A 57671-nucleotide genomic window follows, 5' to 3' on the forward strand; every position below is an offset into this window, starting at 1 on the left:
TGCTTTGCCTGTTCCTACATTAAAAATGCCTTTAATTTGTGGATTTTCCAAGAAAAAAAGGGTAACTTCTACTGCATCTTTTACATAAATAAAATCTCTTAGCTGTTCTCCATCTTTATAATCAGGATGATAGGACTTAAATAATCTCACTTTACCTTCTTTTTTAATTTGTTCATAAGCTTTTAAAACCACACTTCTCATCTCACCTTTGTGAAATTCTTTTTCTCCAAAGACATTAAAATATTTCAAACCTACTACTTTATTTAAAAGACCATTATAATAAAGCCAGAGATCAAAAAGCTGTTTTGAAAAACCGTAAGGATTAAGAGGTTTAAGCTTAGGTATAAAGCTTTCGTCATCAGAAAAACCAAGAGACCCATTTCCATAAGTAGCGGCTGAGGAGGCATAAATAAAGGTTATATCATTTTCTAAAGCAAAAAGAGTCAATTTTTGAGAGTATTTATAATTGTTGAGATAAAGATAATGTAAATCTTTTACTGTGGTATCACTGCAAGCTCCAAGATGAATGATAGCAGAAATTTCTTTGAAATGTCCTTTTTCTATAAGATTTAAAAAATCGTCTTTATCCAGATAATCCAAAAATTTTAAACCTATGAGATTTTTCCATTTAATACCCTCTTTTAAATGATCTACAATAATTATTTTATCTTCTCCTCTTTGATTTAGAGCTTCAACAACATTAGATCCTATAAATCCAGCACCACCTGTAACTACTATTTTACATGTTTTCATTAATAACCTCACTTTGTTAAAATTTAATAAAAATAAGATTCATTATACCAGTAATTAAAGTCATTAATATAATGGGGATAAGGACAGTTTTGATAAATTGTCCTTCCTCTTTTCCTTTTACCCCTATAGTAGCAGCAGCATTAGTAATTTTAGCAGGAGTAATAGCAGAAGCTATACCACCTCCCACAGCATGAGCTGCATAAATCCACATAAAAGCACCTGCTCCAACTGTAGAAATTGTAGCATCCCATTGAATTTTTGCAAAAAGAACATTGGAAGCTGTCTCACTACCTCCTACAAATGCTCCTATTAAACCAAGGAAAGGAGCAGCCAAAGGATAAGCAGAACCTAATAAATTAGAAAGAGCAAGAGCAATAATACGATCCATATTAAATTCTTTAAAATAAGGAGAAGGAACCAATTTTTCATTTACCACATCCATAGCAGACCATGCCATAATAAAAGCTACTGCAAAAAATAAAGAATAAGCCAGAAAAGGACCCGGAGTTCTTTTTAACCAGATTTTAAAGGTATTTTTTAATTGCTGTGAATTTGGTCTTAAAATAAAGATAGATATAATGCAAACTACCATAATCCAAAACCATACATTAGCCATAATATTAAGATCAGCTTTTTTATCTGCAAAGATATGTATGACTTCTGCTTTTCCTAAAACTTGGGCAAGTTTTACTTTGATGGATTTCATGTTTACAATAAAGGAAGTAACAATAAGCAAAATAAAAGGAGAACAGGATTTAAAGGTATGTATATCAAATTTTTCAGATCTTTTTTCATAAATATTATTGCTTTTTAATTTGTAATAAAAATATACAAAAATCATGGTAGCAAAGCCAGAAACAATTCCAATAATTTCCACAGGAACCAATTTAAAAGTAGCACAAAGAAGAGCTGTGCCTGATAAAATTAAACCAGCTAAAAGGGCAGGTAAAAAATTTTTTCTAATAGCATAAAAACCACCTACAGCGTAAAGCATAAGAAAGGAAAAGCATACAGAAATTACAGGTAAAAAAACTGTGATTTTAAAAGTAAAATCTGAGATAAAACTTTGAGGATTATCAATTCCAGGAGGTCTTATACCAAAAGCAGTCCAGGCAATTTTAGAAGGAAGTGTAATAGGGATAGAAAAGAGAGCAAAAGATGTTAAAGGATCATAACAAAGAATACTTACAGCAATTGCTGCTAAAGAGGAAAATCCAAGAATTCTAAAGATAGGAGGAAACATGGCAGGAGTTACCATTCCAAGAGCTGTGGACAAAGAACCAAATCCCATTCCTATAAAAAGAGTTTGTTCTTCTTTGGTTTTAACAATACCTTTTATATAATCAATAATCCTTTTTAAATCTCCAGTTTCTTTCATAAGAAAGATAAGAAACATAGTAAAAGCAACAGCTAAGGTAATTCCTAAGGCTTTAACAATACCCATTAAACTTGCTCCTAATACTACATTCCAAGGGGTATGGAAATAATATACAGCAATAAACATTGCTAAAATCCAACCTATTATAGAAACAAAAGTTCCTGATCTATGAAAAAATATCATACCAATAAGAACAATTAACAGAGGTAAGATAGCCCCCAAAAAATGCATATTCACCTCCTTTTATTCAAAGGATTATTGTTAAAAACAGTATTTAAAAAGAACTTTTATATCATATATTTAAAAATTTTCAAATTTAAAATAAAAAATTCCCTAACCAAAAAGTTACCACTTTGCAGGTTAAAGAAGTCTTGACATTTCAAAATAAGTAATTAAGTATGACATTTTAAATTTGAAACCACAGATTTATTAAATAGGTTGACAAAATAAGAAATTGTTATTAAATTAGGACAAAACTAAAAATTAGGAGGGGGTACTGTGCCACATCATAAATCAGCTAAAAAGGCTTTAAAACAGAGTGAAAAAAGAAGGCTAAGGAATAAAGCTTTTAAAAGTAGAGTGAAAACAGAAACTAAGAAATTTTTAGCCTATTTACAGATTGGTGATTTTGAAAAAGCTGAACAGCAATTGAGAGTGGTTCAGAGTTTGCTTCATAAAGGAGTAAGTAAAGGTATTTTTCACTGGAAAAAAGCAGGCAATAAGATTTCTAAATTGTTTGAAAAATTCAATAAAGCTAAACTTCAGACTACAACCCAGTAAATAAGGGGATGTAGCTCAGGTGGGAGAGCGCCGGAATCGCACTCCGGAGGTCGGGGGTTCGAATCCCCTCATCTCCAAGTATAGGTAGTCTAAGGGGATCCAACTAAATCTAAAAAATTAGATAAAATCAGCTTTTCACAACTCTTGACTTTCCAAAAAACTCCAATAAAATCCAATATTATCTAACATTTTAGGAGTTAATTTTGGAGTTATTTTTTAAAACTCCGTTTTCGGTAACTCCACTTCTAAAGGTTAATAAAAATCTACCTTTTCAGGATCTCTTAAATTGCCAAATAAAGTTTAAGTTACTCCACTTAACCCAAGACAATTTTAAAACGGGAGTTTAAAATGAAAGGCAAGTTAACAGATGCTTTGCTTAGAAGCCTAAAGCCGAAAGAAAAACCTTACAAAATTGTAGATGGATCAGGATTATTTATCTGGGTAACTCCTGCAGGTTCAAAGCTCTGGAGATTAGATTATCGTTTTAATGGTAAAAGAAAAACCCTTGCTCTTGGAAGATATCCAGAAATAAGCCTTGCAGAAGCCAGAGAAATAGCTTTTGAGATGAGGAAACTTATTGCTAAGGGAATAGATCCAGCTCGAAAGAGAAAGGAAGAAAAATTAGCTAAATACAATACTTTTGAGGCTATAGCCAGAGAATATTTTGAAAAAATGAGTAAAGTTTGGTCACCAGATCATTATAAAACCCAGGTTTATAGACTTAATAAATATCTCATTCCTTCTCTTGGCTCAATGCCTATTAATGAAATCAAAGCTCCTCATCTTCTTGATTGTGTAAGACCTTTAGAAAAGCATGGCAAGTTGGAAACAGCCCGGAGAATTTTACAGATTGCTGGACAAGTAATAAGATATGCTATAGCTACAGGTAGGGCTGAATATGATCCTACTCCATCCCTTAGAAGGGTTCTTCCATCAGCACCTGAAAGACATTTACCAGCTGTCACAGATCCTGAGAAACTTGCAGGGATTTTAAAAGCTATATGGAGCTATCCTTATTCTCCTATTGTAGCAGGAGCCTTAAAAATGTTGGTTTATACTTTCCAAAGACCTGGAGAAGTTAGAACTATGAAATGGCAAGATATAGACTTTGAAAAGGCAGAATGGAGATTTAAACTTTCCAAAACTAAGCAAGACCATATAGTGCCTTTAAGCAGACAGGTAATACAAATTTTGCAAGAACTTAAGCCTTTAACAGGACATTCTCCCTATGTTTTTACAGGAAGAGGATGGAATAGACCTATAAGCGATGCTGCCACTAATGCAGCTTTACAGAGGATGGGAATTGATACTAAAACTGAGATCACAAGTCATGGTTTTAGAGCGGTAGCAAGAACTCTTTTACATGAAGTTTTAGGATATGAGCCTGATATCATTGAACATCAATTAGGACATAAAGTTCCTGATAGATTGGGACAGGCTTACAATAGAACTAAGTTCCTGGAGCATAGAAAAAAAATGATGCAGGATTGGGCTGATTATATTGATAACCTGAGAGAAGGTAAAATAAAAAGGGGGGGATAAAATGAAAATATTATCTACCTGGAAAGAAATTGCTTCTTATTTAGGAATTTCGGTTTCTACACTTAGGAAGAATTGGAAAAACTGGGGAATTCCTATAAAACTTCTTCCTACTTCCAAATATAAAAAACCAATGATAACCGAGGAAAAATTAAGAAACTGGATGATGTCTAATTAGAAAATTTTTTAAGCTAAAAATCAGGTTATATTAAAAGTTGTTATTAACTTTCTAAGAATTTCCTCACCAAACCAACTTTTAACATCTTTTTCTACCCAGCCTCTTTTCAGGTTAAGTTTAATTCTTTTTGTCAATAATTTGTAAGGATCATATCTTCCAATTTTTTTCTTAATGTTAGCCAGTTCTTCTTTGCTTAAACTTCTATTTAAAAATTTTTCAAAAAATTCAGGATCTTTTAACATGATTGAAAGGTTTTTTATATAAGTTTTTTCTTTGGAGCAGGTCCCACAGTATTTACCCTTTCGACTTACCTTAGAAAGGTCTTCCCCGCAGAGAAGACATCTTCCCACCTTAGGAGCTTGCCTCTTCCTCCTCTTTTGTCTGAAATAATCCCTAACAATACTCCGAACAGTTTGCTTTATCTCTCCAATTGTAGCATTTTCTAAAAGACCTTTTTCCTTGACCCTCTGGGTGATCATTTCCCTTAGAAGGTCCCTTTCCTCATCAGTTAGGCTTTTCCTTTTCAAAAACCCATCCTCTATGATACCATTTAAGAAGGCTGTCTTATCGTGGAAAAAATTGTTGACTGCCTCTCTGATCTCTTTAAGAACTATATTATTCCTCGTGATTAGATAACTATGCTTGTCTATTTCAAACTTGTCCGAACACATAAAAACTTGAATTTGTATGGGAGTAAAATATGCCTCATAATCAGGAACATGTTTCGTCTCTCCTGTATCAAACTTAAAGGCTACAAAGTAGTTACCTTTGAAGTAGATCGGTAGGGCATTAGGTGCTTTTAGTCTGTCGTTTACGATGTTAAGCCAAGTCTTTTCTGAGTATTCATCAAAGGGCCTAACAATTGACCAAGTTTCTATCTCTTCTAAAGGGTTAAGAACGGCTGGTTCTTTGCCATAGAAGAGGAGAGAGAGGGCTCTTAGTAGCTTGGCGAGCCATTTGTTTAACTTAAAGGGAAGAGGCATAACAGGTTTGTTCCAAATCTTGCCAACCCAATCGTAAAAAAGAAAAAACCCATAGTTTAAAAGTAAGCCGTTAAGCAGAGGGGCAGGGATGTCCAAAGGCTTTTGCAAGGTATTAAAAGGAAAGGCAGAAATGGCAGTTCCGAGGTATGTGGTCCATCCTTTTAAAAGTCTCAAGTAAATCCATCTTCTCTTCTCGGCGGGAAGTTTATCCCATGCATAAATATGTCCGACTACATAATCATATTCAAAGGTACTGTCATTAAACTTTGGAATAGTAGAATTTTTTTCTCCATCCATTTATAGACCTCCTCAATCCTTTCTACGAAAGTTAAACTGAATATAAAAAAAGTCAAGGAGGTGTAAAGTTATGCAAAAAGAAAAACTTGAACATCACGGGAAGTTTGGTCTTTACAGGATTGATGATCTTGTAGAGCTTCTCAGGGTCGGGCGGTCCACAATTTACCTTTGGGTGAAGGAGGGCCGGTTCCCCAAGCCTGTGAAGTTGAGCCGTCGAGTTTCAGGCTGGCTAAGGTCTGATGTTCATGCTTGGCTCGAGGCAAGGAAAGAAGAAATAAAAGAGGAAAATGCGTAGTTCCTCACTTTCCTGTGTTTAAACAGAAGGAGGGATAGGGTGGAAATTAATGCCTTGGTTGAAAGGATTAAACGATCTTTAGATTATCGAAGTTTTTATGAAAAATATTTAAATTTTGAAATTTTTTACAATGGAGGAAATCAAGGTTTAGCAAAATGTCCTTTCCATGATGATACTAATCCAAGTCTATCTGTAGATTTTAAAGAAGGGGTTTGGCATTGCTTTGGGTGTGATAAATCAGGAGATGTTTTTTCTTTTATTCAGGAATTAGAAAAGCTCTCTTTTAACGAGGCTGTAGAAAAGCTGGCAGAAGAGGTTGGAATAAGGTTAAACGATAAAAAAGAAAATAAGCAAAGCAAAGAAACGAAAAAGTTCAAACAAAGTGAAAAACCAAAGAATTTACAAGAAGATATAAAAGACCTTTCAAAGAAATTTTCCAAATCAGGCTTTTATGTTTATAAAACCATTGAAAGAAAAGCTGCATATCGGAAGTGGTGGTTTCGAGAGGTTAAAGAAGAATTTAAAGAGAAAATAGGAAGAAATAAAACTTTTCTAAAAGAACCACTCACCATAGATTTTGCAGGGAGCGGTAAGTCTCTTCTTTTCAATCTTCCCGAACTTACCAAGCCTAATCTTCGTTTTATCTTTTTAACTGAAGGAGAAAAGGATTGCCTGAATTTACAAAAAGATTTGAAAGAATCCTATAATCAAGGAATTAGTGCAGAGTTTACTCCAGATAATACAGCTGTTATTGGATATAATAACTTTGAGGTAGAGTTTCAGAATTCAGAATGTTCTGAATTTTTCTTAGACAAAATCGTTTATATTTTTGTGGATGCTGATGAACCAGGGAGAAAAAAAGCTTTTAAGGCTGTTGAAGTTCTACAAGATTATGCCAAGGAAATTTATTTAGTTGAACCTGGTGAAGGAAAGAATGATGGTTATGATATTTCAGACTTTTTGGCTGAAGGACATCCATTCTTAGCAGCTATTACCTTTTTCAGTAAGAGAGTCTATTATAGGCGCTGGGTTGAAATTTCAGATTTATTAGAGCTTGAAAATTTAGACATTCCTGAATCTCAATATATTTCTTTTTTAAAAATTCCTGAATCAAACTTAGCTCTTCTTGTCGGACAAGGAGGTGTTGGAAAATCTCTGTTTTTACTTTTCTTAGCTCTTGAGTTAGCTCAAAACGGATATTTCGTGGCGTATCTCTCTTTAGAAGATTCTCTTAATACCTTACTTAGGCGAGTAAAGTATTTGAAAAGAAGAAAAAAGTTTAAAATCCAAGGAAAACTCCGTTTAGAAGAAGTAACAGCTGTAGAAAATTTGAAAGGATACCTTATGCAAAAATTAGAAAAATTAAATAATACATATCAAATTTTTATAATAGACCCTATTGGAAGCGTTTTCGAGGATGAAAATTCTAATCCAGAAATTCAAAAATTTTTAAGACAACTTCAGCTTTTTTGCTCTTTAAATGAGAAAAATATTATTCTTTCTCATCATCTAAGAAAGCAGAAAGTTGAGGGAAAAGAGAACAGATTTGACCTTTATCACAAAGTGCGGGGTGCCTCTTCTTTTGTGAATAACTGTAGGGCGGTTTACCTTGCAATCAAAGAAGGAGAATATGATCTTAAAGTTAGGACTCTAAAAAATAATTACGGTTCTGTAAATAATGATTTTTTAATCACTAATCTGTTTAGCTTTGAAGAACCATTACCTATTGAAATTAAAAAAATATCCCAGGAGGTAGAAGATGTTTCCTCAAATAAAGGAAGAGACAAATCACTTGCATGATGGTGAAATTTTTGTTTATCACAGGGTGTTAAAGTTTCCTCCCTTTCCAGCTAAGAAAGTTACTTTTTATGAACATCTTTTAAAAGACGGTAAAGCAATCATGGAATCTTTAATCCCAGTAAATGTAAAGGATTGGGAAAAATTTCTTGCTGTTCTCTATCTCCAACAGAAAAATCCTCATAAAGTGATAATGAAGGAAATGAGGACACAAATAGGAGATGGTTGGGAAGAAGTAGTAGTTTTAGGTTTTTGGCTTAAAGATGTGGCCCAAATTTTAAATTCTCACGATTATCCAAATATAGTCAAGGCTTTTGAAAATCTTTGTAAAATAACCTTAAAATATGTCTTTTATAAGAAAAATAAAGAGCTGCTTACTCATCCTTTATTATCTGTAAAAAAGACTGAAAAAGGCTTTATTATTCTACTGATTGAGAAATTCTTTTGGGAAATATCTTGTGAACACAGTTTAAAAATTAATTTTGAAGTTTTTAAATCTTTAAAAGGGGTTGCTAAGAATCTTTATTGCTACTTAACAAGTAATCCAGCTTCTGAATTTAAAGTAAAAACCCTCATCCAGCGAACAGGAATTCTCGCTAAAGATCCTTATAAAGCCAAACAGCAATTAAAAGAGACCCTTTCCGTGTTGGTAGAAAAGGGTATTCTCTGCTCTTTTGAGTTTATTGAAGATAAGGTGAAGATATGGAGATAGATAAAAAATTTCCGAAGCGGGTAGAAAATTCATCCGAGACGGGTAGATAAGGAAAAATTAAAAATGAGAAATAATGCGAGTTTCAGGACATTCAGCAAGGTAGGCATAGATATATATATGCATAGAGCATATATAAGAAAACAGTCTTTAAAAGACTGTTCCTTTTAAAAGGGAGAAAGAGATGGATAGAAAAACAGAGCTTCTGCTAAAGTGCTTTCAAAAATATCAGGATAACCCAGGAGATCACGAAGCCTTTCTTAATTGGTTAGCTTGTCTATTTCTCATCTATCCAGAGCTTAACAAAATGCCTTTGTCTTGGCAAGGATTAAAAAAAATCTGTAAAAAACTAAAAGTAAAAATAATTGAAGAAGTTGGATTTTCTTCTTTTAAGGGCCTTTGTGTTTCTTCTAATATAAATATTTCTTTAGGCCAAAAAAATAATATTTTAGCTGAAGGAGATAAAGCTAAACTTATTTCCGATTCTTTATGGAAATCTCTTTCTAAAAGTGTAAAGGAAAGTGGATATGCCATTGTCTTAGAAAAAGGGTTACCCAGGCTTTATAAAGTTTTTACTTTGGCGCATGAAGTTGGACACATGCTGCTTGATCATCACTTATTTAGTGATAGCAGCTTTTACAACATCAAGGAATTTCAAGCTGACTTTTTTGCGTATGTAGTAACGGATATTTTCCCAGAATATTTGGATTGTCAAGGAAAAAGCGTTTTTTCAAGACTTAAAGAACTTTGGCTTCAAAATTTCTATTTACCAATAAAAAAACTCTAAAGGAGGTGTGTTATGTTTAACTTCAACCATGCTGAGGTTTTGAAGGAGTATGCTAACGAGAAGGTTATTCTTGAGTTCATGCGGTTAGTTAGTGGATTCAATTATCACAAGGCACAATGGAAGAAGGATCCTCGTTTCTTTGATACGCTTGGGAGAATTGATGTGAACGCTTTTTACAAAGCTAAGAGGATAGGATATAAGGACTTTACCTATAACGGAACCCCTACCGATCCTTTTTATTTTGAAGTGGAAGAGAGTAGGGGTTTACTTCTTTACCTTCCAGCCTTGAAGGTGTATCAGGATGGTAAGAAGAGGGGTAGAGATGTTTTTGTGAGGATCAGGTGGATAAATAGACGGTTTTCGGTTGAACGGGTAAGGCAGGTGCCTAATTATATTTCAGACAACACTTTAATTCCCATCAAAAAAGTTCTTAAAAAAGGAAGTCTCCAAGAGTCTTTTTCCCTTTTAAGTGATGAGGAAAAGGTTGAGGGTGACTTGAGGGAAGCCCACTTTTCTTTAATGATTCATTATTTATTCAATAATTCAAACCTTAAATTGGATCAAAAGATTAAGCTTGCGGCCCTTATCATGAACGAACAGGACCCTTACGAAGTCCTCGCTTAAAAGGGTGAGTTGTGAAGTAAGATTAATTAAAAACTTTTAAGGAGGAGGTAGAGCTATGCAAGTTAAGAAAACAGAAGTAAATCCTTTAACTGCTACTCTTTGGTTCCGTGTAGGAGAGCTTCAAGAGGAACACTTAAAAATTGAAAGTGGCGCTTTAGCTATGGAGTGTTTACACTGGATAAGTATCCTTTTATATGAAACCGAAGAGATATCCGAAATAGAAGAAGCACGGAAAAATATCTACTACCTTTTGCCGTCTCTTTTTAACCTATTATCGGAATACCTATGGGATAGAAAAGCGAAAATACAAACCCTTACTGATGAAATAAGAAGTGCGCTTCATAGAATTGATGAGTTTTCTGAAGCTAAAGAGAAAAAAGAAAATTTATAAAAATTTGAATGTTTTAAAAATTGGACGGGTTCTTCCTGGAGTGGAGGTGCACGGGTCGGCGCCCGGCGGCGGGCGTCCGAGTTTGAACTTGCCAAAATTCATTGCGGCTGCACTCGAAGTCGTGTCAAAGCTGGTTAAAACTCTGTCAAAGTTTTGTCAAACAAAAAAGAACAGAGTTTGACAATTTAGTTTTTTGGAGTAAACATTTTTAATATGTTACTCTACCCAATAGGTAATCATTTTTGCCGGGAGTTGAATTCCCCAGTTGTAGAGAGAGGGATTGAGTTATCAATGGAGTTATCCAAAAAATTGACATATTCCAAAGCCTTAAAAATTAACGGTTTTAAGTTTTAATTCGACTCCCCTCATCTCCAAAATCTAAAGTTCTAATAAACTTATCAATAAAATCAAGTTAAATCTTGTCTAATAAAAAAGATATTATTATAATTTTATTAAATTTTAAAGTTTATTTTTAGAAATATTAGGAGAAGATAATATGGCTTTAAAGTGTGCTATTTATGATGTTAAAAAAGATTTAAAAGTATGGGAAAAATTTGTTAAAAGATTTGAAGAAGTTTTTAAAGATAAAATTATTTTAAAATTTTTCACAAAAGAAGATAAAAAAAAGTTAACTGCTGAAAATTTTGATATATATTATATTTCTCCAGATTTTTTAATTGATTTAAATCTAAAAAATTATATACCTATTGCTAGGTTTACTGAAGAAAAAAGAAGCTTTTTGTTAATAAAAAAGAAAAAAAGAGAGCTTCCATTTTTAATTAAAGCGATTTTACTTAAAAATTCTTTTTTTTTGCTTCCTTTAATAAAATTTTTTAGAAATATTACCCATATTGAATTCTGGTATGTAGATAACTGTGAAAGTGTTTTAAATCTTGTTTATGAAGAAAAAGCTGATATCGGAGTTGTTTGTGATGAGGTTTTTCAAAATTACAAAGATAACAGCAATTTTGAAGTTTTAGAAAAGTTTGAAGTTCCCTATAATAGACTTTTAATAGTTCCCTTTCAATATGAGGAGAAATTAAAAAAAATCATAAAAGATATTCCAGAATTGATTTTTATAGACAAGAAAGAGGCAGAATTTATAACCACAATTTATACTTTGATTAGCTATTTTTCAGCTCTCAAAGAATTACACAATATTTCCTTGGCTGTTTTAAATGCACCTTCTATTGGTGTAATTATTTATAGAGAAAAAATTTTATATGCTAATAAATTTGTGCAAGAGGTTACAGGGTATACAGGGGATGAATTAAAGAATATGTCCATTCTTGAACTTATACATGAAAGCGAAAATTTAGAAGAAATGAAGAAAGTAATTGAGAAAAGACTTTCAGGAGAGCAGTTAGAAAGACTTTATGTAGAATTAAAAGCTAAAAGAAAAGACAGTTCATTTTTTTATATTCTTGCTTTTTCAAAAACTATCCTTTATGAAGGAAATTATGCAGATTTGGTGATATTTATAGATATAACAAGAAGAAAAAAAATTGAAAGGCTTTATGAGGTTTTAAGAGAAATCAATCAGTTAATTATAACGTCTTTGGTGGAGGAGGAACTTTATCAAAAGATTTGTTACACATTGGTTGAAAAATTAGGATTAAGATTTGTTTGGATAGGTATTACTGACAAAAAAGACAAATTTTTAAGACCCATTTTCAAATATGGATATGAAAACGGATTTTTGGATAAAGTAAAAAGTTCAATTTTTGAAGAATTACCAGAAGGTAGAAGCTGTGTAGGTATAGCATATAGAGAAAAAAGAGTAGTAATTTTTGAAGATACAAGAGTTCATCCTCTTGTAGAACCATGGAGAAAAGAAATGTTAAAAAGAGGCTATCTTTCTACAGCAGCCATACCTGTTATTAAAGATAATGAAGTTGTAGCTGTTATTACAATGTATGCAAATGAACCTAACTTCTTTGAAGAAGAAGTAAAATTTTTACTTGAAGAGCTTCAAAAAGATCTAAATTTTGCTCTTCAGAAAATGGAGGAATTTAGAAATAGTATAATAATAAAAACGGCTTTAGAAAGTTCGGATGAGTGGGTGTTAGTAACTGATATTGATGGAACTATACTTTATGCCAATCAGGCAGTTTTACAAATAAGTGGTTATTCAAAAGATGAGCTTATAGGTAAAAATGTAAAAATTTTCTATTCAGATTATCATTCAGAGGAATTTTACAAAAAAGTTTGGGAAACTATTCTATCAGGTAAATCTTTTAGCAATATTTTTGTAAATAAAAATAAAAGAGGAGAATATTTTTATCTTGAGCAAAAAATTATTCCTGTGGAACTTCCTGGTGGAATAAAAAGATTTGTTAGTGTAGCAAAGGATGTAACTAAGGAGATGATACTTTCAAAGGAACTTGAAAAATTAAAATTTAAAGATATGATGACAGGTCTTTATAATTTCAATGGTTTTTCCTTAGCAATACAAGATCTTCTTAAAATAGAAAAAGATTCTTCTCTTCTTGTATTAATAGACATTTACGGTCTTACTTATTTAAACCAGACTTATGGACTTGAGTTCGGAAATAAAGTATTAAAAGAGGTTGCTAATAGACTTAGAAATTTTTTTAGAAAAGAGGACATTATAGGAAGAGTAGGAGGGGATGAATTTGGTATATATATAAAAGGATTGAAAAGAAAAGAAGATGCTATCTTTATTAAGAAAAAACTTGAAATGATTTTTGAAAAACCCTTTGTAATTGATGATCTTGAGTTGAATATTAAGATAAACGGAGGAGTTGCAATATTCCCTGAGGATGGTAAAGATTTTAGAGTTCTTTACGAACACGCGAGTGTAGCTCTTTCAGAAGCAAAAATAGAAGGAGCTAATGTGATTAAATTTTTTAACCCTGCTATGGAAAAAAAAGCCAAGAGCTTTATATGGGTTGCTAATCTTGTTGAAAAAGCATTGAAGGAAAATCTCTTTGTATTTTTTTATCAACCTTATTTTTATACTAATACTTTGAAACTGGCAGGATTTGAGGCTCTTGTAAGGATAAAAGATAAAGAAGGAAATATTTATAAACCAGCTGAATTTATAAATTATTTAGAAAGAAGCCCTTACCTTAAAGATTTTGAAGCTTGGGCTTTACAAGAAGTTGTAAATAAGATAAAAAAATGGAATATTCCTATATCTTTAAATATATCTGCTAACAGTTTAAAAAGTGAAGATTTTATTGAAAGATATTTAGAAAAATGTAAATATTTAAAAGTTCCTTTAACTCTTGAACTAACAGAAAGAGCAATTATTGAGAATATGGAACAGGTAAAAAATATATTTAATGAATTAAAAAATTATAAAATAGAAATCAAAATTGCTATAGATGATTTTGGAACAGGTTATTCAGCTCTTATTTATTTAAAAGATATTCCTGCAGATTATCTAAAAATAGATATGTCATTTATAAAAGAATTGTCTAAAGGACCTAAGGAGAGAGCTATAGTTGAAACTATAATTTATCTTGCTCATTCCTTGGGAATGAAAACCATAGCAGAAGGGGTGGAAACTCAAGAACAATTAAAAATCTTAAAAGAACTCAATTGTGACCTTGTTCAAGGTTTTCTCTTAGCAAAACCTATGACAGAAGAAGAAGTGGAAAAAATTTATATTTTTAAAAAAGCATAAAAATTTGAAAATGGTTAAAGAAAAGGTAGAAAAATTTTTAAGAAAAAAGCATTATTTATATTTATTTGTTACAATTTTTTTTCTTTTTTATTACATAGTGTTTTTAATTTTTATAAACACAACTAAAAAAAATGCAATAAAAGCGGTATTGTCTGCAAAGTTAATGGAAGAAAAAATCCATGTAGACGTTTCTATTAAAAATATGGAATATATAATGTTCCATTATATAGAACATCATCTATTAAAAGAAAATAAAGAAGCTATAAATTTTTTTGCAAAGGCAATAAAAACTTCAAATAAGAAAAAAAGAAATAGAATTAGAAAAGAGTTATATTATAAACTTTTACCTCTTTATAACGAGCTTAAAAAAATAGGAATTACTCAAATACATTTCCATACCAAGGATTTTAAAAGTTTTTTAAGAATGGACAAACCTGAAAAATATGGGGATGATCTCCGAAAAGTGAGAGCTTCTGTAGTTTATGTGAATACTTATAAAAAGCCTTGGTTCGGCTTTGAAATAGGTAAATCTTTACCTGGATTTAGGTACATTGTTCCAATTGTAATAAATGGAGAGCATATAGGAAGTGTTGAACTGGTCTGGAGGGTTAAAGATTTTTATAGATTTTTATTAGAAACTCACGAGAATGAGTATCCTATTTTTCTCTTAAAAGTATTTGAAATTAAAGAAAAACTTTTTACGGAATTTAAAAAATATTATGCAATTTCACCTTTTGGAAGAAACTGGCTTTTAAAAAAAGATTGGATAACTAAGAAACAAGTTTATCAAATAATTCAAAAATTATCAAAAGATAAAAAATTTTTAAAATTTTTAAATTCAGATAAGAAAATTGGTTATTATTTAAATTTAAATAATAAAATTTATTCTGTTGTGAAAATCCCTTTTAAAAATATTAAAGGAGAATTATGTGCTACTCTTATGTTTTTGGCTGAGGATAATAATATAAAATTAACCTTAAATATTTACAAAAGAGAATTAATATTTGGTTCTTTTGGTTTAATACTTTCATATTTGCTTATTTTAATAATTTATCATATGTATTTAAAAATAAAAAAAGAAAGAAATCTTTTTAAAACTTTAACTGACACATTAGAAGCAGGTATATATATAGTGAAGGAAAAAGAGGGAATAATTTTTGTCAATCCCATGGCTTTAAAACTTTTAGGATATTCTTTTGAAGAAATAAGAAGAAAAGAACCTCATTATATTTTCCATGCTGATGCTTTAGGCGGTGTGCCTTTAGAAGAATGTCCTGTTATTAAAACATTAAAAAAAGGAGAAACATTCAAAGCAGATATAGAGCTTATAAGAAAGGATGGAACAAAATTTTGGGCTTATATGATAGCTACTCCTTTATTTGAAAATAGAAAATTTATAGGAAGAATGACTATTTTTATTAATATAACTGAAAGAAAACAGCTTGAAGAGAAGCTTCGTAGTATGGCTATTACCGATCCACTTACAGGATTATTTAATAGAAGACATGTTTTTAATATATTAAAAAAAGAAAAATCCAAGGCTGATAGAGGAATTAGCAGCTTTTGTATAGTATTAATAGACATAGATAATTTTAAAAATATAAATGATACCTATGGGCATGATATAGGTGATGAAGTTCTTATAAATATAGCTTCATTTTTAAAGAAAAATTTGAGAGCTTATGATGTGGTTGCCAGGTGGGGTGGAGAGGAATTCTTAGTTATTCTACCTAATATAAATATCAAAGGTGCTGCTATTTCAGCAGAAAGAATAAGAAAAGCCATTGAAAAGATGGATATCAGTGGTATCAAAACGACAGTAAGTTTGGGAGTAACATGTTATAAACCTGTAGAAAGTTTAAATAAAACTATAAAAAGAGCAGATGAAGCACTTTATGAAGCCAAAAAACAAGGTAAAAACAAAATTATAATAAAAATGAAAGAAATTTTTTATGACGTTAATGAATTGTTATAAAAATATTTTATTAATAAAACAATTTTATATGTATAAGTATTAAAATTTATATTGCTTAAAACAGGCTTTGGTGCTATTATATATTGCTAATATCAAAAAGAGGAGTAAAAGATGAGTACAAAAGAACTGGAAAAGGACTTAGTTTATAAGGCTAAACACGTTTATGAGATTATAGATAAAGAAGAAAAAGAAATTTTAGAAAATTTGTCCAAAGAATATATAAATTTTCTTTCTGAAGCTAAAACAGAAAGAGAGACGATAGAGATAGCCAGAAAATATTTAGAAAAAGCAGGTTTTAAAGAAAATAATTCTGAAAGAGGATATTTTATTTATAAAAATAAAATGCTTGCTGCCTGGAGGCAAGGTAAGAAGCCTATCACAGAGGGATTGAGGATTGTAGTAAGTCATATAGATACTCCAAGGCTTGATTTAAAGCTCCATCCCCTTTTTGAAGATGTCCATTTAGCTTTTTTAAAAACTCATTACTATGGTGGAATAAAGAAATATCATTGGGTTGCTCAGCCTTTGGCGTTGCATGGCATAGTTGCCAAAAAGGACGGGGGAGTAATCAAAGTGGTTATAGGAGAAAATGATGAAGATCCTGTTTTTACTATATGTGATCTCCTCCCTCATCTTGCAAGAAAAATTCAATCCGAGAAAAAGCTTTCAGAAGCTATTGTGGGAGAAAAACTTAATGTTTTAGTAGCAGGTATTCCTATAGAGGATGAAGAAGAGGTAAAAGAAAAAGTAAAACTTCATTTTTTAAAACTACTTTATGAAAAATATGGAATAAAAGAAGAAGATTTTGTTTGTGCAGAAATTTATGTGGTGCCAGCAGGAAAAGCAAGGGAAGTAGGGCTTGACAGGGCTTTTATTGGAGGATATGGACAAGATGATAGGATCTGTGCTTTTACCTCTTTAAAAGCCTTTTTAGAAGTAGAAGATCCTGAATATTTTAATTTACTTCTGTTTATGGATAAAGAAGAAATTGGATCAGAAGGTAATACTTCTGCCAAAAGTAGAATTTTTGAAGGTGTAATTTATAATCTTATCAAGCAGGCTGATCTTCCTGCTACTGCAGATGTGTTTTTTAGCCTTATGATGAAAACCAAAACCCTTTCTGCTGATGTTACTGCAGGTATAGATCCTAATTATATAGAAGTGCATGATAAATTAAATGATGCTAAAATGGGATTTGGCGTAGCTGTTAGTAGATATACAGGACATGGTGGAAAATATATGGCAAATGAGGCTCATGCTGAATTTTTAGCCTGGCTTCTTAATAACTGGGATAAAAATAAGGTAGTTTATCAGGTTTGTTCTATGGGAAAAGTGGATGAAGGAGGTGGAGGAACTGTAGCTAAATATTTTGCATCTTATGGAATGGATGTAGTTGATGTAGGTACACCTTTACTTTCCATGCATTCTCCTTTTGAAATAGCCCATAAGGGTGATTTTTATATGACTTATAAAGCCTTTAAAGTATTTTTTAAAGTATAAATATGCCTGTTGCTGAGGGAAATTATGTTTTACTTTTAACCTCTGATGGACGGTCTTATCTTGTAGAGGTTAAGGATACCTATTTTCATACTCATAAAGATTCAGTTTATCTAAAAGAGCTTATAGGTAAAGAATTTGGAGAAATAATCCTGGGTAAGAATGGAACCAAGTTTTATCTTGTAAAGCCATCTCTTTATGATTTTTTAATGAAAGTAGAAAGAGCTACTCAGGTTATTTATCCTAAGGATATAGGCTATATTTTACAAAAACTTGATGTAGGACCTGGAAAAGTTGTTCTTGAGTGTGGAGGAGGATCTGGTGCTTTAACTACAGCTTTTGCTTTTATGGTAGGAGAGGATGGAAAAGTAATTTCCTATGAAAAAGAAGAGAAATTCCAAAAAATTGCTCAAAAAAATTTAAAAAAAATAGGGCTTTTAAACAGAGTTATTTTTAAGAATAAAGAGGTTAAAGAGGCTTTTGAAGAAAAAGAAGTTGAAGCGGTATTTTTAGATTTAAAAGAACCCTGGGTTCTTTTAAAAGCAGCTTGGGAAGCTTTAAAAGGTGGACATTTCCTTGGAATTTTGGTTCCTACCACCAATCAGGTTTCCAGATGTTTAACAGAGCTTGAAAAATACCCTTTTGTAGATATAGAAGTGGTAGAAATTTTACTTAGAAAATATAAAACCAATCCTGAAAGACTCAGGCCAGAAGATAGAATGGTTGCTCATACAGGGTTCTTAATTTTTGCTAAAAAAGTCTGGGAAAAATAAAAATGCCTGTAGATATATATTTAACTACGGAAGATTTGATTTCAGAGGATTTGCTTAAGGATTTAGAAAAAAAAATAAAAAAAGCTTTAAGAATATTAAAACTTCCTAAAAAAGAGATCTCTTTAACTTTTGTAGATAATAAACATATCTGGAAATTGAATAAGCAATATCTGGGAAGAGATTATCCTACTAATGTTTTATCTTTTCCTTTTGCTAAGGAGAGGATTTTAGTTTCTGATCTTTTAGGAGAAATTATTATTTCTGTAGAAAAGGCTAAAGAAGAAGCGGAATTTTATGGATTGAATTTTGAAAACTATCTTTTGGCTTTAATAATACATGGATTACTTCATCTCCTTGACTATGACCATGAAAAAGGAGTTTATTCACCTTGGCTTATGTTAAAAAATGAATTAAATTTGTTAAATAAATTGGGTTTTAAAGAAGGTAAAAAGGAGATTATAAATTTTACAAAAAGGAGGGAATATATGCCTGCCAAATTAGCTGTTAATGTAGATCATGTGGCTACAGTGAGAGAAGCAAGAAAGGTACCTTATCCTGATCCTGTTCATGCAGCTGTATTAGCAGAGCTTGGAGGAGCAGATGGCATAGTGGTTCATTTGCGTTTAGATAGAAGACATATTAAAGAAAGAGATGTGAGAATTATTAAAGATATTATAAAAACCAAGCTTATTTTAGAAATGGCTATAGATGAAGAATTGATAAAATTTGCTAAAGAAATTAAACCTTATCAGGTTACTTTAGTTCCTGAAAGAGTAGAGGAAATAACTACAGAAGGTGGGATGATTTTAGAGGGTAGGGTAGATGAGGTAAAAAAAGCTGTAAAAGAACTGAATAAGGCTGGTATAAAAGTAAGTCTATTTATAAATCCTGATGAAAAGACTGTTAAACTTGCCAAAAAAACCGGAGCTCAGATTGTAGAAATTCACACTGGAATTTATGCAGATGCTGAAACTGAAGAAGAAAGAGAAAAAGAGTTTTCTAAAATAGAAATATCAGCAAGACTTGCTAAAGATTCAGGTTTAATAGTGCATGCAGGTCATGGCTTGAGCTATGAAAATATAGGACCAGTTGCTGCTATTCCTGAAATTGAAGAATTTAGCATAGGACATAGCATTGTTTCAAGGGCTATAATGGTTGGAATGGAAAAGGCTGTTAGAGAAATGAAGGAACTAATTCTTAGAGCAAGAGGCTAAAAGGATTTAAATTATTTTAAAGATTTTACTTTTAAAGTCAGTCCTTCTTTTGCTATTATTATAACTTTTGAGCCCTTTGGTATATATTCATCGGATATAGCTTTCCATATTTCACCTTCTACAAAAATTTTTCCTTTTTCAGAATCTATATCTTCAAGAACTTTTCCTATTTTACCTATTAAAGCTTCGCTTCCTGAAACAGGTTTTTTTCTTAAAGTTTTTACTGCTAAATAAGTAATACCAGCTAAAAGAGCAGAAAAAGTTAAAACAACAGTATATAAAAAGGGTTGATAAACTCTTAAAGCAGGTGGATTTTTTCCAAAAAGCATAATAGAACCTAAAAACAAACAAATTGTTCCTCCTAAGGCTAAAAGACCATGAGAGGTTATTTGTATTTCTAAAAAGAAAAGAATTCCTGCTAAGATAATAAGTGAAAGACCTGCATAATTAATAGGTAAGATACTTAAACCCACAAATGCTAAAATAAGGCAAATTGCTCCAATAACCCCAGGAAAAATAGCTCCGGGATGAGCGAATTCAAAATATATTCCTACAAGACCAAGCATTAAAAGAAAATAAACCAAATTGGGATTAGTGAGAATTTTAAGAAGTTTAGTTTTAAAATCTTCTTTTATTTCTATAATTTCGCAATTTTTAAGATTAAGAGTTATTTTTTGATTATTTATCCAGATTATCCTTCCTGTTGCCTGATTAATAAGATCATTTAAATCTTTAGCAATAATTTCTATTACCTTCATTTTTAAAGCCTCTTTTTCAGTAATGCTTTTACTTTCTTTAATAGCTTTTTCTGCAAATTTTATATTTCTGTGTCTCATTTGAGCCAAATTTTTAGCCCAGGCTACCAAGTCATTTATAATTTTTTTCATAACTTCTTTATCAGTTTTCCCTGTAAGTTCTATAGGATGAGCTGCTCCTACATGAGTTCCTGGAGCCATAGCAGCAAGATGAGAAGCAAGGAGAATAAAAGTTCCAGCCGAAGCTGCTCTTGCTCCAGAAGGACTTACATAGACAATTATAGGGACTTTGCTTTGTAACATATCTTTAACAATTTTTCTGGTTGATTCTACCAGACCACCAGGTGTGTCTAGTTCAATAATAAGAGCTTTAGCATTTTTTTGATTGGCAAGATCAATGCTATAACTTAGAAAATTTGCAATAACAGGAGTAATAGGTGCATCTATTTTTACAAGATAGATTTTATTTTCTGCAGCTAAAAGTTTGATATAAGAAATTAAAAGAAAAATTAACGTAATTTTAAGAAGTTTTAAATAATTCTTCATAAAGCTTCCTGAATTTTTGTAAATCTTCCCAAACCATGCGTTTTACTGCAGGATTTTTTAAAATATAATTAGGATGATAGGTAAAAATGATAGAAATATTTCTTTTTATTTTAAATACTTTACCTCTTATAGAGGAAAAGGTAGGATTGTTTTCTAAAAAGATTTTTGGAGGTGTGAAACCAAGAGCAAGTATTAATTTAGGTTTAATATATTTTATTTGCTTTAATAAATAGGATTTACAGGCTTCTATTTCTTCTTTTTCAGGGGGTCTTCCTCCTGGAGTTTTACATTTTACAGCATGTGTAATAAAAAAGTCTTCTTTTTTTAACTTAATTGCTTGAAGCATTCGTTTTAATAAATCTTCAATTTGTCCTACAAAAGGTCTACCATAAAAATCTTCATCTTTATCTGGATATTCAGAAATAATCATAAGTTGTGAATTAATATTTCCTTCTCCCCAAATAGCCTGTTTTCTAACTCTATGAAGAGGGCACTTTTCACAGGTTAAAATAGAATTTTTAAGATTATCTAAGCCATTTTCTGAAATAAAATTTTCACTTTGCAAAAATTTTATTAGATTATTTGTGGTAGGGATTACTTCAAGCCCAATTTCATTAAAATAGATCAGATATTTTTTAATTTCTTCTAACAAATTCATATTTTTGAAATTATATGCTAAAAAATATAAATTGTCAAAACTAACTTACTTTTACACCTCGCACAGGTGTAAAAAATTGGTAGCTTTGTAATTTTTAAAAATGGTATTAAATTTATAAAAATATGATAGAGCTGGAAATTCCAGGGAAAGGGAAAATAAATTTGAAATATCTGGTTAGTGATTTCACAGGAACTTTATCTGTTGATGGAATTTTAATCTCAGAAGTAAAAGATCTTCTTAATAACCTTTCTAAATATCTAAAAATTTATATTCTTACTGCGGATACTTTTGGCAAAGCAAAAGAGGCTTTAAAAGATGTGAATGCTGAAGTAATAATTTTACAACCAGGAAATGAGGCAGAACAAAAAGAAAAATTTATAGAAAAATTAGGAAGTGAATTTGTAATAACCTTTGGAAATGGAAGAAATGACAAAAAAATGCTTAAAAAATCTAAAATAGGTGTAGCTATTATGTTAGAAGAAGGATGTGCAGTAGAAAGCTTATTAAATGCAAATATAGTTGTTAAATCCCCTATAGATGCTCTTAATCTTTTATTAAATCCTAAAAGACTTATAGCGGTATTGAGAAGTTAAATGAATAAAACCACTTTTATACTTTGGCTTTTAACTATTTCTTTTTGGGGTGTAAGTCCTATTATTGAAAAATTAGGACTTAAAAATGTAGATCCTTTGCCAGCTTTATTTATAAGAACTTTTACAGCTTTAATTTTTATTTTTATAGTTTTACTTTTTACTTCTTCTTTTAACTTCTCTAACTTATCTTTAAAGGATATAAGTATTATTTCTTTAAGTGGAATTGTGGGTGGTTTTTTAGGAATGTTTACCTATTTTATTTTATTAAAGTCTCAAAATGCTTCACAAATAGTTCCTCTTACTTCTACTTATCCTTTAGTAGCTACTTTTTTAGCAGTTCTTATTCTAAAAGAAGACTTATCTTTAGCTAAATTTTTAGGAACTTTATTTGTAGTTATCGGTATTTATCTTTTGTTTAAAAGTTCTAATTGAGTATAATACAATAATAAAATTACTGATAAATAAAATTTCTATTGTAAAAACACAAATTTTATTCTATAATTTAAAGCAAATTTTTAAAAAGGGGGTTTTTATGGAAAGAACTTTGGTTATGATCAAGCCTGATGGTGTTCAGAGGAATCTTATAGGAAAAATCATTAATATTTTTGAAGAAAAAGGTTTAAAGGTAATTGCTTTGAAAAAGGTAAGACTTTCTAAGGAACAAGCAAAAGCTTTTTATATAGTGCATAAAGATAGACCATTTTATGAAGAACTTACAGACTATATGAGTTCTGGACCAGTTGTGGCTATGGTATTAGAAGGAGAAGATGCTATCAAAAGAGTTAGAGAAATTATGGGAGCTACTGACCCTGCAGAAGCTGCAGAAGGTACAATTAGAAAGCTTTTTGGGCTTGATAAAGGGAGAAATACTGTTCACGGGTCTGATAGCCCAGAATCAGCTTCTAAAGAAATACCTTTCTTTTTTAGTGAATTTGAATTAATAGGAGCTGAATAACCCAAAAATTACCACTTCGTAAGTGGTAATTTTTTACCACTTCGTAAGTGGTAAAAAAAATGGTTAGGTAGATGAATGAAAAAGAATGGATAAAATATCTTAAAAAATATTTATATGAAAAAAAACCTGTTTTTAAAAGCACTAATGAAGACTGTGGTGTTATAAAAATTTCTAAAACTAAATACCTTTTATTAACTACTGATGCTTTAGTAGAAAATATTCATTTTAAGTTTGATTATACTTCTTATTTTGATTTAGGAGCAAAATTAGCAGCTTCTAATTTAAGTGATATAGCAGCTATGGGAGGAGAGCCTAAATGGGCTCTCCTTACTCTTGGTTCTCCCTCTCCTATAAATCCTTATTGGATAGATCCTCTCATGGAAGGGCTTGTTTCAACTTTAAAAAAATATGGTGCTTATTTAATTGGAGGAGATACTGTAAAAAGCTCAACCTTTTTTATAAATTTAACTCTGATAGGAGAAACTAAAAATCCTATTTTAAGAAAAGGAGCTATACCTGGAGATTTAATTTTTGTATCAAAACCTTTGGGTGAAAGTGCTGCATTTTTAAGATTAATTAAAACCTTTAATTTAAAAGAAATTCCTCAAAATATAAAAAAAGCCCATTTAACTCCTGAGCCTGAAATAATTTTAGGAAAAGAGCTTTCTAAAAAAAAATTAGCAACCTCTATGATTGATATTTCTGATGGATTGCTGCTTGATCTTTGGAGAATTTGTGAAGAGAATGAAGTAGGTGCAGAATTATACCAGGAAAAAATTCCTATAGGTAAAGGAGCTACTTTTGAGGAAGCTCTGAGTGGTGGAGAGGATTATGCTTTACTTTTTACTGTAAGTTCTCAAAATTTATATGAAATCCCAAAATTAACTAAAAAACTTAAAAAAGAAATTTTTAATATAGGCAAAATTATTACAGAGAAAAAACTTTTTTTGATAGATAAAAATCAAAAAAAAGAAATAAAACCCTTAGGATTTGATCACTTTAAGAAGGGGGCTTAAAGCCCCCTTTATTATTTTTCTACATTAATTTTAATGACCTTTTTCTTTTCCTCGGGTTTTTTAGGTAAAACAACTTTTAATACCCCGTCTTTATAAGAGGCTTCAATTTTATCTTCATCTACTTCACAAGGCAGTTGAATAGATCTCATAAAACTACCATAATATCTTTCCATTCTATAATAATTTTCTTTTTTTTCCTCTTCTTCTTTCTTTTTTTCACCTTTAATTACTAAAACATTATCTATTAAGCTGATTTCCATGTCCTCAGGTTTTACACCTGGTACATCTACTTTTACAATAACTGCATCATTAGTTTCTGAAACATCTACAGCTGGTATCCATTCTATACTTTCCCACTTTTCTGGTAGATAACTTTTACCAAAAAATTCTTGCCATATACGATCCATTTCTTTTTTTAATTCTTGAATTGGACGCCAAACAGCTAAATCTGTCATATCTCTCACCTCCTTTCGTTTATTTTTTTCAAAGTTCTGTATAAAAAAGTAAGAATAAAAAAATTTTTTTCAAGAGCATTTATATGATAAAAACTTCTATACTTTTTAAAATTAAATATATTGAAACTTTGTTAATAGTATTTACTTTTTTATTTAAATAAATTTTTACTAAAATTTGAGGAGGTTAGAAATGAAACTTGATAAATTTACTTTTAAAGCACAAGAAGCTTTACAAGAAGCTCAACGTATAGCAGAATCTTTCAATCATCCACAATTAGAGCCAGAACATTTATTAAAAGCTCTGGTTCAACAAGAGGGTGGTTTAATCCCTATAATTTTAGATCGTCTTGGAGTAAATTCTAAAATTGTAGCTTCAGATTTAGATGAAATTTTTGAAAAATTCCCTAAGGTTGCTCATGGAACTTATCAATTATATGTTTCTGTAAATTTCAAACAGGTGCTTGATAAAGCTGAAGCTTTAGCAAAAGAAATGAGAGATGAATACATTTCAACAGAACATTTATTTTTGGCTATTATTGATAGCCCAACACCTGCTGGAGAGATTTTAAGAAGAAGAGGAATTACTTTTAGTAATACTAAAGAGGTTATTAATAAAATAAGAAAAGGACAGAGAATTACTGATCAAAATCCAGAAGAAAAATATCAAGCTTTGGAAAAATATGGAAGAGATTTAACAGCTCTTGCTAAAGCTGGTAAACTTGATCCTGTAATTGGAAGAGACGAAGAAATTAGAAGGGTTATGCACATTCTTTCCAGAAGAACTAAAAATAATCCTGTTTTAGTAGGAGAGCCAGGTGTAGGTAAAACAGCTATAGTAGAAGGTCTGGCTCAAAGAATTGTAGCTGGAGATGTGCCTGAGATCTTAAAAAATAAAAGAATTATTCAGTTAGATTTAGGTGCTTTACTTGCAGGAACAAAATTTAGAGGAGAGTTTGAAGAAAGACTTAAGGCTGTCTTAAGAGAGGTGCAGGCAAGTGAAGGTGAAATAATTCTTTTTATTGATGAAATTCATACTATTGTAGGAGCTGGTGCTGCTGAAGGAGCTATGGATGCTGCTAATATGCTTAAACCTGCTCTTGCAAGAGGTGAGCTCAGGTGTATCGGAGCTACTACCATAGAAGAGTATCGTAAGCACATAGAAAAAGATCCTGCTTTAGAAAGAAGATTCCAGCCTGTCTATGTAGATGAACCATCTCCAGAGGAAGCTATTGCTATTTTAAGAGGATTAAAAGAAAAATACGAAGTGCATCACGGAGTTAAGATTACAGACAATGCTATTGTTGCAGCAGTTATGTTATCTCACAGATACATTACAGATAGATATTTGCCGGATAAAGCTATAGATTTAATAGATGAAGCTGCTGCTAAACTTCGCATAGAAATAGATTCTATGCCTACAGAAATAGATGAAATAGAAAGAAAGATTAAACAGCTTGAAATTGAAAAAGTGGCTTTAGAAAAAGAAACAGATCCTAAAGCAAAAGAAAGACTTAAAAAAATTTTGGATCAACTTGAAGAATTAAGAGCAAAGGTTGAGGCTTTAAAGACTCAGTGGTTAAAAGAAAAAGAGGTTATTCAAAAGATAAGAAAACTAAAAGAAAGGATAGATCAACTCAAAATTGAAGCTCAACAAGCAGAGAGAAAAGGTGATCTCAACAGAGTAGCAGAAATCATTTATGGAATTATCCCACAGTTAGAAAAAGAATTAGAGGAAGAGAACAAGAAGTTAGCTGAGATTCAAAAAGAGGGTAAATTCTTAAAAGAAGAAGTTGATGCAGAAGATATTGCACAAATTATATCCAAATGGACAGGTATTCCTGTAAGCAGGCTTTTAGAGAGTGAAAGGGAAAAACTACTTAAAATTGAAGAGAGATTAAGACAAAGGGTAGTTGGACAGGATCATGCCATTTCTGCTGTAGCCAATGCTTTAAGAAGAGCCCGTGCAGGACTTAAAGATCCAAATAGACCTATTGGTTCTTTCTTGTTTATTGGACCTACAGGAGTAGGAAAAACAGAGTTAGCCAAAGCCTTGGCAGAATTTATGTTTGATACTGAAGACGCTATGATAAGAATTGATATGACTGAATACATGGAAAAACACTCTGTAGCAAGGCTTATAGGTGCACCCCCTGGATATGTAGGTTATGAAGAAGGAGGACAGCTTACTGAAGCAGTTAGAAGGCGTCCTTATTCTGTAATTTTGTTTGATGAAGTTGAAAAGGCTCATCCTGATGTATTTAATATTCTTTTGCAGGTACTTGATGATGGAAGACTTACAGATGGTAAAGGGCGTACAGTAGATTTTAGAAATACTATAATTATTATGACTTCTAATGTGGGTAGTTTCTATTTCCAAGATCCTTCACTTTCTCGTAATGAAATAGAAAATAAAATTCAGGATTTACTCAAAACCACTTTTAGACCTGAATTTTTAAATCGTATTGATGAGATTATAATTTTTAACAACCTTACCAGAGAAGACATAATCAAAATTGTGGATATTCAAATAAAATATCTCAATGAAAGATTGGCAGAAAAGGGAATGATTTTAGAGCTTACAGAAAAAGCAAAAGAATTGTTAGCTACCTATGGATATGATCCTCTTTTTGGAGCAAGGCCTCTTAAGAGAGCTATACAGCGTTATATTGAGAATCCTTTAGCCTTAAAAATTTTAGAAGGGACTTTTAATGAAGGAGATAAAATAATAGTGGATGCTAATGAATTAGGTGAATTTGTTTTTAAAAAAGCAGAGATACATTAATAAAAAGGGGGGATTTCCCCCCTTTCTTTAGAGCTATTATAATTCTTTCCACTTCGTAGTGCGAATTAGGTTTTATCTTGCTCTTTTTTCATAATTTAGTATAATCTGATCTATGGAAAAAGAACGTTTTGTTCCTGATACAAGTATTTTTACTAATCCAGATGTGTATGTTCAATTTGGGCAAAACCCCTCAGAAGCTTTTACTAATTTTCTTTTAATGGTAGCAGAATTAGAAGGAGAGGTAGCTGTATATATTCCTACCTCTGTTTTTGATGAATTAAAAAGAATGCTTTCTAACCTGAAAATTCCTCCCAAAGCAAGATCTATTTTAAAAATCAAATCTCCAAAAAAATATGAACTTTATATTCCTGCTTTTTTGATGTATGAATTTATAGAAGAGCTTCGTAATCGTATCAATAAAGGCTTAAGAGTAGCTGAAGAAGCTGTAAAAGCCTCGACTTATAAAAAACCGGAAGAAATTCTTAAATTTTTAAGAAGACGCTATAGAGAGGTTTTAAGAGAAGGAATAGTAGATAGTAAAGAAGATTTGGAAATAATTTTACTTGCTCTGGAACTTGATGCTATTGTCCTTTCGGCAGATCGCGGTGTTTTGAATATGGCGGATAAATTAGGGCTCAGGTATTTAGAACCTAAGGATATAAAAGATACACTTGAAGGGTTTAAAATCTGGTGATTATTTTATTTCTACATCCTTAAACATAATTTCCTGTAAAATAAGTTCTGAGACATCCTTTGCCAGCATTTTTAGAGCTTCCTCTCTTCCTGGATCAAGAACATTTGCTGTTTCTAAAGGAACACGATAAATTTCATAACGACTTATAGCTCCTTTCAAAATAATCTTTCCTGTTTTTCTTTCTATTAATTGATAGCTTCCTTGGAAATTTATTTTTCTTTCTTTAGTCTGAATAAAATTTTGATAAGAAACTGGTTGTAAATAAATTCTTTTTACTTCACCTTTAAAAATCAGATCTGCCTGGTTTTTATTATAAACAGGGATTAAAAACTTTCCTTGAGAAATTTTATGACGAAGTTCATAAGCTAATATTTCTCCTAAGTTAGTTTCAGAGGTATAATTTTTCCAAGGAGGAATATAAATAGTTTTCCATTCAGATTTAAAATAAGCTGGTTTTTTGTAAAATTTATATCCACAAGAAATTAAAAATGAACTAAGCAACCACAAAATTAATAAGTTTCTTAGGTACAAATACCACATTTTTAATGATTTTTCCCTCCAAATATTTTTTTATTTTGGGACGTTCTTTGACTATTTCAATAATTTCTTCTTTAGAAGTTTCTACAGATACTTCCATTTGGTCTCTTACTTTTCCATTAACCTGAATTACAAGTGTAAAAACATCTTCTTCAATAAGATCTGAATCATACTCAGGAAAAGCTTCTAAAGAAATAAAGGTATCATGTCCAAGTTCTTTCCATAATTCTTCTGCAATATGAGGACAAACAGGAGAAAGAATAAGAAGAATTTTTTCAAAACACTCTTTTAATACCTTTTTAACTATTTCCTTTTCTAAAGAAACTTCTTTTAAAGTATCCTGTAGAAGATTCAAAAATTCCATTATAGCTGCAATGCCAGTATTAAAATGGAGCCTTTTTTCAAAATCTTCTCCCACTTTTTTTATTGTTTGATGTAATTTTCTGCGTAATTTCAATAAATTATTTGGCAAATTTTTGAAATCTTCTGAAATATAGGAAATCTTTTTAAGATTTTCTGAATAATCTATTATTAAATTATAAAGTCTTTTTAGAAATCTATAAGCTCCTTCTATTCCATGATCACTCCATTCAAGATCTCTCTCGGGAGGTGCTGCAAAGGCTATAAATAACCTTACAGTGTCTGCTCCGTATTTTTCTATCATCTTATCAGGATCAACTACATTGCATTTACTCTTGGACATCTTTTCAGATTTACCTATTATTACTTGCTCTCCACACCCATCTTTAAGGCATTTACCTTCTGGTGAGACCTCTTCAGGATAAACCCAGCCATGCACAGGGCATTTATAAGTTTCTTTAATTACCATTCCTTGAGTTAATAGATTAGTAAAAGGTTCATCAATTTTAAAGTATCCAAGATCTCTTAAAACTTTGGTAAAAAATCTGGCATAAAGAAGATGTAAAATAGCATGTTCTATACCACCGATATATTGATCTACCGGTAACCAATATTCTACCTCTTCTTTATTAAAAGGTTCTGTATAATCAGGACAGGTAAACCTGGCAAAATACCATGAAGATTCCATAAAAGTATCAAAGGTATCAGTTTCTCTTTTAGCAGGAGAGCCACATTTAGGACAGGTTGTATTTACAAATTCTGGAAGATTAGGAAGTGGTGATCTTCCTGAAGCATCAATCTGAGCATCTAATGGTAAAACTACAGGAAGATTTTCAATCCTTTCCGGAACAATACCACACTTTTCACAATAAATCATAGGAATAGGGCAACCCCAGTATCTTTGACGGGAGATTCCCCAGTCTCTAAGTCTATAAGTAATTTTCTTTTTACCAAGTCCTTTTTCTTCTAAATAAGCTGTAATTTTAGCTTTACCTTCTATACTATCAAGTCCTGTAAAAATATCAGAATTTACCATTATACCAGGATCTTCATAAGCCTCTGTCATCTCTTCAGGATTTAAATCTCTATCCTTGGGTTTAATAACTACTTTTATAGGAAGACCATATTTTTTAGCAAATTCAAAATCTCTTTGATCATGGGCGGGAACACACATTATGGCACCAGTTCCATATTCCATAAGAACAAAATTAGCAGCAAAAAGAGGAAGTTTTTCTCCTGTTAAAGGATGTATAGTATAGGTTTCTAAAAACAAACCTTCTTTTTCAGCAAGTCCTGCCTCTATCTCTCTTTTTTCTTTTCTAACTTTTTCTATAAAAGTTTGCAGTTTATTTAAAAAACCCTTTTTTTCTGCAATTTTTCTGGCTATAGGATGCTCTGGTGAGATACAGACAAAAGTAGCTCCGTAAAGAGTATCAGGACGGGTGGTGTAAACAATAAGATTATCTTCTATATCAGAAATATAAAATTTTATTTCAGCACCTTCGCTTTTCCCGATCCAGTTTCTTTGCATGATAATTACTTTTTCAGGCCAATGACCTTCAAGTTTTTTTAAATCTTCAAGAAGCTCTTCTGCATAAGCTGTAATTTTCAAGAACCAGCCATCCATTTCCTTAAAAGTAACCTCTGTTCCACATCTCCAGCATTTTCCGTCTTCAACTTGTTCATTGGCAAGTACAGTGTGACAAGTTGGACACCAGTTAACTAAAGTCTTTTTTCTATAAGCAAGCCCCTTTTCATACATTTCTATAAAAAATCTTTGTTCATGTTTATAATATTCAGGATCACAGGTAGCTATTTCTCTGCTCCAGTCATAACTAAAACCAAGCTTTTTAAGTTGCTTTTTCATATAATCTATATTAGAATAAGTCCATTTTGCAGGATGAATACCATGTTTTAAAGCAGCATTTTCTGCGGGAAGACCAAAGGCATCCCAACCCATAGGATGAAGAACATTATAACCTTTCATTCTTTTAATGCGAGCTAAAATATCTCCAAGAGTATAATTTCTTACATGTCCCATATGAATGCGTCCTGAAGGATAGGGAAACATTTCTAAAACATAATATTTAGGTTTAGAAGGATCAGCTTTTACCTGAAAAATTTTGTTTTCTTCCCAAAGTCTTTGCCATTTAGTTTCTATCTCAGAAAAATCATATCTTTTCATTGCTTTCATAACCTCCCGTAAGAATTAATTTCTGGAAAAAGCAATTTTAATTTTAATAAGAGATAAAAAAAATGCAAATTAAGAAAAAAGATTTTTTTATTTCTTCTTCTGTAAGAGGTTTGCTTAAATAAAAACTTTATCCGTATTTAATATTTAATTGTTTACAATGTTTAAAATTTTTTCATTTTCTATACATTTAGCAATAAGTTTTATATCTGTTTTTTACAAAAAATATTAATAGCTTCAATAAAAGCCAAATTTGAAAGCAGTGTCTACCCAAGTGTGTAAAAATAAAAAAGTGGTAAAATGAATAAATTACAAAAAGGGATGGATATATGGCTAAATCTACTAAAATGTTAAACTCTAAAGAAGTACAAACTGCTATGGGAGTTTTCACAATTTTATTTGCTCTTAATATCCACAACCTATGCAAAGTTCTTGATCTACTTCTAATTTTATTATATTATTCACTTTTATAAATATTTTCTACTATAGCTTCTGCAAACTCGGAGCATTTAACTTCTTTAGCTCCTTCAAGATTTCTGGCAAGATCATAAGTAACAATTTTTTGTTGAATTGTTTTAGATAGAGCCTCCCATATAAGTTCAGCAGCTTCTTTCCAGCCAATATATTCCAACATCATTTTTCCGGATAAGATAAGAGAAGAAGGATTCACCTTATCAAGACCTGCATATTTAGGAGCAGAACCATGAGTTGCTTCAAATATAGCATAACCGTCTCCTATATTAGCTCCTGGAGCCATCCCAAGACCACCAACTTGAGCTGCTAAAGCATCAGACAAATAATCTCCATTTAAATTAGGAGTTGCAAGCACACTATATTCCTCTGGTCTTAAAAGAGCCCATTGAAACATAGCATCTGCTATTCTATCTTTTATAACCACTATTCCTTCAGGAACACCATTGGGATATTTTTCAGATATTTCAGCTTCAGCTACAGTTTTATCTGGGAATTCAACTTTTGCTAATTCATATCCCCAGTTTCTAAAAGCACCCTCGGTGTATTTCATAATATTACCTTTATGAACCAAAGTAACACTGGGAAGACCGTTTTCCAAAGCATATTTTATAGCTTTTCTAACAAGCCTATAAGTTCCAAATTTACTTATAGGTTTTATTCCGATACCAGAATCTTCTCTGATTTCCTTTCCAAAATTTTCTTTTATAAATTCTATAAGTTTTTTAGCCTCAGTAGAGCCTTCAGGATATTCTATACCAGCATATACATCTTCTGTATTTTCTCTAAAAATCACCATATTAACCTTTTCAGGATGTTTTACAGGGGACGGTGTTCCAGGAATCCATCTTACAGGTCTTACACAGGCATAAAGATCTAATACCTGCCTTAAGGTAACATTTAAGCTTCTAAATCCTCCTCCAACAGGTGTTGTAAGAGGACCTTTTAAAGCTACAACGCATTCTTTTATGGTATTTAAAGTTTCTTCTGGTAAATAATTACCTGTTTCTTTATAAGCCTTTTCTCCTGCTAAAATCTCTTTCCAAATGATCTTTCTTTTTCCACCATAAGCCTTATCTACTGCTGCATTAAGAACTTTGAGAGTAGCTTTCATTATATCAGGTCCTATTCCATCACCTTCTATATAAGGAATTTCTGGATCATCAGGAACTATAAGTGAAAAATTTTCAGTTAATTTAATTTTACTCATAAAAACCTCCTAAAAATAATAATTCTTTTGAAATCTACCACAAATTTAAATTTTTGACAATATATATAAAACCAAAAAATTCCACTTACGAAGTGGTAATATGGAGGTAGCATAGGATCTAAGTTTTATAAAAATTTGACTTAATTCAAAACTGTTATATTTTTAAATGAGAGGTTAACTATGAGAAAATGGAGAAGGAAATATTACGATATATTTTCTAAATTTTATGATTGGATTATAAAGCTGCATTCTCAGGATAAAAGTGAAGCTTTAAGAGAATTTCTTATTAAAAAGGCAGAAATAAACTCTGGATTTAAAGTGCTTGATATATGTACAGGAACTGGTTCTGTAGCTATAAAAGCTAAACAGATGTGTTCTGAATGTAAAGTATATGGCTTGGATTTTTCCAAAGGAATGCTGGAAAAGGCTAAAGCAAAAGATAAAAGAATAGGCTGGATTCTTGCTTCAGTAACTAATATGCCTTTTAAAAGTGAAACTTTTGATGTGGTTCTTTGTTCTCATGCCTTTTATGAATTAAAAGGTCTGGAAAAATTTCAGGCTCTGGAAGAAATAAGAAGAATTCTTAAGCCTAAAGGAAAGTTTTTGATGATGGAACATGAAGTTCCTAAAAATAAATTTATTAAATTATTGTATTATATAAGACTCGCTTCTATGGGGTCTGCTGATGGCTTTCAATTTGTTAAAAAAGAGTTAGAAATTTTTGCTAAATATTTTAAAAAAATTAAAAAAGATCACTCTCCTACTGGAAGGTCTAAGGTAATAATTGGAATAAAAGAATAAAAAATTTTTTATTTGCAATTTTATTAAATTATGCTATATTAGGCATAGTTTTATTTTAAGGAGGGATATTTATGTTACCTGTAATAAAAGAAGTTGAAAGACGTTATCTCCGTGATGATCTTCCTAAATTTAATCCAGGAGATACAATAAGAGTCCATTTTAGATTAAAAGAAGGGGAAGAAAAAGAAAGAGTTCAAATTTTTGAAGGTGTGGTAATTAGAAGAAGAGGGTCCGGGGTTAATGCCACTTTTACAGTAAGAAAAATTTCCTTTGGAGTAGGAGTAGAAAGAACTTTTCCTTTCCATTCCCCTCGTATTGAAAAGATAGAAATTGTTAGAAGAGGAAGAGTTAGAAGGGCAAGGCTTTATTATCTTAGAGAACGTTTTGGAAAAGCTGCTCGTATTAAAGAAAGATTTAATGATAAAATTATGGAATAATTATTAAAAATTTTGGAAATTAACTTATTTAAAATAAAAGAAAAAATAGATTTAGAGAAAACTTTTTATTCTCAAGGTTATGTTTTAATTGCAGGAGTAGATGAAGCAGGAAGAGGAGCTATTGCAGGTCCTGTCTTTGCTTCAGCAGTTATTTTACCTCCGGATTTCAAATCTTCAAAAATAAAAGATTCAAAACTTTTATCTCCCAAAAAAAGAGAAAGGCTTTTTCAGTTTATTCAAGAAGTAGCTATAGATTACAGTATAGCTTATGCAGAAGTAGAAGAGATCAATAAAAAAGGAATTTCTAAAGCCACTTTTAAAGCCATGCAAAGGGCTTTAGAAAATTTAAAAATAAAACCTCAATTGGTTTTAATAGATGGTCCTCAAATAATTTCTGGATACAAAAATTTGCAAAAAGCTATTGTAGATGGAGATAACTTTTGTCTCTCTATTTCTGCAGCTTCAATTTTAGCTAAAGTAGCAAGGGACAAATATATGGAAAAAATATCAGAACTTTATCCCCAATATGAGTTCTGGCGTCATAAAGGTTATGCTACCAAATTTCATCTTGAAATTATTAAAAAATTTGGCCCTTGTCCTATTCATAGAATATATTATAAATGTTTTAAATGATCTTGAAAAATCTTTTTAAAAAACTATCTTCTAAAGAAAAAGGTCAAAAATCAGAAAATATTGCAGAAAAATATCTAAAATCAAAGGGATTTAAAATTTTAGCCAAAAATTACAGAACTAAGGCAGGAGAGATAGATATTATAGCAATTAAAAATAAAACTTTAGTTTTTGTGGAAGTAAAAAGTGAAATAGAAAAAATTAATTTTAGTGCAGAAGAAAAAGTAGATTTTAAGAAAAAAAATAAAATTTTTAAAGTAGCAGAGCATTTTTTGGTTAAAAATTTAAAAAAGTTAAGAAAAATAGAGGATATAAGATTTGATGTTATTGTAGTTAGATTTGATAATACCAAAGAGGAGGTAATTCATTATGAAGGAGCTTTCTATAAGGAAGGAGATCTTACCTGGGGTTGATTTAGACACATTTTTAAGGATGTCTGATCAGGAGGTTGAAAAGGTTTTAGCGCCTTTAAAGTTTCACGAGATCTATAATATTGTATTAAATGCACCTTGGGAGGTAAAAGCTAAATTAATTATCAATTCTCCTTATCCAGAGGGTTTGGTAAAAAATTTGCCACCTCAAGAATTATTTTTAACTTTAAAAGCTTCTTCTCTTGATTTAGCAGTAGAACTTTTTTCTTATGCTAAAGGAACTCAGATTCAGTTTCTTTTTGATATAGATACTTGGTATAAGGATAGAATTAAAGCAGATCGTGTAGCCTCCTGGATAATTTTGCTTTTTGAAGCTGGGGAAGATAAAGTTTTAGAATGGTTAAGAATAGCAGATTGGGATTATTTAATTACTATTTTTCAGAAATTTGTGAGAGTTTATAAAAGACCTGATGATATAGAACTCATTGAAGCTATAGATTTTTTACCTCCTTATACCTTGGATGATTTTTATTATGTAGATTTTAAAAATGACTCTCTGGAATTTTATTTTAGAAGAATGTTAGAAATTATAAAATCAGAATTACCAGACATTTATTTTGCTTTAATGGAATCTATTATTTGGGAAATCCCAGCAGAAGTAGAAGAAAGGGCTTATAGATGGAGAAATGGAAGATTAGCAGATGAAGGGATACCAGAATATTTTGAAGCTTTAGATGTTTATACTCCTATTCATCCTAAAGGTTTGAGAAAAATTGATTCAAAGTATTTATCTTTAGAAGGAGAGGTTCAGCCTTCTATAAATATTATGATTTATGGTGGTCCTGAAGAATTGTTTATTTTTAAAGTTTTAGAGCTTATTAATAACCCTGATCAGACAAATAGATTAAAAAAAGAACTGGCTTGGGTTGCTAATAAAGTTATTATAGTAGATAATATAGTAATAGATGATATAGAACAAGTTAAAAAAAGCTTAGATAAAGTCTGGGGTTTTTTAAGTATAGGTTTAGAATATCTCTCTTCCGGAAATTTAGAGGTAGCGAAGAAATTTTTAGAAGAGCATTTTTTAGAAGATATTTTTAGAGTAGCACAGACAGTTTTGAAAGATTTAAGAAGATTTGCTTTACGTATGATAAAGAGTAAAGATTTTGATCCAGCTATCCTTAGATATTTGGATCAACCTTACAAGGGCTATTTGCAGGGTATTTTGGTAAATAAAATAAATAAAATAAAGCTTTTCCAGCCACATAAAATAGGAACTTCAGAAGAATACACCATTTTTAGACGAATAAATGAGATAAATACTGTTAGAAGATATATAGAAGAAATTAATTATATAGCACCTGTAATTGCAAAGGTTTTTGGTTCTCCTTTAGTTTGGATAAATGAAGTAAATCAGCCTGGGAGAAATTTTGATGCTAAATTTCTTACCTGGAGCAGTTTAATACTTACAGCTCTTGCTAACTGGATTTATAGAAAAGAGTTTGTTTTTAAAGCTTTACCTAAGAATGTCTGGAAAGAAGTTTTACAAGAATTGTTAGAAAATAAAGAAGGTAAGTGTTTTATGAAAGAAGATATTAAAAAGATTTTGTTTGAAAATTTTGAAAAATTTGTTAAATCAGAGTGGTATTATGAACCAGAATTGATGAGTTCTTTTTTAAACTTTGTAATTAACAAATTTGAAAATGAATTTAAACTTGTAGATCTTGATGATCCACCAGATCCTAAATATCAGACACTAATTCTTATTGATTTAGGATTAAAAGATGAAGAAGAAAAAAAAGATTAATTTGAAAGAATCTGGATTTGTTATCTTAAAACAAAGATATTTAGTTAAAAATGAAAATAATGAAATTATTGAAACACCAGAGCAGCTCTTTGAAAGAGTTGCAAGGTCAGTAGCAGAAGCTGAAAAGAGATTTTCGCAAAGAAAGGATAGGGTAGAGTATTATACTGAAAAATTTTATGAATTAATGGCTAATTTTGATTTTTTGCCTAATTCTCCTACTTTAATGAATGCAGGTCGTCCTTTAGGTCAGCTTTCAGCTTGTTTTGTTTTACCTATAGAGGACTCCTTAGATTCTATTTTTGAAACATTAAAATATGCTGCTTTGATTCATAAATCTGGAGGAGGGACAGGTTTTTCTTTTTCTAATTTAAGGCCTAAAGGAGATATAGTTGCTTCCACTCAAGGAGTAGCAAGTGGCCCGTTATCCTTTATAAAAGTTTTTGATAGTGCTACAGAAGCGATAAAACAAGGTGGCAAAAGACGCGGTGCTAATATGGGAATTTTAAGAGTAGATCATCCTGATATAGAAGAATTTATACTGGCAAAAAGAGATTCTAATCAACTTAACAATTTTAATCTTTCTGTAGCTATAACAGATAAATTTATGGAAGCTTTAAGAAAGAAAGAAAAATTTCCTTTAATAAATCCTCGCAATAAATCTATAGTTAAACATGTGGATCCAGAAAAACTTTTTGATTTAATTGTAGAATCTGCTTGGGCTTGCGGGGATCCAGGAGTAATATTTATTGATACTATAAATAAATACAATCCCACTCTTCATATAGGAAAAATAGAGGCTACCAATCCCTGTGGAGAGCAACCTTTGCTACCTTTTGAGTCCTGTAACTTGGGGTCTATCAATTTAGCTAATTTTGTAGAAAACGGACAAATTAACTGGAAAAGATTAAAAGAAGTGATACATTTAGCAGTAAGATTTTTGGATAATGTAATAGAGATAAATAAATTTCCTTTACCTCAAATAGCTAAAATAACCAGACTTAACCGTAAAATAGGGCTTGGAGTAATGGGATTTGCTGATATGCTTATCAAACTTAATATTTCTTATGCAGATAAAAAGGCTTTAGAAATAGCAGAAGATGTTATGAAATTTATAAATAAAGAATCAGTAAAAGCTTCCCAGGAACTTGGTAAAGAAAGAGGTAATTTCCCAGCTTATCCTGGAAGTATATGGGATAAACCAGGGAGTCCTTATATGAGAAATGCCACCACTACTACTATAGCTCCTACTGGGAGTATTTCACTTATTGCAGGAGTATCTTCTGGTATAGAACCACTTTTTGGTATTTATTATGAAAGAAAAACCTTGGACAATACGGTTTTAAAAGAAATTCATCCTTTATTTATAGAAAAACTAAAAGAAGAGGGATATTCAGATAAAGAGATTGATAACATAATAGAAAAGGTTAAAGAAAAAGGAATATTAAAAAATCTTAATTTACCAGAAAGTATAAAAAAGATTTTTGTTACTACTTATGAAATTAGTCCAGAACAACATTTATTAATCCAAAAGGCTTTTCAAAAATATACTCATAATGCAGTTTCTAAAACCATTAATTTACCTTCTTATATTTCTGTAGAAGATGTTAAAAAAATTTATTTAAAAGCCTATGAATTAGAGTTAAAAGGTGTTACAATTTACAGATACGGTTCTAAACCTAATCAAGTTATTTTTATTGGGGGAGCAAAAGAAATAGAATTATCCTGTCCTATTTGTAGTTTCTCTTTAATGTAAAAGCAGGGAGGATAAAATGGAAGAAGTTAAGATAGGATTGCTTGGTTTTGGAACAGTAGGTTCTGGAGTTTATGAATTACTTCAAAAAAATGCAGATCTTATTAAAGAAAGGATAGGGATTAAACCTGTTGTTAAGAAAATTTTAGTAAAAGATTTAAAAAAAGAAAGAAAGATCAATAATTCTAAATTATTTACTACCAACATAGAAGATATTTTAAATGATCCAGAAATAAGTATCATTTGTGAACTAATAGGAGGTATTCAACCTGCTAAAGATTTTATTATAAAAGCTTTTAAAAAAGGTAAAGAGGTTATAACAGCAAATAAAGCCATATTAGCTCAATATGGAGATGAAGTCTGGAAAGAAGCATATAAAAATAAAAGATTTTTAGGATTTGAGGCAGCTGTAGGAGGAGGTATACCTATCATTAAGACTTTAAAAGAAGCTTTAATAGGAAATAAAATTCAATCTATAATAGGAATAATTAATGGAACCACTAATTATATTTTAACAAAGATGTTAGAGGATAATATAAGCTTTGAAGAAGCATTAAAAGAAGCTAAAAAGAAAGGATACGCTGAAGCAGATCCAACACTTGATATTAATGGAATGGATTCAGCTCATAAGATTTCTATTTTAGCATCCTTAGCTTTTGGTGTATTTATTCATGTTTCTAAAGTTTATATAGAAGGTATAGAGGATATAGATCTTATGGATTTAAAGTTTGCAAAAGATTTCGGGTATGTAATAAAATTATTAGCCTTTGCTAAAAAGAAAAATAATCAAATTGAAATAAGGGTGCATCCAACTTTAATACCAGAAAATCATGTCTTGACTTCAGTTAGACTTAATTATAATGCTTTATATATTACAGGAGATTTTGTGGGAGACATTTTATTATATGGCTTAGGTGCTGGGAAAGAACCTACTGCAAGTGCTGTAGTGAGTGATATAGTATCTGCTATAGAATATTCTTATTTTAGAAAAGAACCTTTTATTAAATATCCCTTGACCGAGAGGAAGAAAATTATTAAAATAAAACCAATGGAAGAAGTAGAATTCCAATATTATTTCAGATTTTCAGCTATAGATAAACCTGGAGTTTTATCCAAAATTTCAGGAATTTTAGGAAATTATAATATTAGTATAGCTTCTGTGGTTCAAATTGGAAGACAGAAACAAAAAGGTTCTGTTCCTATTGTAATGTTAACCCATGAAACTAAAGAAAAAAATGTAATAAAAGCTTTAAAAGAGATAGATAAATTAGATGTAGTTACTTCTCCTACTAAAAGGTTAAGAATTATGGAATAAAAAATAGAGGATAGAAATGGTAATAAAGGTTCCAAAGGGGTTTTATCAAATAATAAAAGGAAAAGAGGTAATTTTAAAAACAGAATTTTTAGGAAGTGGAGTTGCTATTGGAGTGTTAGATAAAATTAATGAAATAGGTGGTTTATGTTATTATGTGCTTCCTTATAAAGAACATGATATAGAAATAGAAGATGGAGAATTGGTGTTATCTGGAGAAAGTTTAATACCTCTGTTTTTTGAAGAGTTAGAAAAATCAGGAGCAGATTTTCAGATAGCAAAAGTGGTAGTAGTAGGTGCAAGTGTTTATAAAAACAATCCCAAAGATTTAGAACTTCCTGAAACAAACTTAAAGGTAGCTAAAAGTTTAATAAAAAAGAAGATAGCTTTTGAAAACAATGTTACTTTTAAAATAAATTTCAATTGTCAAGTTTATGCAGAGGTAAATTTAAAAGAGAAAAGCATAAAAATTAACTTAAATGGTAAGGAAGAAATATTATGAAAAAAGATGATAAAATTTTAGAAAAAATTTTTGATAAAGTTGATACTATACCTACCTTTCCTAAGGTAGCTTATCAAGCTTTATATCTTCTTAGAGAAGAAGATATAGATTTTAAAAAATTAGAAAAAATTATTAAAAGCGATCCAGGAATTACTGCTAATTTTTTAAAAATGGTGAATTCTCCTGCATTTGGTTTACCTCAAAAAATAGATTCTTTATTTAAAGCCTTTATGTTTTTAGGTATTAATCAAATTAAATTTATTATTATTGCATCTGTAGCCAAAAATTATTTTGAAAAAGATTTAATAGGATATGGAATGAAAGCTGAGGAAATTTGGCTTCATTCTATTGCATGTGGATTTATAGCTGAAGAAATAGCTTTTGATCTTGGTTTATCGCCTTTAAAAATAGAAGCAGTATATGTGGCTTCAGTTTTACATGATATAGGTAAAATTGTTTTAGATTTATATACTAAATTAGAAATTGAAGATTTTCGTAAAATCATAATGGAAAATCCTCAATGGGATTTTATTCAAGTAGAATGGTTGGTTTTGGGGGTAGATCATGGATTAGTAGGAGCCCATTTATTGGAAAGATGGAGATTTCCTAAAACAATATGCTTTGCTATAAGAGCTCATCATGATCCTGATCTGATGATCCAAGATGAAATAGCAAGTATTACAGGATTAGCAAATATATTAGCTAATATGATAGGAATTGGAGGGGGTGTAGATGTTTTTAATTACAGAATCCCAGATAATCTTTTGAAGGAATTAAATATAGATGTTAAGAAAGTTTATAAATACCTTAAATCTGGATTATATAAAACCCTTGTTTTCCAAAGAGGATTTTAAAATGTTATAAGAAATCTTAAGTAAACCCTTGACAAAAAAATAAAAGGACTAATATTTTTAAGAAAATTTAAATTTATATAAGGAGGGTAAGCCATGAAAAAAGTAGTTTCTTTCATGTTAAGTTTAGCTTTGGCTGGTTTAATTGGATTAACTGCTGGATGTAAAAAGAAAGAAAAAGCTCCTGCTCCAGAGACTCCCAAAAAGGAAGTTACTGCTCCTGAAAAAGAAGCTCCAGCTAAAGCTACTCCTGAAAAAAAAGCTGAAGAACAAAAAGCTGCTCCTGAAAAAACTGAGCATAAATAATATAAAAACAAATTATTTATTTAAAGGGGGATATTTCCCCCTTTATTTTAATAATTGTTTTGAAGTATTTTTATAAAAATTTTTTTACAGAGAATGTAGAAATTGAGAAAATTATAAAGAAAATAAACTTTGTTGTTTAAGACCTGTAGAAATTTCCTTTTCTGAAGGTTCAAATATTTTAACTACTCCATATTCTCCATCATACCCAGGTTTAACAAAAACGTTACCTTTTCTTACCTTTTCAATTGCTTCTAAAAGTTTTTCAGGAAAAGTCTTTTCTAAATCTTTAAGATCTAATTTTAACAGAATCTCAAATTCTGTTCCTACTAAGGAGATATATTGCTCATAAAGCTTGTTTATGGTTTTGCTATTTTTAGAAATATTATAAACTTCAGCTAAAATTTCTATAAAAGGTACTAAATGTACTGATAAGGGCTTATTTTCAGGGATATAACCTTCTTCTCTATCAGCAAAAAGTTCTATTCTATGAGAAACTCCTATAGTTAAAGGTTTACCACATTTAGGGCATTTATATCCTAAGGATCTTGTTTCCTTAGGAGATAAGCATACTTTGCAATGTCTGTGTCCATCATAATGATATTTTCCTTCTTCAGGATAAAATTCTATAGTAAAGGCCAAGTTTCCAGTTTTTATAGAATTATAGATATTTTCATAAGTAAGAGGATAAAAAAAGGCTGTAGCTTCTCGTCCTAATTTAGCTGGAGAATGAGAATCTGAGCAAGATATAAGAGTGATATGATCAAGTTTAGAGATTCTCCAATTCATTTCAGGATCAGAGGATAATCCAGTTTCTATAGCATATATGAATGGGGTAGCATCTCTAAAAGCTTCTTCCAATGAATCAAAGCCTGAAAAAGCTCCAAAAACTCCATACCATGGGGTCCATGCATGAGCTGGGATTATTAAAATTTTATCAGAAATTTTTAATAAATCTAAGGTTAATTTTTCGCAGGAAATACCAAAAGTTGGTCTTCCGTCTATAAGAAGATTTCCTAATTTAGACAAATATAAATTTATTTCTTCTACTGTTTCAAAATCGGGAGCTATGATTAGAATATGGACTCTTCTGTTAGATTTATTGTTTTGTGAAAAAATAAGAGACACTTCAGAGGTCAGGATGAACTTAGGACCTTCTGGTAGATCTTTATATATGAACAAATCAGAATCAGGATCATATTCTAAAAATTCTTTTAATTCTTTATACCATAAAGGATGTGTAAAATCCCCTGTTCCTATTAAATCCAGTCCTTTCATTTTTCCGATCTTGGCAATAAAAGGAATTTCCATTAATTTGCTACAAGCCCGACTATACTTAGAATGAATATGAAGATCCGCTAAAAAACTCTTGTTTAACAAATCTTGAGAAGGTAGTTTTTGATTTTTTTTCATAGCTTCTAAAAATTAAATCACATCTTTAAGAATTATCAACTTCTTAACCAAAAATTACCACTTACGAAGTGGTAATTTTTTACCACTTGCGAAGTGGTAAAAAGAAAATAAGATTGAAAATTTTGGTAAAATTGTTAAAGTTTAAAATATAAAGAGCAAAAATTAAAATTTTTAGGAGGGTATTTTATGTTAGAATTTACTTTTACTTTTAAAGGCTTTGATTCTTCAGAAGCTATTAAACAATATGCAGAAAAGAAATTTAAAAGATTTGAAAAGTATTTTGAAGGCCCTGTTAATGTTCAAGTTGTTTTTAAAAGAGAAAAGTTTAGAGAAATAGTAGAAGTTCTTATAACTGGTGATGGTGAACAAATTATAGCTAAGGAAGAAACCTTAGATATTTATGAAGCTATAGATTTAGCTTATGAAACTCTGGAAAAGCAAATAAAAAAACTAAAAGAAAAAAAGAAAAATTTTAGAAAAGGAAGAGGAGTTGAAATTTCTATTAGTCAACCAGAACCAAAATATGAAATTCAAAATGTAGAAGTAACTCCTATGTCTACAGAAGAGGCTATAGAATGGTTTACTAAAAATCAAAAAAAGCCTTTTATGTTATTTTATAATATAGATTATGACAAAATTTGTTTAATATATTCAAAAGGAGAAAAACCAATAATAGTAATTCCTGAAATGTCTTAACTCCCATGATAAATTTAGTTATTATTACAGGTATTTCTGGATCAGGTAAAAGCACTACTTTAAAAGCTTTTGAAGATATGGGATATTTAGCTATTGATAATTTTCCGATTCGGCTTTTATCTCTATTTCTAAAAGAAGTGAAAGAAAGCTTAGATAATAGAGATATAGCTTTGGTAATGGACTTAAGAGATAAATATTTTTTAAAAGATTATCCCAAGATTTTTCAAGAACTCAAAAATAAAGGATATAATTATGAAATAATATTTCTGGATGCAAAAACTGACATCCTTATTACAAGGTTTAATCAAACCCGTAGGATACACCCTTTAATGAAAGAAGGGATAAGGAGTTTAGAAGAAGCTATAGAAAAAGAAAAAAAACTTTTGGCAGATTTAAAAGAATTGGCAACTTTATTTTTAGATACCTCTAATTTTAATATTCATCAACTCAGAAATGAAATTTTTAAATTTTATAGAAATAGAAATTTACAAAAATTGGTATTACATTTAATAGCCTTTGGTTACAAATATGGAATTCCCAATGAAGCTAATTTTCTTTTTGATGTAAGAGTCTTACCAAATCCTTATTTTGTACCTGAATTAAAAACTCTAAGCGGAAGGGATAAGGAAATAAAAAAGTATTTATTAAGTTTTTCCGAAACAACGCAATTATTAAATTATTTAGAAGAATTTCTAAATTGGTTAATACCTTTTTATTATAAAGAAGATAAACATTGTTTGACCATTGGAATAGGTTGCACAGGTGGACGACATAGATCTCCAGCTGTTATAGATTTCTTAACTGAAAAATTGCAATTGAAATATCCTGATATAGATATAGTAGTTACTTATAGAGATATAGAAAAGGATGTTAAGAATTAAAGAAGCTAAAGAGGAGGATTTAAAAGAAATTGTTAAAATAGAAAGGGAACTTTTTTTAGAAGAAGCTTGGAATTATAAGCAGATTTATCAGGAATTTAAAAATCTATTTTCCAAAATTTATCTTTTAAAAGAAAATGACAAGATTTTAGGATATTTAATTTTTAGAATTATATTTCCAGAGACTGAATTGCTTAGAATAGGTGTAAAAAAAGAATTCCAAAAAAAGGGTTTGGGGACTTTTTTAATGAACAGCTTTTTGAAAGAACAACAAAAGGAAGGAATAAAAAAGATTTTTTTAGAGGTTAATAATTCCAATAATTTAGCTTATAAATTCTATAGAAAATTCGGTTTTCAGGACTTATATTTTAGAAAAAGATATTATAAAAATGGAGATGCAGTGATAATGCAAAAATCTCTGTAATAAGGAGGAAATAGATATGATAAGAGTTGGAATAAATGGATTTGGAAGAATCGGGAGATGTATCTTGAGGGCAAGATTTAAGTATCCAGAGTTTAATAATATTGAAATAGTAGCTATAAATGATCTTTCTTCTCCAGAGATGTTGGCTCACCTATTTAAATATGATACTATTTTTGGTAGATTACCCTATGAGGTAGAAATACAGGGAGATTATCTTATTATTAATAAAAAGAAAATAAGAATCTTTAAAGAACCTGATCCAGAAAAAATTCCCTGGAAAGAAGAAGGGATTGTTTATGTAATAGAATCTACGGGGAGATTTAGAGAAGGAGATTTGGCTCGTAAGCATATTTTAGCAGGAGCTAAAAGAGTGATTATATCCGCGCCTGCCAAAAATGAAGATATAACTATTGTGATGGGAGTAAATGAAGAAAAATATGATCCTACTAAGCATTTTATTATTTCTAATGCCTCCTGTACAACTAATTGCTTAGCACCTATTTTGGCAACTTTAATCAAGTATTATGAAATAGAAAAAGGTTTTATGACAACAGTTCATTCTTACACAAATGATCAGAGATTGTTAGATATGATTCATCCTAAGGATTTCAGAAGAGCAAGAGCTGCTGCCCAAAATATTATTCCTACTTCTACTGGAGCAGCTAAAGCTATAGGAAAAGTTATACCAGAGCTTGCAGGAAAAATAGATGGCATGTCTATAAGAGTTCCCACTCCTAATGTTTCCTTAGTGGATTTAAATATTTTAATTAAAGGAGAAACTACTCCTACAGAAATTAATAGAATTTTTAAAGAAAATCAAAATAGATATATTAGATATATAGAGGAACCTTTGGTTTCTTCTGATTTAATAGGAGATCCTCATAGTGCTATAATAGATGGTTTATCTACTAAAGTAATTGATAAAAATTTGATAAAACTCTTAGCTTGGTATGATAATGAGTGGGGTTATTCTGTAAGAATGCTTGATCTTTTAAACTATATGATACAAAAAGAAATATAAAAAAATTTTATGGAACAATTTACCTCCAAGGCTTTATTAGCAAATTTAGCCTGTACTTTTGTAAAAGAAGTCCATTATGATCCTAAATATAATATTTTTCTGGAAATATTTTCTAAATACCCAGCTTTAAAAAAACAGATAAAAATACTTTTAAAAGAAGCCTTTCATCCTTACAAAAATAGTTATTTAGTTTTAGAAGAATTCAGAAGTTTTTTTTTAAAAAATCTTTCTATACTTTTTAAACATCCTTATAAATCTCAAGGTTATTGGCTTATTTTTGATATTCTTTTCAAATTTTTTGAAGAAGATAAAAACCTAAATATAAAAACTGCTGAAACTATATTTTCAATTTTAGATAAAACCGCAAATATTTTAGATCCTGATACTTTTTATGAGATAATTCCTATTTTTAAAGAGGTTCTTAAAGCTATCATAAGCCTTCCTGATGAATATTTTTTGAACTTTTTAGAAAATTATTATTCTTTCAAGAAACTAATTCTTAAATTAATAAAATTATCTCCTTCACAGGAGTTAAAGGGAATATATATAGAACTTTTAAAGAGATCTTACATTTTAACTTATAATCTTTGGAAAAAACTCGGGGAAAAATATGCTAAAAATTTGCCAAAAAATTTGTTCTATTTAAAAATTGATAAATCAATATTTGATGTTTCTTATTTTGAAAAATTAATAAATTTGCTAAATCAGGATAAAATAAATTTACAAAATTTATTAACTTTACCAGATCATTTGGATTTATTGAAAAAACTCAAAGATTTTATTTATTTTATCAATACTTCTGATTCTCCAAACATTTCAGATGAAATTAAAATTGAGTTTTTATTTGAACTAATAGAGACACCTATTTTAAGATTAATTCATGAAGAATTGATTAGAGAAGTTAACAATAATTTAATATTTTTAATTAATTCTAAACCTTCTCAAAATTTAGATGAATTTATTATAAAATTTTTCAGGATATTAAAAGAAAAGTTGCATTTGTATCCTTGGACAGCTTTGGAGTGTATCAAAAATATAGGAATATGTGTTTTAAATAAAAAAGATGTTTATTTAATAGAAATTTTAATTAATGAAATCATAAAATTTGGTTTTCAGCCTCCTCAGATAAAAGGAATAGATGCCAATTGGAGGATTAAACAGAATCCTAATCATCTCCTAAATATAAAAGTTTGGTTAGACATATTTAAAGCAAATCCAGAATGGTGTAGTAGCTTATTAGCAGGTTTAATATTAAATTTAAAGTTATACGGAGTTTCTATAAAAGATACTGATCTTTTTCAAAAAGATATTACTAATTTGCTTAATTCTCCTATAAAGCCTGTTTATAATCTTATTAAACAATTCTGTAAAATTTTACCTATTTACTATAACGAAATAGGAGCTGAGGGACTTATAAGAGATATTTCCACAGAAATAGATGAGATATTTCAGAGAAAGGATTCGCTCATTTACTTTTTAAGAAAATTCGTTCATATAGAAAATTCAAGTTTAGCAGTAGATTTTATAAAAAATATATTAAATTACTGGCTTACTTTAAATGAAGATTTTATAAAGAAATATTTACCTGAAGAATTATTTTATAGAATTACTCAAGAAGAAAAAGAATATCATATAAAAATGCAAACTTTGTTAAAACAATTATGCAATATTTTTAATTATAAAGATATCAACGATATTTTAAATCAGGATGTAAAAATTATTGAAGAACAAGTTGAAAGTATAGAGTTTGATAAAAATTACAGAAAGAAACTTGTTTTACTCATTAAATTATATCATTTAGAATATCAAAAGTATTTTGGAGTATTAAAAGATATAGATATTTTGACTACACAATATTCTCCTAAGGATTTTCCTTTTGTTTTGAAAATAAAAGAAATTTTGGAAAGTAAAGAATTAGATATTTACAAAAAAGTAGAAATAATTTTAGATTGGCTGAATGAGCTAAAAGAGATAATTCTTTCTAAACAAAAATTTACTCCTGTAGAAGAAATTTTGCTTAAAAGACATGTGGCTGTGGATATACCTTCTATGTATGGAAGATACAAAGAAAAAAAATTTGATGCCTTGGGTCTTTCTTTTAGATTAGAATATTTAGTTAATTGCCTTTTAGAAAAACTGGTAGAAGACCTTGATTTGCAGTTTATTACCAGAGCTTTCTTTTTTAAAATTTTCAAAATATTAAAACTATTTAAAAAAGCTTTAGAGATTGATGGAATTTTTTCCCAAAAATTTGATCTTTATTTAAATCTTCTTGAAAGCTCGTTGAAGAGTTATCCTTTAACTTATACTCAATATTTAGATATATTTAAAGGTTTAATAGATGGAGTTCAACATATCGTAAAAGTTTATTATGTAAATCCTTATCTAAAGGTTTTTCCCTTAGTATTTGAAGTTCTTAATATGGAAGAAGTACAGGATAAATATAAAAATTGTTTATACGGATTAAATAAGGAACAAAGTTATTTTTGCATCAGTGAAATGGTTATAAAAGATGCTATTGAGTCTGCTTTTGCTTTAAAATATTTGGATAGATTTTTAAGAAAATTATACCAGATATTAACTTCTTATTTTGAAAAAATTGATAAAAAAGATTTGAATTTGTTAATGAGCTATGATCCAGGAAGAACAATTTCTTTCATACAAAATCCCAATAATTTAGTTATAGATCTTTTGTATTTAGGAAACAAAGGTTACAACTTAATAATTGTTTCTAAAGAAAATAATGATTTTAAGATAAAAATTCCTTATGGTTTTATTTTAACTACAGAGGTATTTAGATGTTATAAACTTATTTCAAAGTATTCAGAGCTTTGGAATGATTATGAAAACCGAATAAAAGAAAATATCAGTTTATTAGAGCAATTAACCAAAAAAAGATATGGAGATAAAGAAAATCCTCTGCTTTTAAGTGTAAGGAGTGGAGCTCCTATTTCCATGCCTGGTATGATGAATTCTATTTTGAATGTAGGTATTAATTTAGAAACAGTAGAAGGTTTATTTAAGCAAACTAAAAATTTGTGGTTTGCCTGGGATACTTATAGAAGATTTATTCAGAGTTGGGCTATGGCTTTTGGTGTTTCAAGGGATTTTTTTAATAATTTAATGAGGGAACACAAAAGGAAATACAAAGTAAAAAAGAAAAAGGAATTTACAGGAGAACAGATGCAGGAATTAGCTCTTATTTATAGAAAATCTGTAGAAAAGTTGGGTATTCCTGTTATAGATGATCCTTGGGAACAATTGTTTAAAAGCATAGAACTTACTATGAATTCCTGGTATAACCAAAAGTCTATGGCTTATAGAGAAATTATGCAGATAGCAGAGGAATGGGGAACAGCAGTAATAGTTCAGCAAATGGTTTTTGGAAATAAAAATCCTTCTTCAGGTACAGGAGTTACTTTAACCACTTCACCTGTAGGAAAATTTCCAAGGATTATTCTTTGGGGTGATTATACTCCATATAATCAAGGAGAAGACATTGTTTCAGGACTTGTAAATACATATCCTATATCTTTAGAACAGAGAAAAATAGAGGGAAGAGAAGGACCTTCTTTACAAGAGGCTTTTCCTGAAATTTATCAAAAGCTTTTAGATTTTGCTTATTATCTGGTTTACGAAAAAGGCTGGGGACATCAGGAAATAGAATTTACTTTTGAAAGTGAAAAAGCTGAAGATCTTTATGTTTTACAAATAAGAGATATTATTTTAAGAGAGGAAAGAGAAATTCCATTTTTTAACAAAAAGTTATTAAAAACCTTAGAGTGTATAGGAAAAGGTATAGGAGTTTGTGGAGGACTCATTTCTGGAAGAATAGTTTTTACTTTAGAAGATATTTTAAAATTTAAAGAAAGAAAAGAGCCTTTGATTTTACTTAGATATGATACCGTGCCTGATAACATTAAAGAGATTTCTTTAGTAGATGGCATCTTAACAGCCAGAGGAGGACAAACTTCTCATGCAGCTATTGTTGCTTCAAGACTTGGAAAAATATGTGTAGTAGGGTGTGAGAATTTAAGCATAGATGAGATTAAAAAAGAAGTAAAAATAAATGGATATACTTTAAAATTAGGTGATTGGATTACTTTAAATGGAACAAATGGTCAAGTTTTTAAAGGAAAAATAGAAGCTTTGGTTAAAATAAATTAAAAGGAGGTTAGCCATGAAATTAGGTATTAATGGTTTTGGAAGAATAGGTAAACTTACTCTTTGGCATCATGTAGCAAGAAAGTATTTTGATGAAATAGTAGTAAATATAGGAAGAGAAGTAGGAACTTCTTTTTCAGATATAGCAAGTTATATAGAAAAAGATAGTACCTATGGATGGTTACCTGTTTATCTTTACGGACATAAAGCTAAAAGAGTTATAGAAAATCTGAATGAAAAAGAAGGCACTATGTATGTAGATGGTATAAAAGTTAAATTTTTAAGAAAAACAAGAAACCCTAAGGAGATTAATTGGAGAGAAGAGGGGGTAAGATTGGTTGTAGAGTGTTCTGGGAAGTTTAGGGATCCTAATATAGATCCAGATAATCCTAAAGGATCTGTGAGAGGTCATTTAACAGCAGGAGCAGAAAAAGTAATAGTTTCTGCACCCTTTAAAATAAAAGATAAAGAAAAGGGAATACCGGAAGATGCAGTTACAGTAGTATATGGAATTAATGAAGACGTGTATCAACCTAATAAGCATAATATTATTTCAGCAGCTTCTTGCACCACTACTTGTTTATCTTACATGGTAAAACCACTTTTGGATTACTTTGGAGCAGATAGAATTTTATCTGCTTCTATGGTTACAGTTCATGCTGCTACAAGTTCTCAGGTAGTTTTGGATAGACTTCCTAAGGAAGGAAAAAAGGATTTAAGAAGAATGAGAAGTGTGTTTAATAATATTATTTTAACCACTACAGGAGCTGCAGAGGCTTTAGCTCTTGTTATTCCAGAAATGAAAAGAATAGGATTTATGGCAGAAAGTGTAAGAGTGCCTTTGACTACAGGAAGTTTAATTATTCTCACAGTAAATATTCAGGATGAAAGTGTAGAAAATCATATCAACCGTGAGCTTATAAATAATATTTATAAAGAAGCAGCAAGCACAAAATATAAAGACTATTTAATTTTTACTATGGAACAAAATGTATCTTCTGATATAATAGGATATCCAAAAGCTGCAGCTATAATTGAAGGAGCAGAAACACATACAAGAACAGCTCTGGCAAAGGTAGATATCTGCAAAGTTTTACCTGAGATAGGAAAAGAAGTTTGCACCCATGTTGAAATACCTGTTACACAGGTGGTTGTTTATGGATGGTATGATAATGAGCTTGGATCCTATACTAATATGTTAGGAGATCTTACAGTATTTATTGCTGAAAAGATGATTTAAACTATGATGAGGAGAAAAGGTAGGGAAATAGCTTTACAGATTCTTTATCAAAAAGATATAGCTGATCTTTCTATAGAAGAAGCTATAGAAAATTATAAAAGATATTTAAATATAAATAATATACAAGCTCTAAAGTTTGGAGAAGAGCTGGTGAGGGGGGTATTAGATAATTTGGATTTTATAGATAAAATTATTCAAAAATACACCCCCTCTTGGCCTTTAGAAAGAATGAATATAACAGATAAAAATATTCTTAGATTGGCAGTATATGAAATGTTTTTTAGACCTGATATTCCTGAAGTTGTTTCTATTAATGAGGCTGTAGAACTTGCTAAATTATACGGAACAGATGATTCTCCAGCATTTATAAATGGAGTTTTAGATAGTATCTTTAAAAAAGAAATTAAGTCTAAGAAACTATGAGAATTTTTAAAATTATTACTATTGATGGACCTGCTTCTTCTGGTAAGACTACCATTTCAAGATTACTGGCTAAAAAATTGAATTACTTACTTTTGGAATCGGGAAGTTTGTATAGATTGGTAACTTATTTATTACTTTCCACTTCTGATTTAAAAAATTATCTAAAAGATTCACAAAAATTGTTGAAATTTTTAGAAGATATGTTTAAAGAAATAGAAATAAAGCTTTTATCAGAAGGAACTTTTATTTATTGGAAAGAAAGATTGATAAAGGAAGAGCTCAGATCCAAAGATGTTGAGAATGTCGTTTCTAAGGTAGCAGCTTTAAAAGAAGTAAGAGATTTCTTAACAAATTTTATGAGAAAATTGGCAGAAAACAAATCTATAGTTGCTGAAGGAAGAGATATGGGAAGTGTTGTTTTTCCCTATGCAGATTTAAAAATTTTTCTTACAGCAAGTGATGAAGTGAGGGCAAGAAGAAGATTTAAAGAAAAACTAAATAAAGAATCAAATTGTAAGTATGAGGAAGTGTTAGAAAATATTAAATTTAGAGATGAGCTTGACAGTAAACGAGCTGTGGCTCCTTTAACTGTTCCAGATAGTGCTTATGTTATAGATACCTCTTATTTAACTCCTGAACAGGTATTAAATGAAATTTTAAAGTTAATAGAAAAATGAGAAAAAAAGAAAAATTGAGTTTACAGGAATTTATAAAAAAAGAGAAGGCAAAAGCAAGGAAACTTAAAAATACAAGATGGTGGAGGAGACAGATAGAAAGGGGGATTTGTTATTATTGTGGAAAAAAAGTTAAGCCAGAAGAGCTTACTATGGATCACAAAATTCCTCTTTCTCGTGGTGGCACCTCTGATAGATCTAATATAGTTCCTGCCTGTAAAGAGTGTAATAACAAAAAGAAATATTTACTTCCTTGGGAATGGGAGGAATATCTAAGAAGACTTAGAGAAGGAAAAGAGAAATTATGTGTGGAATAATAGGATATATTGGGAAAAGACAAATTATTCCTGTACTTTTAGAGGGACTCAGAAGATTAGAATATAGAGGATATGATTCTGCAGGTATAGTATTTTTAGAAAAAAATAAGATAAAGGTTATTAAAACTAAAGGCAGAATTTTCAATTTAGAAGAAAAGATATTTAAAAAGCCACCTTTAGAGGCTAAAGCTCCAGGGCTTGGGCATACTCGTTGGGCAACTCATGGAGAACCCTCTGATGAAAATGCTCATCCTCATATGGATTGTAAAGAAGAATTGTCCTTGGTTCACAACGGAATTATAGAAAATTACTATGAATTAAAACAAAAACTATTAAAAAAAGGTCATAGATTTTGCTCTGCCACGGATACAGAAGTTATTGTTCATTTGGTAGAAGACTATTTAAATGAGGGACTAAATATTAAAGAAGCTTTTTTTAGAACTTTAAAAGATTTAAAAGGCTCTTTTGCTATAGCTTTAATCTATAAAAAGCATCCTGAATTTATTTTAGTTGCCAGGAACCAGAGTCCTGTTGTGCTGGGTGTAGGAGAAGAAGAAAATTTCGTAGCTTCAGATATTCCTGCCTTGCTTCCTTTTACTAAAAAAGTAGTTTTTTTAAATGATGGAGAAGTAGCGATTTTATATAAGGATAAAATAGAGGTTTATGATTCTAAAAAGAATAAAATTGAAAAAGAACCAGTTCTTATTTCTTGGGATCTTGCTTCTGCGGAAAAAGGTGGTTATGCCCATTTTATGCTTAAAGAGATTTGTGAGCAACCAGAGGCTATTAAACATACTTTACTTGGAAGGATAAATCTTGATAACAAGGAAATAGATTTTTCAAAGGAAGGGCTTGTTAAGGAATTTTTAGAAGATGTTCAAAAAGTATTTATAGTTGCTTGTGGAACTTCTTATCATGCAGGATTAGTAGCTAAATATCTCATAGAAAGGCATTTGGAAATTCCTGTTGAAGTAGATCTTGCTTCGGAATTTAGATATAGAAATCCTTTAATTAATTCCAAAACTTTATTTATTGGAGTTTCTCAATCAGGAGAAACTGCTGATACCTTAGCAAGCTTGCGTTTGGCTAAGGAAAAAGGAGCTAAAATTTTATCTATTTGTAATGTTTTAGGAAGCACCATTGCCAGAGAGAGTGGTGTAGTTTTATATACCCAGGCAGGTCCTGAAATAAGTGTAGCCTCTACCAAAGCTTTTACTACTCAGGTCTTAGTTTTTATTTTGCTTGCTTTTTATTTAAAAAAAATGCTTTATGGAAAAGATGAAGATAAGGAAAAAGTAGATGCTTTAATAAAGATTTCTAATCAGTTGGATAATTTTATAGAAAAGATAAGACCGAAGATTAAAGAAATTTCAGAAAAATGGCATAATATAAGTAATTGTCTTTATTTAGGAAGGAACATACTTTTTCCAATTGCTTTAGAGGGTGCTTTAAAATTGAAAGAGATAGCTTATATTCATGCTGAAGGGTATGCAGCAGGGGAAATGAAACATGGTCCAATTGCCTTGATTGAAGAAAATGTTCCTTCTATAATTTTAGCAGCTAAGGAAACAGGTATTGTTTATGAAAAAACCTTATCCAATGCAGAGGAAGTGAAATCAAGAAGAGGTCCTATTATTTCCATAATTTCTGAAAATTCAGAAGAATTTAAAAAGATTTCTTATGATTATATAGAAGTTCCCTTGACTTTCTATGAATTTTTACCTATATTTTATGTAGTTCCTTTACAGCTTCTTGCTTATGAAATAGCAGCGCTTAGAGGCTGTGATATTGATAAACCAAGAAATTTGGCAAAAAGTGTAACAGTAGAATAGGAGGAAAAAATGGAATGCAAAAAAGAACAAAATTTGAAAAGATGTAATTGCACCTATGAACCCTGTCCTAAAAAAGGAATGTGTTGTGAGTGTTTGCGTTATCATTTAAGCATGAGACAACTTCCAGCCTGTTGTTTCCCACCAGAGTATGAAAAAACCTATGACAGGAGTTTTGAATTGTTTGCGAAATTAGTGCAGGAAGGTAAAGTGTAATTATGGAAAGTAAAGTCCTGGCAGAGGAAATCTTAAAGCTTTTAGAATCCAAAAAAGCAGAAGATATAGTTTTAATAGATATAAGAGATAAAGTTGATTATGCAGATTATTTAATCATTTGTAGTGCCCATTCTACAAAACATACCCAAGGTCTTACAGATTTTGTAATTTTTGAATTAGAAAAATTTGGTATAAAGCCTTTAAACATAGAAGGATTTGAATTAGGGCAATGGATTGTAATTGATTTTGATTCAGTTATAGTTCATATCTTTTATGAGCCTATTAGAAAAGTTTATGCTCTTGAAGAATTATGGATGGATTATCCTCCTTCAAAAAAGAATTTTCAAAATGAGGCTCAAAAGATTCTTCAAGAGCAAAAATAGTTAATTTATTTTCTATAGTTTCAATGAGTAAGTCCAGGTTTTTTCCTGTTTTAGCAGAAATAGGAATGGCTTTATATTTAAAGCATAAATTTTTCAGGAAGTTAGGGGAAAATTCCCCATTTTTTTCTAATAGGTCTATCTTATTAAAAACCACCAATCTGGGGTAATTCAAAAGATCCATTTCTTCTAAAAGATTTTCTACTGTTTCTATATGATTTTCAAAATCAGGATGAGATATATCTACTATATGTAAAAGCAAATCTGCAGAATAAAGTTCTTCCAAAGTAGCTTTAAAAGCTTTTTTAAGGTCTTCAGGCAAATCTCTTATAAAACCCACTGTATCGGTCATTAAGAAAACTCCACCAGATTTTGTTCTAACAGCTTTTGTAACAGGATCAAGGGTTGCAAAAAGTTTATCCTCTGCTAAATATTCACTTTTGGAAAGGGTATTAAGGAGAGTTGTTTTCCCAGCGTTAGTATATCCAATAATAGCTACAACTTTAAAATTAAGTTTTTTTCGTCTTTTTCTTCTTAATTCTCTTTCTTGAGAAATTTTTTTCAATTCCTTTTCAAGCTTAGCAATACGATCTTTTATTCTTCTTCTATCTATTTCAAGTTTAGTTTCTCCAGGACCTCTTCCGCCTATACCACCTGTTAAACGAGAGAAGGCATCATCTTTAGCTCTTAAACGGGGTAAAGTATATTTTAATTGAGCTATTTCAACCTGTATTTTACCTTCCTTAGAACGAGCTCTCTGAGCAAAAATATCAAGTATTAATTGAGTGCGGTCTATAACTCTTAAATCTGTAGCTTCATTTAAGGCTCTAACCTGGGAAGGGGTAAGTTCTCTATCAAAAATCAATAAATTTGCTCTCTTACGAAGAGCTAAAATCATGACTTCCAGAAGTTTTCCTTTTCCTATGACATAACGGGGATCAGGAGAATTTCTTTTTTGGATAATCTCTCCTACTACAGTAACTCCTGCAGTTCTGGCGAGTTCTTTAAGTTCAGCTATTCTTTCTTCTAAATAAAAATCTTTTGGCTCTTTTAGAAATATAAGAATAGCTCTGTCTTTATTTTCATCTATTTCTTTTAAAGGTCTGACCCGATCTAATTCATCTTCTAAGTTTTTAATTAGTTCTAAGAAGTTTTCTTTTAATTCCCAGACATAGCAAGGTTTTAAGAAATAAAAATAATTATTTTCTTGATCAGAAAACTTTTTGGAAAAAAAATCTGGATCAGGTAAAATATGAGCTATATGAATTTTTCCAGGCTCTCCTGTATTTTTTGCTTCTAAAGCACCTATTAAATCAAGTCTTAATAAACCTAAATCCAGAAGATCATCTTGATCAAGACCAGATTCAGTATGTTTATGAGAGAGAATATGTGTATGAATGAATCTTAAGCCTTTGAGTCTGGCAATATGATCGCGATATCCTTTCAGTTCAGGGATTACTATTCTATTAAAAGTTCCCACTATTACATAATCTATTTCACCTTTGCGATTTATAAGAATACCTATTTGACGATTTAAATCCGCTGAAATTTGTGCTAATTCCTTAGCAAGTTCATGAGTTATAATAGAAGCTGGAGGAACTCTACGTCTGTAAAGACGCTCTAATCTTTTTAGCTCACTTGGTTTTAATCCTATAGTATTTCCATAAACTGTGTAACTCATTTACCTCCTTAAAGATAGTTTAAATTTTTTAGTTTAAATATAAGATTTTATTTTATTATTGCAAGTATCATTTTTAATTTTTTCCAATAGAAGAAAAAGAGCAACTCCAAAAGCAACTGCTACATTTAAAGATTCTTTTTCTCCATAAAGAGGAATTTCTACAATAAAATCAGCATTTAATAAAATTTTATCATCTATACCTGTTACTTCATTTCCAATAATTAGAGCTAAAGGAAAATCTTCAGCATTTATATTTTGAATAGGAATGCTATTCTTAGTTATTTCCAAAGCTACAATTTTAAAGCCCTCTTTTTTAAGAGTTTTTATTGCTTCAAGAGTATCAGAAAAATAAATCCATGGTATAAGTTCAGTAGTTCCAAGAGCAGTTTTTTCTATTTTAGGATGAGGAGGATAAGCAGTTATTCCGCATAAAATTAGTTTTGAAATATAAGCACATTCAGCAGTGCGAAACATAGACCCTACATTATAGGCACTTCTTATATTATCAAGGACCGCTACAATAGGAAAACGCTGAGGTGGACGGTTTTTTCTCCATTTTTTAAGAATTTCCTCGCCTTCTAATTTAGACATAATGCTATATTTTATTATAAGACTATAAAACTTCAACTTTACCCTTCCGAAAGTAGCAAAAGTTGATTAAAATAAAAAGTTATGTTGGATTATCCTTTTAATTTCCCTAAAATAA

55 protein-coding genes and 1 tRNA gene (2 of these 56 cut by a window edge) are annotated in these 57671 nt (G+C 30.2%); 44 read left to right on the forward strand and 12 right to left on the reverse strand.

Going from position 1 to position 57671, the window contains the following annotated elements:
- Together rfaD and CC87_RS05950 are read right to left on the reverse strand one after the other, a co-directional pair.
- Positions 1-753, reverse strand: partial view of an ADP-glyceromanno-heptose 6-epimerase gene (rfaD, locus tag CC87_RS05945; protein ID WP_038057190.1) — the 5' portion only. It extends 222 nt beyond the left edge of the window; 753 of the gene's 975 nt are visible here — the first part of the coding sequence; it begins with the start codon at positions 751-753; the stop codon falls past the left edge of the window.
- A gap of 16 nt (positions 754-769) precedes the next feature.
- Entirely contained in the window at positions 770-2362 is a 1593-nt protein-coding gene (locus CC87_RS05950; protein WP_038057191.1) for an L-lactate permease, read from the reverse strand.
- Between the two features lie 267 nt (positions 2363-2629).
- Here CC87_RS05950 and rpsT point away from each other — a divergent pair, with 267 nt between their 5' ends.
- The 4 genes from rpsT to CC87_RS09050 all read left to right on the forward strand — a co-directional run bounded on the left by rpsT (position 2630) and on the right by CC87_RS09050 (position 4628).
- Entirely contained in the window at positions 2630-2911 is a 282-nt protein-coding gene (gene rpsT / locus CC87_RS05955; RefSeq protein WP_038057192.1) for a 30S ribosomal protein S20, read from the forward strand.
- A 4-nt stretch (positions 2912-2915) separates the two neighbouring features.
- Positions 2916-2988, forward strand: a tRNA-Ala gene (locus tag CC87_RS05960).
- A gap of 271 nt (positions 2989-3259) precedes the next feature.
- On the forward strand, positions 3260-4453 hold the full coding sequence (locus tag CC87_RS05965) for a tyrosine-type recombinase/integrase (protein ID WP_038057194.1): 1194 nt from the start codon (positions 3260-3262) through the stop codon (positions 4451-4453).
- 1 nt (position 4454) lies between these two features.
- Entirely contained in the window at positions 4455-4628 is a 174-nt protein-coding gene (locus tag CC87_RS09050; RefSeq protein WP_156955591.1) for a hypothetical protein, read from the forward strand.
- A 20-nt stretch (positions 4629-4648) separates the two neighbouring features.
- On the opposite strand, the gene CC87_RS05970 is transcribed toward CC87_RS09050, so the two are convergent.
- Positions 4649-5908 (reverse strand): hypothetical protein, encoded by a 1260-nt coding sequence (locus tag CC87_RS05970; RefSeq protein WP_038057195.1) that lies wholly within the window; start codon positions 5906-5908, stop codon positions 4649-4651.
- A 70-nt stretch (positions 5909-5978) separates the two neighbouring features.
- Between CC87_RS05970 and CC87_RS05975 the strand changes: the two genes are divergently transcribed.
- The 11 genes from CC87_RS05975 (at position 5979) to CC87_RS08910 (ending at position 19622) form a co-directional block, all read left to right on the forward strand.
- A complete protein-coding gene (locus CC87_RS05975; protein WP_038057197.1) occupies positions 5979-6203 on the forward strand; it encodes a helix-turn-helix transcriptional regulator in 225 nt (74 codons plus the stop codon).
- 39 nt (positions 6204-6242) lie between these two features.
- Positions 6243-8003 (forward strand): CHC2 zinc finger domain-containing protein, encoded by a 1761-nt coding sequence (locus tag CC87_RS08695; protein ID WP_051920646.1) that lies wholly within the window; start codon positions 6243-6245, stop codon positions 8001-8003.
- Positions 7963-8712 (forward strand): hypothetical protein, encoded by a 750-nt coding sequence (locus CC87_RS05985; RefSeq protein ID WP_038057198.1) that lies wholly within the window; start codon positions 7963-7965, stop codon positions 8710-8712. Before CC87_RS08695 ends, CC87_RS05985 begins: the two co-directional genes overlap by 41 nt.
- A 181-nt stretch (positions 8713-8893) precedes the next feature.
- Positions 8894-9496 carry an ImmA/IrrE family metallo-endopeptidase gene (locus CC87_RS05990; protein WP_038057199.1) on the forward strand — a complete coding sequence of 201 codons (603 nt, stop codon included), beginning with the start codon at positions 8894-8896 and terminating at the stop codon, positions 9494-9496.
- A 12-nt stretch (positions 9497-9508) separates the two neighbouring features.
- A complete protein-coding gene (locus CC87_RS05995; RefSeq protein ID WP_038057201.1) occupies positions 9509-10120 on the forward strand; it encodes a hypothetical protein in 612 nt (203 codons plus the stop codon).
- 55 nt (positions 10121-10175) lie between these two features.
- Positions 10176-10511 carry a hypothetical protein gene (locus CC87_RS06000; RefSeq protein WP_038057204.1) on the forward strand — a complete coding sequence of 112 codons (336 nt, stop codon included), beginning with the start codon at positions 10176-10178 and terminating at the stop codon, positions 10509-10511.
- Between the two features lie 496 nt (positions 10512-11007).
- Positions 11008-14163, forward strand: coding sequence for an EAL domain-containing protein (locus tag CC87_RS06010; RefSeq protein WP_051920648.1), 3156 nt, complete (start codon positions 11008-11010; stop codon positions 14161-14163).
- A gap of 163 nt (positions 14164-14326) precedes the next feature.
- Positions 14327-16138: a sensor domain-containing diguanylate cyclase gene (locus CC87_RS08700; protein ID WP_169740271.1), complete on the forward strand. Its 1812-nt coding sequence runs from the start codon at positions 14327-14329 to the stop codon at positions 16136-16138.
- A gap of 111 nt (positions 16139-16249) precedes the next feature.
- Positions 16250-17638: an aminopeptidase gene (locus tag CC87_RS06020; RefSeq protein ID WP_038057207.1), complete on the forward strand. Its 1389-nt coding sequence runs from the start codon at positions 16250-16252 to the stop codon at positions 17636-17638.
- 2 nt (positions 17639-17640) lie between these two features.
- Positions 17641-18408, forward strand: coding sequence for a tRNA (adenine-N1)-methyltransferase (locus tag CC87_RS06025; RefSeq protein ID WP_038057208.1), 768 nt, complete (start codon positions 17641-17643; stop codon positions 18406-18408).
- A gap of 2 nt (positions 18409-18410) precedes the next feature.
- Complete coding sequence (locus CC87_RS08910) at positions 18411-19622, forward strand: pyridoxine 5'-phosphate synthase (RefSeq protein ID WP_084222221.1); 1212 nt, start codon at positions 18411-18413, stop codon at positions 19620-19622.
- Between the two features lie 11 nt (positions 19623-19633).
- On the opposite strand, the gene CC87_RS06035 is transcribed toward CC87_RS08910, so the two are convergent.
- Both CC87_RS06035 and CC87_RS06040 read right to left on the reverse strand, forming a co-directional pair.
- Complete coding sequence (locus CC87_RS06035; protein WP_038057211.1) at positions 19634-20923, reverse strand: NfeD family protein; 1290 nt, start codon at positions 20921-20923, stop codon at positions 19634-19636.
- Positions 20898-21581 carry a uracil-DNA glycosylase gene (locus CC87_RS06040; protein WP_051920652.1) on the reverse strand — a complete coding sequence of 228 codons (684 nt, stop codon included), beginning with the start codon at positions 21579-21581 and terminating at the stop codon, positions 20898-20900. The genes CC87_RS06035 and CC87_RS06040 overlap by 26 nt, the downstream gene beginning before the upstream one ends.
- Positions 21582-21703: 122 nt before the next feature.
- On the opposite strand from CC87_RS06040, the gene CC87_RS06045 reads away from it, so the two are divergent.
- The 4 genes from CC87_RS06045 to thiL all read left to right on the forward strand — a co-directional run bounded on the left by CC87_RS06045 (position 21704) and on the right by thiL (position 24145).
- Entirely contained in the window at positions 21704-22174 is a 471-nt protein-coding gene (locus tag CC87_RS06045) for an HAD family hydrolase (RefSeq protein WP_038057213.1), read from the forward strand.
- Positions 22175-22606 carry an EamA family transporter gene (locus CC87_RS06050; protein ID WP_038057215.1) on the forward strand — a complete coding sequence of 144 codons (432 nt, stop codon included), beginning with the start codon at positions 22175-22177 and terminating at the stop codon, positions 22604-22606.
- A gap of 100 nt (positions 22607-22706) precedes the next feature.
- Positions 22707-23129 carry a nucleoside-diphosphate kinase gene (gene ndk, locus CC87_RS06055; RefSeq protein ID WP_038057216.1) on the forward strand — a complete coding sequence of 141 codons (423 nt, stop codon included), beginning with the start codon at positions 22707-22709 and terminating at the stop codon, positions 23127-23129.
- A gap of 71 nt (positions 23130-23200) precedes the next feature.
- Positions 23201-24145 carry a thiamine-phosphate kinase gene (gene thiL, locus CC87_RS06060; RefSeq protein ID WP_051920654.1) on the forward strand — a complete coding sequence of 315 codons (945 nt, stop codon included), beginning with the start codon at positions 23201-23203 and terminating at the stop codon, positions 24143-24145.
- An 11-nt stretch (positions 24146-24156) separates the two neighbouring features.
- On the opposite strand, the gene CC87_RS06065 is transcribed toward thiL, so the two are convergent.
- Positions 24157-24600, reverse strand: a complete 444-nt coding sequence (locus CC87_RS06065) for an Hsp20/alpha crystallin family protein (protein ID WP_038057218.1) — start codon at positions 24598-24600, stop codon at positions 24157-24159.
- Between the two features lie 190 nt (positions 24601-24790).
- Here CC87_RS06065 and clpB point away from each other — a divergent pair, with 190 nt between their 5' ends.
- Together clpB and CC87_RS06075 are read left to right on the forward strand one after the other, a co-directional pair.
- Complete coding sequence (gene clpB / locus CC87_RS06070; protein ID WP_038057219.1) at positions 24791-27382, forward strand: ATP-dependent chaperone ClpB; 2592 nt, start codon at positions 24791-24793, stop codon at positions 27380-27382.
- Between the two features lie 112 nt (positions 27383-27494).
- Positions 27495-28076, forward strand: coding sequence for an RNA ligase partner protein (locus CC87_RS06075; protein WP_038057221.1), 582 nt, complete (start codon positions 27495-27497; stop codon positions 28074-28076).
- On the opposite strand, the gene lptE is transcribed toward CC87_RS06075, so the two are convergent.
- The 3 genes from lptE to icd form a co-directional block, all read right to left on the reverse strand.
- The gene (lptE, locus tag CC87_RS06080) at positions 28077-28577 is read right to left on the reverse strand and encodes an LPS assembly lipoprotein LptE (protein WP_169740272.1); all 501 of its coding nucleotides are present in this window, start codon (positions 28575-28577) and stop codon (positions 28077-28079) included. It abuts the gene before it with no gap.
- Positions 28570-31158, reverse strand: a complete 2589-nt coding sequence (gene leuS / locus CC87_RS06085) for a leucine--tRNA ligase (RefSeq protein ID WP_038057225.1) — start codon at positions 31156-31158, stop codon at positions 28570-28572. The genes lptE and leuS overlap by 8 nt, the downstream gene beginning before the upstream one ends.
- Before the next feature lie 463 nt (positions 31159-31621).
- On the reverse strand, positions 31622-32845 hold the full coding sequence (icd, locus tag CC87_RS06090) for an isocitrate dehydrogenase (NADP(+)) (RefSeq protein WP_038057227.1): 1224 nt from the start codon (positions 32843-32845) through the stop codon (positions 31622-31624).
- A 180-nt stretch (positions 32846-33025) separates the two neighbouring features.
- On the opposite strand from icd, the gene CC87_RS06095 reads away from it, so the two are divergent.
- The 10 genes from CC87_RS06095 (at position 33026) to CC87_RS06140 (ending at position 41612) form a co-directional block, all read left to right on the forward strand.
- Positions 33026-33646 (forward strand): class I SAM-dependent methyltransferase, encoded by a 621-nt coding sequence (locus tag CC87_RS06095; protein WP_038057228.1) that lies wholly within the window; start codon positions 33026-33028, stop codon positions 33644-33646.
- A gap of 71 nt (positions 33647-33717) precedes the next feature.
- Complete coding sequence (gene rplS, locus CC87_RS06100; RefSeq protein ID WP_038057230.1) at positions 33718-34083, forward strand: 50S ribosomal protein L19; 366 nt, start codon at positions 33718-33720, stop codon at positions 34081-34083.
- 12 nt (positions 34084-34095) lie between these two features.
- Positions 34096-34716 (forward strand): ribonuclease HII, encoded by a 621-nt coding sequence (locus CC87_RS06105; protein ID WP_051920656.1) that lies wholly within the window; start codon positions 34096-34098, stop codon positions 34714-34716.
- Positions 34713-35126 (forward strand): YraN family protein, encoded by a 414-nt coding sequence (locus tag CC87_RS06110; RefSeq protein ID WP_038057234.1) that lies wholly within the window; start codon positions 34713-34715, stop codon positions 35124-35126. The genes CC87_RS06105 and CC87_RS06110 overlap by 4 nt, the downstream gene beginning before the upstream one ends.
- Positions 35083-36891: a DUF6178 family protein gene (locus tag CC87_RS06115; protein ID WP_038057235.1), complete on the forward strand. Its 1809-nt coding sequence runs from the start codon at positions 35083-35085 to the stop codon at positions 36889-36891. The genes CC87_RS06110 and CC87_RS06115 overlap by 44 nt, the downstream gene beginning before the upstream one ends.
- Positions 36869-38644 carry an adenosylcobalamin-dependent ribonucleoside-diphosphate reductase gene (locus CC87_RS06120; RefSeq protein ID WP_038057238.1) on the forward strand — a complete coding sequence of 592 codons (1776 nt, stop codon included), beginning with the start codon at positions 36869-36871 and terminating at the stop codon, positions 38642-38644. Before CC87_RS06115 ends, CC87_RS06120 begins: the two co-directional genes overlap by 23 nt.
- A 16-nt stretch (positions 38645-38660) precedes the next feature.
- On the forward strand, positions 38661-39956 hold the full coding sequence (locus CC87_RS06125; RefSeq protein ID WP_038057240.1) for a homoserine dehydrogenase: 1296 nt from the start codon (positions 38661-38663) through the stop codon (positions 39954-39956).
- A gap of 16 nt (positions 39957-39972) precedes the next feature.
- Entirely contained in the window at positions 39973-40455 is a 483-nt protein-coding gene (locus CC87_RS06130) for a hypothetical protein (RefSeq protein ID WP_038057242.1), read from the forward strand.
- The gene (locus CC87_RS06135) at positions 40452-41309 is read left to right on the forward strand and encodes an HDOD domain-containing protein (protein ID WP_038057244.1); all 858 of its coding nucleotides are present in this window, start codon (positions 40452-40454) and stop codon (positions 41307-41309) included. Before CC87_RS06130 ends, CC87_RS06135 begins: the two co-directional genes overlap by 4 nt.
- 93 nt (positions 41310-41402) lie before the next feature.
- Positions 41403-41612 (forward strand): hypothetical protein, encoded by a 210-nt coding sequence (locus CC87_RS06140; protein ID WP_038057245.1) that lies wholly within the window; start codon positions 41403-41405, stop codon positions 41610-41612.
- Between the two features lie 111 nt (positions 41613-41723).
- Here CC87_RS06140 and CC87_RS06145 read toward each other — a convergent pair whose 3' ends face one another.
- Positions 41724-43022, reverse strand: a complete 1299-nt coding sequence (locus CC87_RS06145) for an endonuclease Q family protein (RefSeq protein ID WP_051920658.1) — start codon at positions 43020-43022, stop codon at positions 41724-41726.
- 186 nt (positions 43023-43208) lie between these two features.
- On the opposite strand from CC87_RS06145, the gene hpf reads away from it, so the two are divergent.
- The 12 genes from hpf to rsfS are packed head-to-tail and all read left to right on the forward strand — an operon-like array spanning position 43209 to position 55287.
- The gene (gene hpf / locus CC87_RS08705; protein WP_051920660.1) at positions 43209-43718 is read left to right on the forward strand and encodes a ribosome hibernation-promoting factor, HPF/YfiA family; all 510 of its coding nucleotides are present in this window, start codon (positions 43209-43211) and stop codon (positions 43716-43718) included.
- A 5-nt stretch (positions 43719-43723) separates the two neighbouring features.
- A complete protein-coding gene (gene rapZ / locus CC87_RS06155; protein ID WP_038057246.1) occupies positions 43724-44599 on the forward strand; it encodes an RNase adapter RapZ in 876 nt (291 codons plus the stop codon).
- Positions 44586-45020 (forward strand): ribosomal protein S18-alanine N-acetyltransferase, encoded by a 435-nt coding sequence (gene rimI, locus CC87_RS06160; protein WP_038057248.1) that lies wholly within the window; start codon positions 44586-44588, stop codon positions 45018-45020. Before rapZ ends, rimI begins: the two co-directional genes overlap by 14 nt.
- Positions 45021-45036: 16 nt before the next feature.
- Entirely contained in the window at positions 45037-46041 is a 1005-nt protein-coding gene (gap, locus tag CC87_RS06165; protein WP_038057249.1) for a type I glyceraldehyde-3-phosphate dehydrogenase, read from the forward strand.
- Between the two features lie 9 nt (positions 46042-46050).
- A complete protein-coding gene (locus CC87_RS06170; RefSeq protein WP_038057251.1) occupies positions 46051-50208 on the forward strand; it encodes a PEP/pyruvate-binding domain-containing protein in 4158 nt (1385 codons plus the stop codon).
- A 13-nt stretch (positions 50209-50221) separates the two neighbouring features.
- On the forward strand, positions 50222-51445 hold the full coding sequence (locus CC87_RS06175; protein WP_038057252.1) for a type I glyceraldehyde-3-phosphate dehydrogenase: 1224 nt from the start codon (positions 50222-50224) through the stop codon (positions 51443-51445).
- Positions 51446-51448: 3 nt separating this feature from the next.
- Positions 51449-51868 (forward strand): transcription antitermination factor NusB, encoded by a 420-nt coding sequence (nusB, locus tag CC87_RS06180; protein ID WP_038057253.1) that lies wholly within the window; start codon positions 51449-51451, stop codon positions 51866-51868.
- Entirely contained in the window at positions 51865-52545 is a 681-nt protein-coding gene (gene cmk / locus CC87_RS06185) for a (d)CMP kinase (RefSeq protein ID WP_038057255.1), read from the forward strand. Before nusB ends, cmk begins: the two co-directional genes overlap by 4 nt.
- Positions 52542-52859, forward strand: coding sequence for an HNH endonuclease (locus CC87_RS06190; protein WP_038057256.1), 318 nt, complete (start codon positions 52542-52544; stop codon positions 52857-52859). The genes cmk and CC87_RS06190 overlap by 4 nt, the downstream gene beginning before the upstream one ends.
- Positions 52847-54691 (forward strand): glutamine--fructose-6-phosphate transaminase (isomerizing), encoded by a 1845-nt coding sequence (gene glmS, locus CC87_RS06195; protein WP_038057258.1) that lies wholly within the window; start codon positions 52847-52849, stop codon positions 54689-54691. The genes CC87_RS06190 and glmS overlap by 13 nt, the downstream gene beginning before the upstream one ends.
- Before the next feature lie 9 nt (positions 54692-54700).
- Positions 54701-54904, forward strand: coding sequence for a DUF6485 family protein (locus CC87_RS06200; RefSeq protein WP_038057259.1), 204 nt, complete (start codon positions 54701-54703; stop codon positions 54902-54904).
- Between the two features lie 2 nt (positions 54905-54906).
- Positions 54907-55287, forward strand: a complete 381-nt coding sequence (rsfS, locus tag CC87_RS06205) for a ribosome silencing factor (protein WP_038057261.1) — start codon at positions 54907-54909, stop codon at positions 55285-55287.
- Here the strand turns inward: rsfS and hflX are convergent.
- Both hflX and CC87_RS06215 read right to left on the reverse strand, forming a co-directional pair.
- The gene (gene hflX / locus CC87_RS06210; protein WP_038057262.1) at positions 55187-56965 is read right to left on the reverse strand and encodes a GTPase HflX; all 1779 of its coding nucleotides are present in this window, start codon (positions 56963-56965) and stop codon (positions 55187-55189) included. The two genes, rsfS and hflX, sit on opposite strands and share 101 nt — an antisense overlap.
- 33 nt (positions 56966-56998) lie before the next feature.
- Positions 56999-57556, reverse strand: a complete 558-nt coding sequence (locus CC87_RS06215) for an RNA methyltransferase (protein ID WP_038057312.1) — start codon at positions 57554-57556, stop codon at positions 56999-57001.
- 81 nt (positions 57557-57637) lie between these two features.
- On the opposite strand from CC87_RS06215, the gene sfsA reads away from it, so the two are divergent.
- Positions 57638-57671, forward strand: the 5' end (the start) of a protein-coding gene (sfsA, locus tag CC87_RS06220) for a DNA/RNA nuclease SfsA (RefSeq protein ID WP_038057264.1). Its footprint extends 1115 nt past the window's final position; the window shows 34 of its 1149 coding nt (coding positions 1-34); the start codon lies at positions 57638-57640; its stop codon lies off the right edge, out of view.

Origin of the sequence: Thermodesulfobacterium hydrogeniphilum (assembly GCF_000746255.1) — a bacterium.
Lineage (GTDB): Bacteria > Desulfobacterota > Thermodesulfobacteria > Thermodesulfobacteriales > Thermodesulfobacteriaceae > Thermodesulfobacterium > Thermodesulfobacterium hydrogeniphilum.

Bases quoted from the DNA above. Each gene is read 5' to 3' on its own strand.
- cmk (WP_038057255.1), top strand. From the start codon at position 51,865: ATGAGAATTTTTAAAATTATTACTATTGATGGACCTGCTTCTTCTGGT.
- leuS (WP_038057225.1), bottom strand. From the start codon at position 31,158: ATGAAAAGATATGATTTTTCTGAGATAGAAACTAAATGGCAAAGACTT.
- hpf (WP_051920660.1), top strand. From the start codon at position 43,209: ATGTTAGAATTTACTTTTACTTTTAAAGGCTTTGATTCTTCAGAAGCT.
- CC87_RS06130 (WP_038057242.1), top strand. From the start codon at position 39,973: ATGGTAATAAAGGTTCCAAAGGGGTTTTATCAAATAATAAAAGGAAAA.
- CC87_RS06140 (WP_038057245.1), top strand. From the start codon at position 41,403: ATGAAAAAAGTAGTTTCTTTCATGTTAAGTTTAGCTTTGGCTGGTTTA.
- CC87_RS05975 (WP_038057197.1), top strand. From the start codon at position 5,979: ATGCAAAAAGAAAAACTTGAACATCACGGGAAGTTTGGTCTTTACAGG.
- CC87_RS06175 (WP_038057252.1), top strand. From the start codon at position 50,222: ATGAAATTAGGTATTAATGGTTTTGGAAGAATAGGTAAACTTACTCTT.
- rsfS (WP_038057261.1), top strand. From the start codon at position 54,907: ATGGAAAGTAAAGTCCTGGCAGAGGAAATCTTAAAGCTTTTAGAATCC.
- CC87_RS06025 (WP_038057208.1), top strand. From the start codon at position 17,641: ATGCCTGTTGCTGAGGGAAATTATGTTTTACTTTTAACCTCTGATGGA.
- CC87_RS08700 (WP_169740271.1), top strand. From the start codon at position 14,327: ATGGAAGAAAAAATCCATGTAGACGTTTCTATTAAAAATATGGAATAT.
- CC87_RS06135 (WP_038057244.1), top strand. From the start codon at position 40,452: ATGAAAAAAGATGATAAAATTTTAGAAAAAATTTTTGATAAAGTTGAT.
- gap (WP_038057249.1), top strand. From the start codon at position 45,037: ATGATAAGAGTTGGAATAAATGGATTTGGAAGAATCGGGAGATGTATC.
- CC87_RS05970 (WP_038057195.1), bottom strand. From the start codon at position 5,908: ATGGATGGAGAAAAAAATTCTACTATTCCAAAGTTTAATGACAGTACC.
- CC87_RS06075 (WP_038057221.1), top strand. From the start codon at position 27,495: ATGGAAAAAGAACGTTTTGTTCCTGATACAAGTATTTTTACTAATCCA.
- CC87_RS06170 (WP_038057251.1), top strand. From the start codon at position 46,051: ATGGAACAATTTACCTCCAAGGCTTTATTAGCAAATTTAGCCTGTACT.
- glmS (WP_038057258.1), top strand. From the start codon at position 52,847: ATGTGTGGAATAATAGGATATATTGGGAAAAGACAAATTATTCCTGTA.
- CC87_RS08910 (WP_084222221.1), top strand. From the start codon at position 18,411: ATGCCTGTAGATATATATTTAACTACGGAAGATTTGATTTCAGAGGAT.
- CC87_RS06065 (WP_038057218.1), bottom strand. From the start codon at position 24,600: ATGACAGATTTAGCTGTTTGGCGTCCAATTCAAGAATTAAAAAAAGAA.
- CC87_RS06145 (WP_051920658.1), bottom strand. From the start codon at position 43,022: ATGAAAAAAAATCAAAAACTACCTTCTCAAGATTTGTTAAACAAGAGT.
- CC87_RS05950 (WP_038057191.1), bottom strand. From the start codon at position 2,362: ATGCATTTTTTGGGGGCTATCTTACCTCTGTTAATTGTTCTTATTGGT.
- hflX (WP_038057262.1), bottom strand. From the start codon at position 56,965: ATGAGTTACACAGTTTATGGAAATACTATAGGATTAAAACCAAGTGAG.
- CC87_RS06190 (WP_038057256.1), top strand. From the start codon at position 52,542: ATGAGAAAAAAAGAAAAATTGAGTTTACAGGAATTTATAAAAAAAGAG.
- CC87_RS06000 (WP_038057204.1), top strand. From the start codon at position 10,176: ATGCAAGTTAAGAAAACAGAAGTAAATCCTTTAACTGCTACTCTTTGG.
- rimI (WP_038057248.1), top strand. From the start codon at position 44,586: ATGTTAAGAATTAAAGAAGCTAAAGAGGAGGATTTAAAAGAAATTGTT.
- CC87_RS05990 (WP_038057199.1), top strand. From the start codon at position 8,894: ATGGATAGAAAAACAGAGCTTCTGCTAAAGTGCTTTCAAAAATATCAG.
- CC87_RS06020 (WP_038057207.1), top strand. From the start codon at position 16,250: ATGAGTACAAAAGAACTGGAAAAGGACTTAGTTTATAAGGCTAAACAC.
- CC87_RS06035 (WP_038057211.1), bottom strand. From the start codon at position 20,923: ATGAAGAATTATTTAAAACTTCTTAAAATTACGTTAATTTTTCTTTTA.
- CC87_RS06050 (WP_038057215.1), top strand. From the start codon at position 22,175: ATGAATAAAACCACTTTTATACTTTGGCTTTTAACTATTTCTTTTTGG.
- CC87_RS06110 (WP_038057234.1), top strand. From the start codon at position 34,713: ATGATCTTGAAAAATCTTTTTAAAAAACTATCTTCTAAAGAAAAAGGT.
- rapZ (WP_038057246.1), top strand. From the start codon at position 43,724: ATGATAAATTTAGTTATTATTACAGGTATTTCTGGATCAGGTAAAAGC.
- CC87_RS06120 (WP_038057238.1), top strand. From the start codon at position 36,869: ATGAAGAAGAAAAAAAAGATTAATTTGAAAGAATCTGGATTTGTTATC.
- nusB (WP_038057253.1), top strand. From the start codon at position 51,449: ATGATGAGGAGAAAAGGTAGGGAAATAGCTTTACAGATTCTTTATCAA.
- thiL (WP_051920654.1), top strand. From the start codon at position 23,201: ATGAATGAAAAAGAATGGATAAAATATCTTAAAAAATATTTATATGAA.
- clpB (WP_038057219.1), top strand. From the start codon at position 24,791: ATGAAACTTGATAAATTTACTTTTAAAGCACAAGAAGCTTTACAAGAA.
- CC87_RS05985 (WP_038057198.1), top strand. From the start codon at position 7,963: ATGTTTCCTCAAATAAAGGAAGAGACAAATCACTTGCATGATGGTGAA.
- rplS (WP_038057230.1), top strand. From the start codon at position 33,718: ATGTTACCTGTAATAAAAGAAGTTGAAAGACGTTATCTCCGTGATGAT.
- icd (WP_038057227.1), bottom strand. From the start codon at position 32,845: ATGAGTAAAATTAAATTAACTGAAAATTTTTCACTTATAGTTCCTGAT.
- CC87_RS06115 (WP_038057235.1), top strand. From the start codon at position 35,083: ATGAAGGAGCTTTCTATAAGGAAGGAGATCTTACCTGGGGTTGATTTA.
- CC87_RS06215 (WP_038057312.1), bottom strand. From the start codon at position 57,556: ATGTCTAAATTAGAAGGCGAGGAAATTCTTAAAAAATGGAGAAAAAAC.
- CC87_RS06125 (WP_038057240.1), top strand. From the start codon at position 38,661: ATGGAAGAAGTTAAGATAGGATTGCTTGGTTTTGGAACAGTAGGTTCT.
- CC87_RS06200 (WP_038057259.1), top strand. From the start codon at position 54,701: ATGGAATGCAAAAAAGAACAAAATTTGAAAAGATGTAATTGCACCTAT.
- CC87_RS05965 (WP_038057194.1), top strand. From the start codon at position 3,260: ATGAAAGGCAAGTTAACAGATGCTTTGCTTAGAAGCCTAAAGCCGAAA.
- CC87_RS06045 (WP_038057213.1), top strand. From the start codon at position 21,704: ATGATAGAGCTGGAAATTCCAGGGAAAGGGAAAATAAATTTGAAATAT.
- CC87_RS06010 (WP_051920648.1), top strand. From the start codon at position 11,008: ATGGCTTTAAAGTGTGCTATTTATGATGTTAAAAAAGATTTAAAAGTA.
- CC87_RS05995 (WP_038057201.1), top strand. From the start codon at position 9,509: ATGTTTAACTTCAACCATGCTGAGGTTTTGAAGGAGTATGCTAACGAG.
- CC87_RS06095 (WP_038057228.1), top strand. From the start codon at position 33,026: ATGAGAAAATGGAGAAGGAAATATTACGATATATTTTCTAAATTTTAT.
- ndk (WP_038057216.1), top strand. From the start codon at position 22,707: ATGGAAAGAACTTTGGTTATGATCAAGCCTGATGGTGTTCAGAGGAAT.
- CC87_RS09050 (WP_156955591.1), top strand. From the start codon at position 4,455: ATGAAAATATTATCTACCTGGAAAGAAATTGCTTCTTATTTAGGAATT.
- CC87_RS06040 (WP_051920652.1), bottom strand. From the start codon at position 21,581: ATGAATTTGTTAGAAGAAATTAAAAAATATCTGATCTATTTTAATGAA.